The sequence below is a fragment of the Aliihoeflea sp. PC F10.4 genome, assembly GCF_054612275.1.
The window spans coordinates 1-57,136 of the sequence record NZ_JBTSWH010000005.1 but is presented as its reverse complement, the minus strand read 5'-3'; the positions used below and the strand labels follow the sequence as shown (position 1 = coordinate 57,136).

Below are 57,136 nucleotides of genomic sequence, written 5' to 3'. Positions count from 1 at the left end.
CGATCGATGAAACGGCGATGTTGCGCCACTACATCCTTGCGGACGACGATCTGGAAATCATCCGCGCCCGCCGCCGCCCCCACAATCGTTTTGGGTTTGCTCTCCAGCTTTGCGCATTGCGCTATCCCGGTCGGTTGTTGACCCCGGGCGAGGTCATTCCAATGGAGATCACGCGCTTCCTGGCAGCGCAACTTGGGCTGAAGTCAGACGATCTGGCTGGATATGCAAGCCGCGAAGAAACGCGTCATGAACACCTGGCGGCCCTGCGGGATCTCTATGGCTACAAGATGTTCACTGGCCGAGGGTCGCGCGACCTGAAGGCCTGGCTGGAGAGAACAGCCGAAACCGCCCGATCGAACGAGGATTTGGCGCGGCGTTTCGTGGAACAATGCCGGGCGACCCAGACCATACTACCGGGGATCACGGTTATCGAACGCCTTTGCGCGGATGCACTCGTTGCTGCAGAGCGACGGATCGACGCTCGGATTGCCGACCGGCTGGATGATGAGATGTGCAGCCGACTTGACGCCTTGCTGACGGAAACGGCGGACAGTTCTGTCACCCGCTTTGTCTGGCTGCGCCAGTTTGAGGTGGGCCAGAACTCGGCGGACATGAACCGGCTGCTCGACCGGTTGGAATTCTTGCAGGCCATGGCCGTGGACAGAAGCATCCTGTCGGGTGTGCCACCCCACCGTATCGCGCGCCTCCGAAGGCAAGGGGAACGATATTTCGCAGGAGATCTGCGGGATATTTCAGGCGACCGCCGCCTTGCCATCCTCGCAGTTTGCGCTTTGGAATGGCGCAGTGCCATTGCCGATGCTGTGGTCGAAAGCCATGACCGGATTGTGGGGAAGACGTGGCGTGAGGCGAAACGCGTATGCGATGCTCGGGCAGATGACGCCAAGGCTGCTTTGAAAGACACCTTGCAGGGCTTCTCAAATTTTGGATCAGCTCTGCTGGAAGCATATGAAGATCAGGCCTCCCTGATGGAGGCCGTCCAAAACGCCGGAGGCTGGTCATCGCTGAGGGGGCTTGTTTCCACCGCCGCCCAACTGACCGACACATTGGCGGCTGATCCACTGGCACATGTTGTTCACGGGTATCATCGCTTCCGACGCTATGCGCCGCGCATGCTCCGGGCGCTCGATATTCAGGCGGCCCCGGTGGCCGAACCGTTGCTTGCCGCCGCCGACATCGTCGCGGGTACGGAAACGACAACTACCCGGCCACTGACCTTTCTGCGCCGGGCTTCGAAATGGCATCGACACTTGAATCACGACGATGGGAACCGGCTTTGGGAGGTGGCGGTCCTGTGCCACCTACGCGACGCATTCCGTGCCGGCGACATCTGGCTCGCACATTCCCGCCGGTATGGTGATCTCAAGGACGCGCTGGTTCCGACGGAAGTTGCCAGGGCCACGCCAAAACTGGCCATGCCGTTTGAACCGGAGCTCTGGCTCGCGGATCGAAAATCTCGCCTAGCAGATGGCTTGGAACGACTGGCCCGCGCCGCCAGGGCGGGTGCCATTCCGGGAGGTTCTATCGAAGATGGCGTGCTCAAGATCGACCGTCTGACGGCCGCTGTCCCCGAAGAGGCCGATGCCATGGTGCTCGATCTCTACAACCGCCTGCCAGAGATCAGGATCACAGACCTCCTGCTCGAAGTGGATGACGAGATCGGCTTTACCGAGGCCTTCACCCATCTGCGCACCGGCGTTCCATGCAAAGACAGGGTCGGCATGTTGAACGTGCTGCTGGCTGAGGGGCTGAACCTTGGCCTCAGCAAAATGGCTGGGGCCACGAACACCCATGATTATTTCCAGCTCTCGCGCTTGTCGCGCTGGCATGTGGAAAGCGAGGCGATGGCACGCGCCTTGGCCATGGTGATCGAAGGTCAATCTGCCTTGCCGATGGCCCGGTTTTGGGGCGCAGGGCAGACCGCTTCGAGCGACGGGCAATTCTTCCCGACCACGCGCCAGGGCGAGGCGATGAACCTGATCAACGCCAAATACGGCCATGAACCCGGTCTGAAAGCCTATACCCATGTCTCTGACCAGTTCGGCCCTTTCGCCACCCAGACCATCCCGGCCACGGTGAACGAGGCCCCTTACATCCTGGACGGCCTGTTGATGACAGACGCAGGTCAGAAAATCCGCGAACAGTATGCCGACACGGGCGGCTTTACCGACCACGTCTTCGCCGTCACTGCCCTTCTGGGCTTTCAGTTCATCCCCCGCATCCGGGATCTGCCATCCAAGCGCCTCTACCTCTTCAATCCGGCATCCTGCCCGAAAGAATTGAAGGGGTTGATCGGCGGCAAGGTCAGGGAACCTGTCATCAGCTCGAACTGGCCCGACATCCTACGCGCAGCGGCCACCATGGTGGCGGGCGCGATGCCGCCAAGCCAACTCTTGCGAAAATTCGCTGCATATCCCCGACAGCATGAACTTGCGGTCGCATTGCGCGAAATCGGCCGGATCGAACGGACGCTGTTCATCATCGATTGGCTGCTGGATGCCGACATGCAACGCCGTGCCCAAATCGGCCTGAATAAGGGCGAAGCGCATCATGCGCTGAAAAACGCCCTGCGCATAGGGCGCCAAGGTGAAATCCGTGATCGAACAGCCCAAGGCCAGCACTTCCGAATGGCCGGGCTGAACCTCCTCGCCGCCATCATCATTTACTGGAACACCAGACATCTCGGTCACGCTGTCGATAGTCGCCGCAGTGATGGTTTGGACTGCTCAGCAAACCTTCTGGCGCATATTTCACCCCTCGGGTGGGCGCACATCCTTCTCACCGGTGAATACAGGTGGCCCAAAAGATGACCAAACGGCCTTAGCGTAGGATTCTGCACTCTCCGGCATCAGACCCCCTCCTGGGCGGACTTGCGAGTCATGCCCGTCATCTCGGTCAAGGTGGTCAGCGACAGGGGAATCCCTTTGGTCTTCAGCGAGTAGAAGAGCGTTATGATAGCGATCTGCTTCAGCCCAGCGGCTGGCGTTTCATCTGGCAGAGTTCTGAACAATACCTCTTCGAGGATGTCATCCAAAAGCGATAGCTCGCGTGAGCGCGCTAAGAATAGTTCCTGTGTGGGGTTCCCTGTCTCCCCAGCATTCTTGTTCTCATGGAGCATCGAACAATCCTTTGAACTCTGGATCGGCGTAATAGGCGAGCTTGCCGGCGACGATCGGCCGTTGCCCGGCTAGGAACAGCAGTTCCGCATGTTGCGGAAGGTTGCGGACCTCATCAGGGGTGAGCAGCGGGCGGGCAACGTGCTGTTCGCCATAGGAGAGGCCGGACTTCTCGGAATCGAGCGCGCGGCCCATTGTCTGGAACACGACCGTCTCTTGCCCGAGTAGATCGGAGACGAGGCGGGCGCTTTCATGATCGTTGACGCCGAAGACTTGCAGGACGCCGGCGTTGGACAAGAACGTGCCGGCCTTCTGCCCATAGGTGGCGCGGAGCTGGTGGACGTCCTGCAGGATGGGCCAGAGCTGGACGCCGTAGCCGGCCATGAGGCCCATTGCGCGCTCGACGGGGGCCAGGTGGCCGAGGGCGGCGAACTCATCGAGCAGATAGAGAACTGGCGTAGCCAGTGGCGCGGACGGCGGGGCAGGGGAGCGCGCCATGTCGAGCAGGCTTTGCGTGATGACGAGGCGCAGCCATCGGGAATAGGTTGAGAGGCGATCGGGCGGCAGGACGAGAAACACGGTTGCCGCGCCGTTCTTGAGATCGGCAAAGCGGAAGTCGGATCGGCCGAGGACCGCCGCCATGCGCGGGCTATCGAGGAAATGGGTATGGCGCTGCGCGGCCGAGAGGACGCCGGCCGCCTCTCTGTCGGATTTGCCGAGGTGGCGGTTTGCGGCGCGGGCGATCAGGCCGCCCGCAGCGGTTGCGGCCTGCATGGTCTTAAGCAGCGCCGTGAAGGCTTCAGGGGCCAGCGTCAGGTTCTCGCGCAGGATGGAGAGCGTTCGCCTGTCGCGCGGCTCACTCGCGGTGATATGGAGGATGATACCGGCGATCAGGGCCTTGGCTTCCTCACTCCAATGCGCCTCGCCGGCCGCGCCGGGTTCGTCATAGACCAGGGCGTCGGCCAGGGTGCTGGCATCTTCGGCCACATCGAGGCCGAAGGGATCGAGCATGTCGAGCGGGTTGAACGCGGCCGAGCGCTGGCCGGTGACGCCGAATGGATCGAGGACATGGACAGGGCCGAAACGTGCCCGCGCGCGTCCGGCGATTTTCGCATTCTCGCCTTTGGGGTCGATGCAGATCACGGAGCGATCGGCGGTGAGCAGGTTCGGAATGATGGTCCCCACGCCCTTGCCGGTGCGCGTCGGAGCCATCGTCAGCAGATGAGCGGGACCATCATAGCGCAGCAGCTTGCCCGACTTTTCACGGCCAATCAGCAGGCCGGAACCGGATCGCGAGAGCGGGGCAATTTCTTTGTTGGTGGCGAAGCGGGCCGAGCCGTGGGTTTCACCATCCATGTCGCCGAAATGGAGGATCAGCGGATTGGTGATGAAACGGAAGGCGAGGGCGGCCAGCACCAGCAGCGTGACGAGATCGAGCGCGATGAAGGGAACCGAGCCGGGACCGAAGCCCATTTGTTCGAGGAAGAACCGGCCGCCGAAGCCGATCACGAACAGGGCGACGATGAGGATGAACAGAACCTTCAGCAGCGTTTGCCAGATACGGAAGGGCAGGGCGATCAGCGCGACGAAAGCCCATAGCGGATCGCGCGCAGCTTGCCGCATCATGTTCTTGAACGCCGCCCATGCAAGTGTCGCCTGGTTCATGTAGAAGCCGCCCCGCCGCTCGCAACGGGCGCGGCGGCAGTTTCCTTGAGCAGATCGTCAAACAGTTCCTTGTCGCCGTCGCGCGTCAGGAAGCTGGGCAGCTCGCGCCGCAGCCAGCTTGCGAGGTTCTTTGAGAAATCATCACGGCCCGTTTCGAGGCGATGTAGCACGAGCGCGCCGAGCAGCACCTTGCGGCGCGTGTCTTTGGCGCGTTCCTCTTTGCCGAGCCGAGCTTTCAGGGCGGCGCGCTGGGCGTCCAGTTGCGCAAGCCGTTCCTCAATGGATTTTCGGGCCATTTTTTCGCTTCCTTCTTTGATGCTTGGCGATTCTAGTCAAAAGGCAGAATTTTTCCAACCTTAGCGCTTCTGTCGATCTTCTTCCGGTTGAAAAGTCAGCCGTTTTGTGCTGCAAATTCGATGCTTAATGTTTCACTCAGACCGTGCCACAGCGCCACACCGTAGGCATGAGAAAGCGAAGTGAACGAATCATAAAGGGCGCACTTACGAGTTGCTAGGCAACTCAAGGCGCAGCAGAGCCGATAACAGGGAGCCAGATCGTCGTTGGCAATCTATCACGCCAGCATGAAGCCGATTTCTCGTGGCAGTGGGCGCAGTTCCGTTGCCGCCGCCGCGTATCGGTCTGGCGACAAGCTGACCAATGAACGCGACGGTCAGGTTCACGATTTTACTCGCAAGCAGGGCATTGCGCATGCTGAGATCGTATTGCCGGATGGGGTGTCCGTAGAATGGGCGAAAGACAGATCGGCTTTATGGAATGCGGCTGAGGCAGCCGAGCCACGCAAGGATGCGCGTGTCGCTCGCGAATTTGAGATTGCGCTGCCCCATGAGCTGGATTGCGACCAGCGCCGGGAGCTGGCGCGGGAGTTCGCCAACGAGCTTGCCAATAGATATGGCGCGGCGGTCGATATCGCTATCCATGAGCCGAATGGCGAAACCGACATTCGCAATCATCATGCCCACCTGTTGATGACGACGCGAACGGTCAGCGCGGAAGGGCTGGGCGGCAAGACAGATATCGAGCGGGACAACAAGTGGCTGCTGTCCAATGACCGGCCGACCACACATATGCAGCTTCGCGATATCCGGCAGTCTTGGGAGCTTTGCGCCAACCGGCATCTGGAACGGGCGGGGCTGGATGTTCGGATTGATCATCGGTCCCATTCCGAGCGCGGCCTTGAGCTTTCGCCGACCGAGCATATGGGCGTCCATGCCACGCAGATGCAGCGCCGGGGCGGGGAGGTCTCACGAGGGCGTCTCGATAAAGAGGCGGCCGAGCGTAATGCCGAGCTGATCCGCCAGAAGCCCGAACAGGTGCTGGCGGTCGTGTCGCGTGAAAAGAGTGTGTTCGACCGGCACGATATAGCGCGGGCGCTGCATCGTTATCTCGATGGCGATGCGCAGACCTTCCAGAATGCGTTTTCGTCGGTGATGGCATCAAAGGCCCTGGTCGAGCTTCAGCCGGCGAGCGAGGGCACGCTTGCCCGCTATTCGACCCGCGAAATGGTCGAGGTCGAAGGGCGCATGGCCGAGGCCGCGGTGCAGATGGCCGATGACAGGAGCTATCGCGTCGAGCCGCGGCATGTCGAAGTTGCGATGGGCCGGCAGGATGCGGCCATCCGGTCCAGCGTTGCCAGTTCGGTTGCGGCCAGGGTCGAGGCTGGCGAGCTGAATCGCAGCGAGGCGGACAAGGCTATCGGTACGGCGCGTCTATCCGACGAGCAGCGGGCAGCGATTGCCCATGTCACCGGGCCGGAGCGCATCGCGGCCGTTGTCGGATTCGCCGGGGCGGGCAAGTCCACGATGCTCGCCGCTGCGCGCGAGGCGTGGGAAGCACAAGGCTATCGCGTTCACGGTGCCGCGCTCGCCGGCAAGGCGGCCGAGGGGCTTGAGGAATCGTCGGGCATCAAAAGCCGCACCCTGGCGTCATGGGAGCATGGTTGGCACCCACCTAGTGGGGGCACTCCACGCGGCAAGCTGGGCCGTGGCGATGTTCTGGTCATCGATGAGGCGGGCATGATCGAAAGCCGCCAGCTCGCCCGCATCATTGTCGAGGCGCAGCAGGCAGGGGCCAAGGTCGTGCTGGTCGGCGATCACGAGCAGGTTCAGGCGATCGGGGCAGGGGCACCGTTCCGGGCCGTCACCGAGCAGATCGGTGCGGCCGAGCTGACAGACATTCGCCGGCAGCGCGAGGACTGGCAGCGTGTCGCGTCGGTTTCCTTCGCCACCAACCGCACGGCCGAGGGGCTTGCCGCCTATGCCGATCGCGGTCACGTCAAAATGCTCGAGACGAAAGACGAGGCGCGCGACTTCATCGTTCAGGACTATATGGCCGATCGCGCTGCGCGTCCGGACGGCACTCGAGTAGCGCTTGCACATCGCCGTGCCGATGTTCGCGCCCTCAATGCCGATATTCGCTCCCGGCTCCAGGACAAGGGCGAGCTGGCCAAGGGCAATGTGCCCGGCAAGGGCGATGACGCCGGCGAGGTCAGTTTGCAGACCAATGACGGCAAGCGCGACTTTGCACCGGGCGATCGCATCGTGTTTCTGGAAAACGATCGCGATCTTGGCGTCAAAAACGGCATGCTGGGCACCGTGGAGCGCGTAGACAGCGAAACGCCGGGTGTCGGCCCCATGCTGGTCGCCGTCCTCGACGGCAAGGATCGCGCTGTGAGCGTCCCTGTAGGCCGATACGGGGCCTTCGATCATGGCTATGCCACCACCATCCACAAATCGCAGGGCGCGACCGTCGATCGAGCCTTTGTCATGGCGTCGGCCACCATGGATCGGCATCTGACCTATGTGGCGATGACCCGTCACCGGGACGCTGTGCAGCTCTATGGTGACAGGCAGGAGTTTGCCGGGCAGTCGGGACAGGGGGGTAAGACGGGAATGCTGGTCGCGCATGGCAAGGCCCCGTTCGAGAACCAGGCCGGCAACAGCGAAAGCTATTTTGTGACGGTTCAGGATGCGTCCGGCCAGAAAAGCACGGCCTGGGGTGTCGATCTTGAGCGCGCCATGCGCGAGGCCGCGCCGGCGATCGGCTCGCAGGTCGGGCTTGAGCGGAAAGGATCGGAGAGCGTTCGTCTGCCGGATGGCCGGCAGGCCGATCGTCAAAGCTGGACCGTTCACAATGATCGTGACCTTGCACGCCAGCAGATGGAATCTCGTCTGTCGCGGTCGGGAGTCAAGGAAACGACGCTCGATTATGCGGCGGCCTATGCAGAGCGGCGGGGCCTGGCCGAGCGTTTCGGGATCAGGAGCGACATCGCAATTCCGCGCGAGGCGCAGGCCCGCACCCAGGATCTTGGACGGGAAAACTCCGCCCAGGATCTCGCCGCTCATTCTGGTGCATCCTCAGAGAAACAGGTGCGCCAGGAGATTGCGCCGGCGGCCGTTGGCGTCGATCTGCAGGAGCGTGGCCAGGTCGCACCGCTGGTGCCAGCGCAGACCAATCATGCGCGCAGCGTTGAAGCTGTGGCGCGCGAGAAGGCCGCGCCCGATTTTGATCGTCATTGGCAGTCGGTCGAGAAGCTGGCGAAGGAAGTTTACAAAGACCCCGGTGCTGTCACCGACAAGATGCGCAGCGCCATCGAGGGCGGCAAGGGCGAGCGCAACATGTCGATGGTTCTCAAACGCCAGCCGGAGCGGTTCGGGGAGCTGCGTGGCAAGTCCGGTCTGTTCGGCGCCAATGCCGAGCGCAAGACCGCCCTGAAACGCGCCGAGGCGATGAGTTCGCATCTGGACGCGGCTGGAAAGACATGGTCCCGACGCTACGGCGAGGAAAAGGAAGCTGAGCAATGGCGGCGCGACAAGAACGATCGCGTCGAGGTTCCCGGTCTGACACCGCGCAGCGAGGCGCTTTTGAAGCAGCTCGACCAGATCAGGGATGCCAAGGAGCGAAACGCCTTCATGGATCAGCTCGAACGTTCGTCGGAGGGCAAGCAGGCGCTCGATGAAGCCAAAACTATTGCCAAGGCCATGCAGAGCCGGTTCGGCAGCAGCGATCACCGCGATATAGACAAGGCGCTGGAACGCACCCGATCACAGCTTCCCGAAACTGCCCGCAATGTCGATCGGATCAAGGATGTAGCGCGGATCACGAACCGGGCGAAGGAAATTGTTATCCGGCGAGACTATGCCCTCGAACGGGCGCAACAACAGAAACTCGATATTCAGCGGGGCCGGACGCGCGATCGAGGGCTGGAACGGTAATTGAAAGCGTGGTCAGCGCGTCCTAATTACCAGACGCTTTGTAACCATGCGACAACGGCGTTCCGCCATTCGACCACAGCCAGATAATGGGGTTCGATCGTTTTCCAGGCCACCAAAGGTAGGATCGATATAGTAGAGCTTCGGTCGCGGGTCCTGAAGGCTTCAGCGGAAGGTATGTCGGCACGGCAAGAGGCGGCACGGTTCGGCGTGGGAGTATTCAGCGCGATCCGCTGGATTGCGCGGGCGCAGATCGGCGCATGGTGCCCCGCCCTCAACCAGCGCTGGAGCCTGGATGTCGTCTCGGACAAGAAACAGCAAATGCGCTGGTCTCTCCGAGGTGCCCACATGTTGATGCATGTCAGAACCGCAGAATTGAACAGAAAATACACGATCGATTTGCGCGCGCCGTTTCGAATCCCCGAGCCAGACATCGCGGTGGCATTCAGCGCCAAGCCGCTTCTGCAGCGAACTGCGTGACCCCAGTAAAGTTATTCCGTCTCGATTCCTCCGCCCTGCGAGTGTTTCTGGGATGGCCCGACATCGCCCTGCTGGCGATGTCGGACGGCACCGTCAAACGTCGCGATTGACCACATTCAGGAAACTCGTTCGAGCACTTCGATTAACAAGTTTTCGGGGCCGCGCAAAAAGAACATTTATATACCGGGGCGAGGCGTGTTGATGGCCTTGGCTATGCGGCCAGTCGCTGCCCCACAGGGCACTGACCTGAGACCCTCTTCTCCTCCGGCTTGAGAGAGAGTCCTGGAAATCGGGCGGGTTGTTGGAGACGCGAGTGCGGGCGGCGCCGTACTTCGGCGATTTCATGCTGGGTCTGCCCGGCGCAGTCGAGAACACGCGCGCCGCTCTGGCGGCCGGCGTGACCACGATCGGAAATCTCGGTCAGTATTTCACGTTCCGCCTGCCGGACTGGGATGACGATGTCGCCACCACCGAGGCGACCGTTACGGCGCTGGGCTGATCGCGGCGCAGCCCGTCAAGGTTTTGGTCCATTCCAACCTCGATGACGGCTTCGCGGTCTTTTCGCCGACGGCGCGCTCACACCGGCCATGCGATCAATCGATCAATCCGGTTCCGGTGACGGAGAACGGGAGAACGAGCGCATCCCCGATATCGACGAGATCATCGACGCCCAGACGTTTGCGTCCAAGCTGGTCGAGCACGCCACTGAAAGCCTGTCGATGCTCGATCTCGCCCCGGTCGATGCATTGGCGGCATGGATCATCGGGATCCGGCCGCCCTCATGTTGGCCATTGAGGCGCATCGGACCGCGCGCGGCTGGTCACCTCACCGGCAGAGGCGGACATACGGTCCTTACGCACGGCATCGAGCAGCCGCCCCATTCTCCGACAGCGGGCGCAGCACTATGCGGCCGTCCTTGAGCGTAGTGGCGAGAGCTTGATAGGGATGGCGCTTAGCCGGTTCAGCTTACTAGCCCATCAACTGGCGACGTCGCTGAGACGACGACTAACAAGTTTTACTCAGAAACCTGGGTGCCAGCGTCTCTAATTATTCTTTTCAACCTTCGATATCCGGAAGCTAATCATCAACGTCAACAGAACAGTGATTGAAATCATCAGCAAAGCCAGCGCTGCGCCCATCGGCCAGTTGTTCTGTTGGAGTATCTCGTCCGCCAGCACTGGCGCCATCATGCGAAAGCTCGGACCACCCAGCAATACGGGTGTGGCATAGGCGTTTATGGCCAAGATGAAAGATAAGATGCTGGCCGCGATTACGCCTGGCCGCGCCTGTGGCAATGTCACGAGATACCAGGTGCTAAGCTTAGTTGCGCCAAGGCTCAGCGCCGCCTGTTCCGCCGAGCGATCGATCCCGTCCAGAACGCTCTGCATGGTCAGAGCTACGAACGGCAAATTCACCGAAACAAGTCCGATGAAAACCGCGACCGGTGTAAACATTATGTCGACCGGCGTGTCGATGATGCCGACGAATATCGAGAACTCGTTGACCAATCCCTGCTGGCCGAAGGCTATCATCCAGCCTGCGGAGCGCACCGCATTGCCGATGAACAATGGCGTGATGACAAAGAACAGAAGAATGGATTTCCACCTCGCACTTGTCCGCGATAGAAATTGCGCAAGGGGCAGCCCAAGAATGATGCATGCGGCGGTTACAAGCGCCGCCATCAGGATCGTTTCAAGCAGTACCTTACGGTAGTAAGGGTCAGTGAAAGCCATCTGATAATTGGCGATCGTCAGGCTTTCGACCATAAACTGGCCAGGCACGAAGGCGTTCAGGCTGTACCTGAACATGAGCAGGAGAGGGAGAACAAGGAGCACGGCGATCACAATCGCCGCAGGCATGACCAATGATGTGGAATGTAAACGCCGGACCATGATCTCCCTCACTTGTTGAAACGTGGCTCGATCAACCCTTGAACACCCTGTCCCACCAACTCTTGAGCTGGGAGTCGTTGGCGGCGAGATATTCATTATCCTGGAACATGAACGCACTCTGCTGCTCGGGCGTGTAGATGACGCGGCGGGCGAGGTCTGGAGGCAACGTGACTCCATCGACTACCGGGGTGCCGCCTAGATCTTTTGCAAAGCCGATCTGCGCGGATTCCTCTAGTTGAGCATTTAGAAACTCATAGGCCCCGTCCACCTCGCGGGCATTCGACGGGATCGAGAAGCCTGTGAGATAGACCACAGACCCCTCTGAAGGAACCGCGATCTCGATCGGGACGCCGGCATTTTGCCAGAGAACGCCGCGTGAATGCCACATGATGCAAACCCAGCATTCGCCTGTCTGCAATGCCTGCGCCATCGCCTCGTTCGTTGGATAAACGCGGACGCCGCTTTCCTTCAGCTCGAGCAATTTCTCCTTGCCAGGCTCGTAGTCGGTGAGAGAGCCGCCAAATGCGAGCGCGGCGGACTCGATCGTTGTCTGGTACTGGATGTCAATCACGCCTACCCGGCCGGCATATTCCGGTTTCCACAGGTCGGCATAGGATGTTGGCGGGGTGGTTACTTTTTCTGGATTGTAAAGGATGACACGCGTCGTATAATATTGCGGAATAAGATATTCAGACTTGAGATTTTCCGGGATATGGGCGGCCATCGGAATCCGGGAATAGTCGATCTGAGTGATTGCGTCGTTTTTGAACATCTCGAACGATCCCGCTGCCGTCAGCGCGGCTACGTCCATCGAACCTCGCGGCAGGCGCCGCTCCGCTAAGAGTTTCACTTTTCGTGGCGCTTCTGACGCGCCATCATAGACCACATCATAGCCCTTGGGATTCACAAGCGGCGCGGATATGTAGTTCTGCAGGCCCGTCTGGTAATCGCCCCCCCACGTACCGACGACAACAGGTCGCGATTGCGCCCGGACGATCGAAGGCATCGCTATCGTCGCAACGCTGGCCCCTGCCAAAAGTGTCGTAAAGTTTCTGCGCGATATTTTTTCAGTCATCCTACTTACTCCCCTTTTTATTGTGGGTGTCTCGATCAGTCCGAGATAGGTTGAATCGCCGCCGTGCCTATCTCGTAATTTACAGTTTGTCCGGGACGGCACGGTTCTTGGCTGCTATCGCGCGACATATCGTTCTGCTGTCTCACGATCAGTCTCAGGTTTGGTGTTATGCGCAGGGCTATCTCTGAGTGCGCGCCCAGATAAACGACTTCTTCGACTGTTGCCGTTGGGCGTGCCAGGCCGCTGTCTCCAACCGGAGACAAAATAATCGCCTCCGGGCGCAGTACTGCGCGTCGCGTCGATTTCGGGAGGTGTGATCCCGGAAACGCAACATCATCCGTTGTCCAAAACATTCCGTCGCGGATACCTCCTTCCAGAAAGTTGGCAGAACCAATGAACGACGCCACGAACTGGTTGAAGGGACGCTGATAGACGTCCCGGCTGCTGCCGATTTGCTGAACCACGCCGGACTTCATGACAACGAGCCTGTCTGCCACACTCATCGCCTCTTCCTGGTCATGCGTGACCATTACGGTTGTAATGCCCAACTTTCTTTGGAGCTGCCGGATCTGCTCGCGGACTTCAAGCCGCAGTTTCGCGTCGAGGTTAGACAATGGCTCGTCCAAGAGCAGTACCTCAGGCTTGAAGGAGAGTGCGCGAGCGATGGCCACACGTTGCTGTTGTCCGCCGGATAACTCCTTCGGCAAGCGGGATGCGAGGTGGTCGAGTTGCACAAGGCGTAGAGCTTCGACTACCTGCAGATCGATTTCCGACTTGTTCGAGCGACGCCGCCTCAGCGGAAAGGCGACGTTCTCATAGACGCTCATATGCGGGAACAAAGCATAGTTTTGGAAGACAACTCCCAAATTCCGCCGGTATGGCGGCAGCCGGGTGATATCTTTGGGGCCAATCAGGATTTTGCCAGAATCAGCTTCGATAAAGCCGCTGATCATTTTGAGTGTTGTCGTCTTCCCGCAGCCCGATGGCCCCAACAGCACGACAAACTCACCCTCTGCGACATCGAGATCAAGGTTATCTACGGCCGTGAAGGAGCCGTATCGCTTGACCAAGTTTTGGATCTTGAGCGTCGCCATTCATACAACCCGGGTAAGTGGAACAAATTTGTTTGTTATGAGCAACGCGATGGCCACGATGGCTGTCTGAACCACGGATACGGCCGCGATAAGCGGATCGATCTTCCATTCCAAGTATTGGAGTATCGCGATCTGAAGCGTCGTCTGACCTGGGGAGACAAGAAACAGCGAAACTTCGAGGTTGCTGAAACTGACGACGAAGCCGAAGAGCGCCGCAGCGACCAGACCTGGCCAAATGCCCGGTATGGTCACGAGTAGAACAGATTTCACCGGTGAGGCGCCAAGGCTTTGGGCCGCGTGCTCGATCGTGATGTCGAAGCCGCTGAGGTTTGCCGTGATCAGCCTGACACACCAAGGTATGGTCAAGAGAACGTGACCCGCGATCAAACCGCTTCTGTTGCCAACCAATGGCAGATCCGTAGCGATCTCGACGAAGATGAACGCCACGTAAAGCCCAGCACCGATGACGATGGCGGGGACCGTTAACGGAGCCGTCAGAAAATGCATCATCAATTCGCGGCCGAGAAAATTACCACGAACGATGCCAAAGGATGCAGGTATTGAAACAGCTAGACCGATCGCCGTTGCAAGCAATGCCACTACAAAGCTGTTGACGAAGCCGTTTACGAATACCGACTGATCGGCGAGTTGCGCATACCACGACAAAGTGTATGCAGACGGAGGCAGCGCCAGAACCGCATTCTGGAAGAAGCTCAACCAGATGATCAGCAGCAACGGAAGCAATATAACTCCGAAGCCGATGACTACCATAGCGGCAAAAGTTACACTCTGGCCTACGTTCCTAAATCGATCCAGGCGTTCAGAATACATCGTCGTCTACCAGACGTCCCGCAACAGGCGAAGCCAGTTCTGTCCGAGTACCCTTTCTATGCGACTGCTGGCCCACCGGCGCCTTTGCATCGCAGTATAGATATTCGGGAATTCGGAGATTCTCTCCAGACCTTTCGGAAACGTCAGTTCACCGAATGTGGTGAGCCTTCTTCCGTTGCCTTGATCATGCATTACCCATTCCTGGAACGACCAAGGCTGGCCTTGCGAAAAGTCGGTCCCGATCCCGACATGTTCCTCGCCGACGAGATTGATCATGTACTCTAGCGTGTCGACGAAATCGTCTACTGTAGACACATCGCCCCGCTTTGGGAACAAGGGCGGGAAAACGGTTACCCCTACAAAGCCGCCCTTATTGGCGATCTTCTTCAATGTGGCATCACTCTTGTTTCGGGGGTGTGATTTGAGCGACGTGGGGCAGCAATGTGTGTAGGCAACGGGCTTAGAGGAAATATCGCATGCCTGATCGGCCCCGCGCTCGCCTACATGGGAGAGGTCAATCAGGATTCCCAGCCGGTTCAGTTCGCGGACGGCATCACGTCCAAAATCGGTCAAACCGTTATCGGTGCTCTCGTAGCATCCGGTGCCGATCAGATTTTGAGTGTTGTAGGTAAGCTGAATACATTTTACGCCTAAATCATTGTATATCTCCAGAAAATCAAGATTCCCGTCGATCCCAGACGTATTCTGCCAGCTGAGTATTATGCCTACCTTCCCTTCCTTTTTAGGAAGATCAAGCTCGCCAACCGTTTTGACTTGACGAATGATGTCATTGTTTTCACGGAACATCCGCTTCCAGTGCGCTACATTTTTCATCGTGTCAGAAAAATTTTCCCACACACTGCAGGTACAATTCGCCAACGTGAGTCCCGCGCTGTGCATTTCTTGAAAAATTGGTCGATCGAAAAGGCAAATCAACAGCGAGTCGACTACTACCAAATCCTCATACGACTTAGGGGCTTGTACATCGAGCATTGGGAGCCTTTGGAAACACGGATATGTGACACACGATAAAAGATGTGTGACATACAATAATTGGAGTGTCAACCGGATGGGACGAGAGCCTTGATAACTCGACAGAACGGAGGAAACGCAGCTGTGGATGGTGCACTCGACGCAATCTGCAAGGCTGTCCGCGAAGACCGGCAGCCTCAGCCGGTATACGTACGAATAGCCAATGCGCTGTCGTCCCACATCAGTGACGGCAACCTCAAGCACAGGGCTAAGCTTCCATCACACCGAGTTTTGGCGGAAGCGCTTGGAGTAAACGTCACCACAGTGACCAAGGCCGTGCGATTTCTGAAGGATCGAGGAGTCGTCTCTGCCAAGGCAGGCCAAGGCACGATCGTGCGCGGGAAAGAGCTGGACCATATGCCACCCGTATATGAGCGACTGCGCACCCTGCCGCGAAACGACCTGTCGGTCGTAAAGCGTCAGGGCGCAGTGTTTGGTGAGGCGGTTTCGGCGGCGATCGAACGCGTGGTCGGTAACGCCCGAACCATTTCGTCGCTACGCGAGTATCAACCGTCGGCCGGCTCTACCGATGTCAGACACATCGGCTCATTGTGGCTCACCGCTGCTGGCGTGAACGTTGCCTGTGAGCAGATCGCAATTACGGCAGGCGCGCAACACGCACTCTTCGTCGCGCTGGGAGCAACGATGAAACCCGGAGATGTCGTGTTGGTACCCAGTATTGCGTACCAAGGCATCAAGAGCGCTGCACAGATGCTCGGTTTGGGTCTGATAGGCGTCGATGTCGACGATGAAGGCATCATCGTCCAAGAAATCGAACGTCATGCCCACAATCCGCGTGTGAGGTCGATCTACCTCATTCCCACGTTGGACAACCCCAGATCCGTCACGTTGCCTCTGGAGCGCCGCAAAGCGATTGCCGAGATTGCCGATAGATGCGCTTTAAACATCATTGAAGACGACATTTATCGTCCCCTGTCGTTGATTGATTTGCCGAGCATGATTGAGCTTTACCCCGAACGCACGTTTCACGTTTCGTCCGTTGGCAAGGTGCTAGCCCCGGGACTACGGTGCGGTTTTCTCGCTTATCCAGCCGTCTTCAGGGAAAATGTCATGCAAGGCCTGCGCGCGACGGTTTGGATGGTCGACCCGATAACGGTCCGCGTCGTTCAAGACATCATTTCGGGGGACAGTATTCGCGATCTCGTTACCGACCTTCAAGAACTGCTGGTGAAACGCCATAGGGCCGCCATTGAACTTCTCGGAAATTGGATCAGCAAGCACTGCAGGCCAGAAGGCAATTGTTTGTGGGTGAGCCTGCCCCCAGAGATCAAGGCGCATGAGATGACGGAGTATCTGCGTATGGAGGGGGTCGGCGTCGTACCTTCGACTGTATTCACGACCGGATCAGCGCAAACCAATGCCTTGCGATTGTACAAAGGCTCGGCCACGGATGACGCATGTTGGGAAGACGCTCTGGTCCTCATCCAAAGGGCGATAGAGGCGTAACTCGCTCTAGACTAGGTGCATGCGTCGGCAAATTGACGGCTTGCACCGCAGTCACCACCGGCAGAGCGCGAGCGCCCCTAAAACCTGTCCGCGCGCAGCGGATGCAGATCAATCACGGGGGTATGCCCGCCGACGAGATCGCAGACGAGCCGCCCAGTGATGCCCGCAAGCGTGAGCCCTATGTGGCCGTGGCCGAACGCATAAACCACTCTCGGATCTGTGGGTGATTTCGAGATCACGGGAAGCGAATCCGGCATGGAAGGACGGTAGCCGAGCCACGTCCTGCCGGCGTCCCTCAATCCCGGCAGGAGAACGCGACTCATCTTCTCGATGACCGCGGTTCTCGCCGCCCGCGCGGGCTTGCCGAGCCCGCCCAGTTCGACCGTGCCCGCCGATCGCAGCCCCTCGCCCAGCGGAGTCATGTAGAAGCCGTACTCGGGATAGCATGTCGGAGCACTCAGAAGGTCCCCGTCGCGCGGGAAAAGGACGTGATAACCGCGCTCGACATCGAGCCGTATCCTGTCGCCGACGGTACGCGCTAGCTGGCGCGACCATCCGCCTGCCGCGACCACGACTTGATCCGCCTTAACCGAGCGCCCATCCTCGCAGTGTACAGCGATGTTTTGCTCACCCGGATCGATAGCCCGCGCACGGCCCTTCAGGAACTTGCCACCCTTCTTCTGAAACAATGCCGCCAGCGACTGAGCGTATCGCAGCGCATCGTCTATCCGGTATGCGTCGCTGAACAACAGCCCGTTGCTGTAGAGCGGCGCCAAATGCGGCTCGCGCTCCTTGACAGCCTTCCTGTCGAGTATCTCCATGCGCACGCCTTCGCGCCGCCGCAGTTCGATATCGCGATGAGCGCGCTGGAAGCTGGCCGATGACCGGTAAAGATAAAGGCATCCGTGCGACTTCTTCAGATGCGTCGCCTGCGCCTCTTCGAACAGCGGATTGTGCCCCGCCTCCGCCAACCTCATCAACCGGCCGAGGACGCCGACGATACGATCGAATTCCGTTTTGCTGGAAGCGCGCAGGAAGTCGACGAGCCAAGGCAGAAGCCGCGGTAGGTCGTCCCAGAAGATGGACAGCGGGCTGCTACGCTTCAAGAGCATGCCGGGTACGTCGCGCAGAATGCCCGGCGTTCCGACGGGTATGCAGGCGCCAAGTGCTATGGTGCAGGCATTGCCGAAGCTCGCCGCGTTCAAATAGGAAGCTCCGGGCAGCGGCGGCTCCGGATCGATGATCGCGACCGGATGCCCCGCCTTTTGCAGCCAAAGAGCTGCCGAGAGGCCGACGACACCTGCACCTACCACGACGACGTAGGAACGGCCGTCTTTCGGCATCTTCGGAAGCGCCGTGGGCATGGCTGTTTCTTCGGTCGTCGGAAGGAGCACGGGAGGATCGTCCCTCTAATCATATGAGTAGGCGCATTACTCATATAATTAGAGCTTGTGTCAACCGCAAGATTGATGTGTAGGAGGTTGTCCACGCAGCATGTCGGAGTCTCGAAATGCCGGAGCTCGCCCGAAGGCCCTCCCTATTTTCACACACGCTCAATCAGCTTGGCCGGCAGATCGTCAGCGGGCACTACGGCGAGAGCGGAATGATCCCGCCGGAACCCAAACTGTGCGAGCAGCTCGGCGCCAGCCGGGGCGTCTTGCGCGAAGTCCTGCGCGTGCTCAGCCAGAAAGGCCTGATTTCGGCGCAGCCGAAAGTCGGGATCCGCGTCGAGCCCGAACGCAACTGGAATGTCATGGATCTCGACGTTCTCAACTGGCTTTGGGAATTCGGCCCGAGAACGAATTACATCCGAGAATTCGTTGAGTTCCGACTGATCTTCGAACCCGCGGCTGCAAGCGCGGCCGCCAAGAATGCGACCGACGCCGATCGCAAGGAGATACTCGATCTTTACAATATCCTGGCGGAAGAAAGTGACCGCATCTCGGACAGAAGCTCCGACGAACACGCCCAGGACGCGGACCTGCAGTTCCACCTCGCCGTCTTTCGCGCGTCGCGAAACCGCCTGCTCGTCTACACCGGGACGTTGATCGGCCACATCATGCGGCAGCAGATCGCCATGACGACATCCACGCCCGGCGCATTCCGCGATGCCGTCCCGCTCCACCAGCAAATGGCCGAGGCTATTTGCAGGCGCGATCATAGGGAAGCGGAACGGGCAGCACGCGACAATGTCATCTGGACGCAGGATGCGCTCGACAGGCTCAATCGAGAACATCAGACCGCAGTGGCCGGCGAGTAACTACGCGTCGATTTCGATGGCCGTGCCACGGACCAGGGCAAGGTCGACGGCGGCGGAAGCCACGGCCAGGTCCTGAAGTCCCACACCGGTGCCGTCGAACAGCGTTATTTCCTCCGCGCTTTGACGCCCCGGGTGATCGCCGTTGACCACGTCGCCGATCGGCACGATCGCCGCTGCGTCGACCATGCCGAGCCTGAACGCGTGCTGGGTCTCGCCAATGGATGTCGACTGCGCCACTTCGTCGGTGAAGAGCGTCGATGCCGCGACGATTTCGGGAGCTACTTCCTGCTTTCCTTTCGTATCGGTGCCCATGCACGCCAGGTGGGTGCCGGGGCGGATCAGCCCTTCCGTGATGACCGGGCTGAACGAAGAGGTGATGGTGATGACGACGTCGGCCTCGCCGCACAGTTGCTCGAGGCTCACGGATTGGAACGGCAGGCCTTTCTCCTGCGCCACGCTTGCAAGACGCTCCAGCTTTTCAGGCGTCTTGTTCCAGGCCACGACTTTCTCGAACGGCCGTTGTTCGAGCGCGGCCCTGAGCTGAAACGTAGACTGGTGTCCGGCGCCCACGATGCCGAGCACTTTGGAGTCCGCTCGAGCCAAGTGCTTGATCGAGACAGCCGAAGCGGCAGCCGTCCGCAGCGCCGTCAGGAGATTGCCGCCGACAATGGCGCGGCAGCGGCCGGTATCGGCGTCGAACAGGAAGATCGTGGACTGGTGGTTGGTCAACCCCTTCTGCGTATTGTTCGGCCAATACCCACCCGACTTAAGCCCCAGCGCGAGGCTCGCGCGGTCGAAGCCCGACTTGAAGCCGTAGAGCGCATCGGCATGGCCGATGGTCTCGCGTATTACCGGGAAGTTGCGGGCCGACTGCTTTGCCATGGAAGCGAACGTCTGCTCGACCGCCACAAAACAATCGGCGGCCGATACAAGTCCGGCAATGTCGCGTTCGGGGATGATGATCATGATATCTCTGCCGGTGAAGGTACCGGGGCCTGGCCCGGTACATATTTAGTATGCCTTGCCGCGGGCCGAGACCGGCCAGAGCGTCTCGACCTTTCCGTTGCGGACGCCGACATACCAGTCGTGAACGTTGCAGGTCGGGTCGCAGTGGCCGGGAACCAGGCGCAGCTTCTCGTTGATTTTCAGGACCCCGGTCGTGTCCTCGATGACACCGTGCTCGTCACTGCACTTGATGTACTTCACATCGTCGCGGCCATAGACGAAAGGCAGCCCGCTATCGACCGATTGTGCCTTGAGGCCGGCATCGCAGATCGCCTTGTCGGCCTTGGCGTGGCTCATCACAGATGTCAGGATGAAGAGCGCGTTCTCCCACTCGCCTTGGTCGATGCGCTTGCCTTGCTTGTCGAGGATACGCCCGTAGTCGGCATCCATGAAGGCGTAGGAGCCGCATTGCAGCTCGTTGTAAACTCCTGACTCCGTCTCGAAATAGTAGGAGCCGGTTCCGCCGCCCGAGACCAGCTCGGGCTCGAGGCCCGCTGCTTTCAGGCCGGCGACGGCATCCTTGACCTGCGCGACGGCAGCGTCGAGCTTGGCCTTGCGATCCTCATAGCCGTCGATGTGCTGCATGGCGCCCTGATAGGCCTGGATGCCGCTGAACTTCAGGTTCGGCGCGGCAGCGATCGCCTTGGCGATCGTTACTACCTCATCGGTCGTCTTCACGCCGCAGCGGCCGGCGCCACAGTCGATCTCGACAAAGCATTCAAGCACCGTGCCGTGGGCCTGCGCCGCAGCCGACAGTTCGGCGACGTTGGCAAGGTCGTCGACGCAGACGATGACGCGCGCGCCGAGTTTTGGCATGCGGGCAAGCCGATCGATCTTCGCGGCGTCGCGCACCTGGTTCGAGACGAGGATGTCCTTGATGCCGGCACGGGCGAAGACCTCCGCTTCGGAGACCTTCTGGCAGCAGACGCCGATGGCGCCGCCCAGTTCCATCTGCAGCTTCAGCACGTCGACCGACTTGTGCATCTTGCCGTGGGCGCGGTGGCGCATGCCGTGCGCCTGGGCGTAATCGCCCATCTTCCTGACGTTGCGCTCCAGCGCGTCGAGATCGAGGATCAGGCAAGGCGTCTGGATCTCGGCTTCGTCCATGCCGGGCAGTGCCGGGACGTCGAAGCCAACCTCGTAGCTGGCGAAATTCGTCGGTGCGTTCATTATTACTTTCCTCAGTTCCACGGCAGTTTGTCGAGATCAACGTTGCCGCCGGTGACGATGACGCCGACGCGCTTGCCGGCGAAGGTTTTCGGGTTCTTCAGGATGGTTGCTAGCGGCACTGCGCTGGACGGCTCCATGACGATCTTCAGGCGTTTCCAGATCAGCTTCATGGCCTCGACGATCTCCTCTTCGGAGACCGTCAGGATGTCGGTCACATGCTTCTGGACGAAGTGCCAGGTCAGCTCCTTCAGCGGCACTTTGAGCCCGTCGGCGACCGTGTTCGGTGCGTCGTCGGCGATGATGTGCCCGGCCTTGAAGCTGCGGTAGGCATCGTCGGCCTGTTCCGGCTCGGCCGCATAGACCTTTATGTGCGGCGCCAGACCAGAGAGCGTCAGGCAGGTTCCCGACACCATGCCGCCGCCGCCGATCGGAGCGATCACGGCATCAAGGCCATCGACCTGTTCGATCAGTTCAGCCGAGCAGGTGGCCTGGCCGGTTATGACGCGGTGGTCATTGTAAGGGTGGACGAATTCGGCGCCGGTCTCAGCCACCACCTCAGCGAAAACAGCCTCGCGGCTGGAGGTCGACGGCTCGCATTCCACCACGCGACCACCATATCCCATCACGGCGTCCTTCTTGGCCTGCGGCGCGGTGCGCGGCATCACGACCGTGCAGGGGATGCCGCGCTGCTTGGCAGCATAGGACAGGCAGGTGCCGTGGTTGCCGCTGGAATGTGTCGCGACGCCCCTCGCCGCCTGTTCGTCCGACAGGCCGAACACGGCATTGCTGGCCCCGCGGGTCTTGAAGGCGCCGGCCTTCTGAAAATTCTCGCATTTGAAGAACAGTTCCGCGCCGGATAGCTCGTCCAGCATGCGCGAGGTCAGCACCGGGGTGACGTGGATATGTGGGGTGATGCGGGCGCGCGCGGCGCGTATATCTACTAGCGTGGGAATATACATGGACACTTCCTTCATCATGCGGCCTTCTGCCGGGTATTGGCTGCCCCAAGACGATAGTACTCCTGAGCCGCAGCGACACCGGAACCAAGCCTGATCGGCAAGCCGACGTCGGCCATGGCCATCTCGGCGGTGGCGAGACCGGACAGCGCCATCACTTCGGTCAGGCTGCCGAGATGGCCGATGCGGAACACTTTGCCCGCCAGTTCCCCGAGGCCGGTACCGAACGAAACGCCGTAGACGTTCAGCGCGTGCGCGATGATCCTGTTTGCATCGAAATTGTCCGGAACCCGGATGGCGCTGACGGTGTCGGAGTAAAGCTCCGGCCGCATCGCACAGAGGTGCAGCCCCCAAGTATCGACCGCGCGGCGGACACCTTCCGCTATACGACGATGCCGGGCAAAGACGTTTTCGAGCCCCTCATCGAGCAGCATCTCGGTCGCGGTCTTCAAGCCGTTCAGCAAGCCGACCGGGGGCGTGTATGGAAACCCTCCGGCGGAATAGTTGCTGATCATGTCGCGCACGTCGAAGAAGGTGCGCGGCAGTCTGGCGTCGGCAACCGACTCCATCGCCTTCGGCGAAAGGCCGACAATCGCCAACCCCGGCGGAAGCATGAACCCCTTTTGCGAGCCTGTGACGGCAATGTCGACGCCCCATTCGTCCATGCGAAAATCCATCGACCCGATCGAGCTGACGCCATCGACTAACAGCATGGCAGGATGCCCGGCGGCATCGAGCGCGCCGCGCACGGCGGCGATGTCGGAGCGGACGCCGGTTGCCGTCTCGTTGTGCGTTGCGAGAACGGCCCTGATTTCATGTGATTTGTCGGCAGCGAGGATTTCCGCGAGGCGATCGGCTGATATGCCGTCTCCCCATCGCTGGGCGACCACCACGACGTCGAGTCCGTACCGCTGACACATGTCGATCCAGCGGTGGCTAAATACTCCGTTGCGTGTCGCCAGCACCTTGTCGCCGGGCGACAGCGTGTTGGTGATCGCCGCTTCCCATCCACCCGTTCCGGTCGACGGGAAGACGATGATTTCCGCAAGTCCTGTCTTCAGGACCTTCTTCACCCCGTCCAGAGCGGGATGCAGGATCTTGGTGAACAGCGGGCTGCGATGGTCGACCGTCGGCATGTCGACGGCCTTTCGCAAAACTTCCGGGATATTGGTCGGGCCGGGAATGAAAATAGGATTCTGGCTGGTCACGACGTCTGATCCTTGCTCGATGAAATCTCTATCACGGAGCGAAATCTAGATAAATTTTTTTGAAATGTTTTTTCGCTTTGCATGATATCTCAGGAAATACCATTTCAATCAGTGATTTAAATTTTTTCATTTTGAGACATGCGATTTCCGAGATAAGAATCTGCATAATGGAAAGGTGCGATGACAGAGCGGGTGGGCAGAAGGCGCGGACGTCCAAAGGGAACAAAATCGCCCTCCCCGGCCATGGGCATCCAGTCACTGGATCGCGGCATCGACGTGCTTGAGGCGCTGGCCGCCCATGACGGCATCACCCTGACCGAACTGTCAGTGCATCTCGGCCAATCATCGGCCACAATGTACCGTGTACTGGCGACGCTCGAGCAACGCCGTTACGTCGAGACAAGCCCGGAGCGCCAAGAATGGTTCGTGGGACCAGAGGCGTTCAGGCTCGGCTCGGCCTTCGTGCGCCGCACCAACATTGTCGAGCGCAGCCGATCCGTGATGCGCGAGCTGATGTCCAGCACAGGCGAGACATCCAATCTTGGTATCGAACGCGAAGGCCATGTGCTGTTCGTCAGCCAAGTCGAATCGCACGAGACGATCCGCGCCTATTTTCCGCCCGGCGCCCGGTCTCCGCTGCACGCGTCGGGCATCGGCAAGGCCCTGCTGAGCGCTTTTGACGAGGAGAGGCTCGAAGCTTTCATCAAGGCGACGAGTTTCCCGCGATTCACCGACAAGACGATTGCGACGGCAGGCAGTCTGCGCAAGGAAGTGCAGGCTACCCGCCAGCGGGGCTACTCGTTCGATGACGAAGAAAGGACGATCGGAATGCGCTGCGTCGCGGCATGCATCTTGAACGGCCACTCCGAGGCTGTCGCCGGTATTTCGATCTCCGGCCCAACCCCGAGGATGCCGGATGCACGCATCCGCGAGATGGGCCTGCTCGTCACAGAGGCTGCCCGCGAGATATCAAGGCGCCTCGGCGCAAGTTAACCCGTCACAGCACGCTCACGATCGGAAATGCATAAAAAAACAAGTATTTCCAGGGGCACTGCTGCTCACCGGAAGTGCTTGGGTCGACCCCGGCTTGCGCCGGGGCCAACGATCAGATGCTCTCTGCGAACAGCTTCTTCGCGGCATCCAGGGTGAGCTCGACAGGATTGCCGCCTGCGGTCGGATCGACGATCGCCATCGCCGCCATCTCGTCGATGCGGTCGGTGCCGACGCCGAGCGGCGCAAGCTTGTCCGGAACGCCGAGATCCGAGCGCAATCCGAGTACGAAATCGTAAAAACCGTCGAAGCCGCCGGCGATGCCGAGATAGGCCGCTGCATGCGCGAGCTTCTCCTCCACCGCCGGACGGTTGAAGCGCAGAACGGGCGGCATCACGACCGCGTTGGTCATGCCGTGATGCGTGCTGTAGATCGCGCCGACCGGGTGCGACAGCGAGTGGATCGCGCCGAGTCCTTTCTGGAAGGCCACCGCGCCCATACCCGCCGCCGACATCATATGCGAGCGCGCCTCGATGTCGGACCCGTCCTTGACCGCCTTCTGCAGGTTTTCCTTCACCAGCCGCATGCCTTCCAGCGCGATGCCCTGGCTCATCGGGTGGTAGAACGGCGAGCTGTACGCCTCGAGGCAGTGAGCGAAGGCGTCCATGCCGGTGCCGACCGTGATGACCTTCGGCATGCCGACCGTCAACTCGGGATCGCAGATGGTCACCGCCGGCAGGAATTTCGGATGGAAGATCACCTTTTTCGTGTGGGTGTCCGAGTTGGTTATGACCGAGGCGCGGCCGACTTCCGAGCCGGTGCCGGCCGTGGTCGGCACAGCGACGATCGGCGCGATGCCTTCGACCGAGGCGCGCGTCCACCAGTCGCCGACATCCTCGAAGTCCCAGACTGGCCGCGTCTGACCGGCCATGAATGCGACCGCCTTGCCGAGGTCGAGGCCCGAGCCACCGCCGAAGGCCACGACGCCGTCATGGCCGCCGTCCTTGAACGCCTTCACGCCGGCTTCGAGGTTCTTCTCGTTCGGGTTCGGATCGACATCGGCGAAGATCGCGCGGCCGAGCCCGGCTGCGTCGAGGATATCTAGCGCATTCTGCGTGATCGGCAGCGGCGCGAGGCCGCGATCCGTCACCAGCAGCGGCCGCTTCATGCCGACTGCCTTGCAGTGGTCGGCAAGTTCCCTGATCCGCCCGGCGCCGAACTTGACGGCGGTCGGATAGCTCCAGTTTGCGGTGATGCTCATGCTGTGACCTTCTTGAGGTGATAGGATTTCGGACGCGTCAGGTTCTGGAAGCCGATGAAGGACAGGCCGCCGCCGCGCCCGGTGTTCTTGACGCCGGTCCAGCACAGCGCGGGATCGAGATAGTCGGCGCGGTTCATGTAGACGGTGCCGGTCTCGATGTCGGCGCCGATGCGCGATGCGTGCTCGGGGTCCTTGGTCCACAGTGATGCGGTGAGACCGAATTCGCTGTCGTTCATCAGCGCCAGCGCCTCGTCGTCGCCAGAGACCTTCATGATGCCGACGACCGGGCCGAAGGATTCGTCGCGCATCACCCGCATCGTGTGATCGACATTGGTGAGGATCTGCGGCGCGAGGTACGCTCCGCCGTCATCCTGCGGAAAGTTCGCCGCATCGACGACGGGGACCGCGCCGGCGGCGATCGCCTCGCCGACCTGGGTACGCACCTCGGCGGCAAAACGCTTGTTCGCCATCGGCCCAAGCGTCGTCTCGGGATCGAGCGGATTGCCGAGCTTGAGGTTCGATACCCATGCGGCTGATTTCTCCACAAAGGCATCGTAGAGCGAGTCATGCACATAGACGCGCTCGATGCCGCAGCAGCACTGCCCGGAATTGAACATCGCGCCGTCCATCAGCGTGTCAACCGCAGCATTGAGGTCGGCGTCCTCCATCACATAGCCGGGATCCTTGCCGCCGAGTTCGAGCCCGAGCCCGACGAAGGTGCCGGCAGCGGCCCGCTCGATCGAGCGCCCGCCCTCGACCGAGCCGGTAAAGTTGATGAAGTCGAACTGCCGGGCCTTGATCAGGTCCGACGTCGTCTGGTGGTCGAGGAAGAGGTTCTGGAAGACGTCCTCGGGCACGCCGGCCTCGACGAAGGCACGCACCATACGCTCGCCGACCAGCAGGCTCTGAGTTCGCATGCTTGATGACGACGGTGTTGCCCGCCATCAGCGCCGGGGCGACCGTGTTGATCGCCGTCATGTAGGGATAGTTCCACGGCGCGATGACCAGCACGACGCCGTGCGGCTCGCGCAGGATCTGGCGCGTGAAGCTTGCGTTGTCCTCCACGACCAGCGGCGCCAGCGCCTCGCCGGCGATCGACGCGACATAGTTGGAGCGCTCATTGAAGCCCCTGAACTCGCCGCCATACCGTACCGGCCGCCCGATCATGTGGGCGAGTTCGGGCACCACCTCGTCGACCATCTCGTTCAGCCGCGCGACGCCGGCCATGACGAGCTTCACGCGCTTGTCGAGCGGCTGCCCGGCCCAGTCTCTACGCGCGGCGCGCGCCTTGGCGATGGCAGCGCTCGCCTCCTCAAACGATTGCGTCGGGCGCTCGGCATAGACCGAACCGTCGATGGGCGAGATGCATTTCAGAATTGTCACGGTCCTACCCTTAAACCTCAGCAGCCTTCGAAGCCGCGGGCGATTTCCCAGTCGGCGATGAGCTTGTCCGCGACTTCCTGCTCCCAGCGGGCAGCGCGGACATAGTGGTCGATTACCTCATCGCCGAAGGCCGCGCGCAGCAGGCTGGACTCGTCGAGCGCCACAGTCGCGTCGCGGAGCGTCCGCGGAATCTCCTGCACCTGCGTACCGCTATAGGCGTCGCCGACGAAGGGCGCTTCCAGCGGCAACTCACGCTCGATGCCGTCGATGCCGGCGGCGATCAGCGCGGCCATCGCCAAATAAGGGTTGAGGTCGGAGCCGCCGACCCGGCATTCGATGCGGATACCCTTGGTGCCTTCGCCGCAGAGACGATATCCAGCCGTGCGGTTGTCCTTGCTCCAGATTGCCTTGGTCGGAGCGAAGGTGCCCGCGACGAAGCGCTTGTACGAATTGATGTAGGGCGCGAGGAAGACGGTGATCTCCGACGCGTGGGCGAGCAGGCCGGCGACGTAGTGGCGCATCAGCGGCGACATGCCGTATTCGGCGCCCTCGTCGAGGAATTTTGGGGTCTTACCGTCGGCGCTCCACAGCGACTGGTGGATGTGCGACGAGCTGCCAGCCGCCTTGGCGTTCCATTTCGCCAGGAAGGTGATCGACTTGCCGCGCGACCAGGCGATCTCCTTGCAGGCGTTCTTGATGATGACATGGCGGTCGGCCATGGTCAGCGCGTCGGCGTAGCGCACGTTGACCTCGCCCTGCCCTGCCGAAGCCTCGCCCTTTGTGTTCTCGACCGGGATGCCGGCGCCCTGCAGGCCGTTGCGGATGGCGCGCATCACATCTTCTTCCTTGGTGGTCTGGAAGATGTGATAGTCCTCGTTGTAGCCGCCCACCGTGCGCAGGTCGCGATAGCCCTGCTCCTGCACCTCCTCATAACTCTGGTCGAACAGGAAGAATTCCAGTTCGGTGGCCATGAACGCCTTCAGGCCCATCGACTCAAGCTTGGCGACCTGCTTCTTCAGCACGGCGCGCGGCGAATGCGCGACCTCCTCGTGCGTGTGATAGTCGAGCACGTCGCACAGAACCATGGCCGTCGCCTCCAGCCAGGGCACGCGGCGCAGCGTCGACAGGTCCGGCTTCATCACATAGTCGCCGTAGCCCGCTTGCCAGCTCGTCGCCTTGTAGCCGGGCACAGTCTCCATCTCGAAATCGGTCGCCAGCAGATAGTTGCAGCTGTGCGTCTCCTCGTATGCGCCGTTGACAAAGAACTCCGCGTGGAAGCGCTTGCCCATTAACCTGCCCTGCATGTCGACCTGGCAGACGATTACGGTGTCGATCCGTCCCGCGAGGACATCGGCCTTTAGCTCGTCAAACGAATATCCGGACATTTCTCTTCCTTGCTAGGGTGCTCGATCACGCGGGATCGCTATGACTCAGGCGATTTCTTCGGAGCCCAGGGATTCGACGATGGCCCGCAGCAGATGCTGCTCGACCCGCTTCCTCGACGTCCCGCCGGCGAGCAGGTCTTTGCGCATCTCGACCATGACGTTCTGCAAGCCGTTGCGCACGCCGTGTTCGATCAGCGTGTGGGTCACACCGTCCTCGGGACCGTAGGGATCGTTGCGCCGCACAACGAAGCCCGAGCCGCGATCGAGCGAGGAGATCATTCTGTCGGCGAAACGTGTGTCGCTGTCGTGCAGAATGCCGATCTCGGTGTCGCGCCGCACGCCCTTGAATACCGGCGTGAAGCTGTGGAGCGTAACGAGCACGGTTGGCTTACCGGCGGCCTTCCGGTGCGCGATCTCCTGCGCGACCGCTGCTTGGAAGGGACGGTAGATGCTGTCGACGCGCGCTTGCTTCTCCTCGGCATTCGCGGCGACATTGCCGGGTATCTCGAAGATTTCGCTCCGCTTCGGGATGGCGCTGTCGGCATCCGGCGGGCGGTTGCAGTCATAGGCAAGCCGCGAGAAGCGCTGATGGATCAGGCAGGCGTCGAGCTCGTCCGACAGGAATAGCGACACGTCGAGCGCTCCCGGGTCCCAGGCGATGTGGCTGGATCGCAGCTCTTCCGACAGGCCGAGATCGCCGAGGCTGTGCGGGATCAGCTTCGAGGCGTGCTCGCAAATCAGGAGAACGGGCGAGCGGCCCTCCGGACGCTCCACGGCAACCGGGTTTCCCTCATCTGCGGCAAGGATCGTGTTCAACAGTTCCACCGAGTCCTTCTCATCTTGAAAATAATCGTTCAGAAATTTTAGACTGTCAAACAAGTTCTGAAAAATTTTCTTCACTCATTGATTTGCCGTGCGTGGCGCGAGACGCGGTCGGTGCTAAGGTGGCGGGGAGATGCGGGAGGACGATGCGCTTGAGCACCAACACGACAGTCCAAGACATCATACGGTCCAACTTTGGCCGCCTGACCCGGTCGGAGCGGCAGCTAGCGAATGCGCTCACCTCGCACTATCCGATGTCGGCATTGGGATCGATCACGACCATCGCGGAACAGGCCGCCGTATCCACCCCGACCGTCGTACGCATGGTGCGCAAACTCGGCTTCAAGGGTTTTCCGGACTTCCAGACGCACATCCACGAAGAACTCGAAATAACCCTGTCCAACCCGATCGCCAAGCACGATCGTTGGGCCAACGACGCGCCGGACACTCATATCTTAAACCGCTTCGCCGACGCGACGATCGCCAACCTCCGCGAAACGCTGTCGGGGATCAGAACGAGCGATTTCGACCGCGCGCGGGATCTACTGAAAGATCTGCGCAACCACGTGTACATCGTGGGTGGCCGCATCACCAAATCTCTGGCCGAGTACCTCTTTACCCACTGCCAGGTAATCCGTCCGAACGTCACGCTGATCGCCCCCACACCCAGCACTTGGCCGCACTATGCCCTGAACATGAAGTCGGGAGACGTGCTGGTAATCTTCGACATCCGGCGCTACGAACGCGAGATCGAAACGCTCAGCCGAATAGCCGCCGAGCGTGGCGTACATACGCTCCTGTTCACTGATCAGTGGAAATCTCAAGTCGCCAAGGCGGCGACGGTCGTATTTCGCGTGGAAACCGAGGTCCCATCGGCATGGGATTCTTCAGTCGTGACGATGTTCGTCGTGGAGGCGCTGATCGAGGCGATTCAAAGCTCGGCATGGAAGACCACGTGCGATCGCATGAGAGATCTCGAAGATCTGCTCGAGACCAGCCAACTGTTCCGCAAGCCGCGTATGTAGCGCTGGACGCACGCGCTCCTCGTCCTACCGGAACGAAGCCACGCAGCTGGACACCCGCTTTAACCTCGCGAGATCGCGGATTTCATGATTCAACGTACCGTCATGATTGGAGGCGGGACGATGGAGCAGTGGTCTCTCTTCGGGCTCTCGGAGTATCAGGAACTTAGAGCGGATGGACTGGATGGCCATGGAGCTATTTTCGGCTTCGGTGACCTTGCAGCCATGGCCCGCGGATTCGGGTTGAACGGTCATCTCATTGATGTTCTTCGAGATCTTGATGCGAGGGTGTCAGGGCATATTGCCGGAAATCAAGCCGAAGTATGGGATTTCAGGATTCAGATCAGATTATGTCACCTGTAATGCGTCGTATTGCTGCAAGAGCCTGACAAAGTTTTTTTTAAATCAAATACTTAGAAGTATTGATCTGCAAGATTCGCTCCTGTTGAGGAGCGCCGCACGGCGCGCAGAAAATCTCCCCTCGTCGTGCTTCCGAAGAAGCTCGATAAGCGGCATGCTCGTCTCGGTCATCGAGGTCTCCGTGTCGGTCTGGTTGAAGTCGCGAAACTCCACCGTATCCGACCACCTCGATGGCCACCTTCATCTACACCGTAATCGGGCGCTGAATTTCCACCACGAACGCGGACGCTACCGAGCTTGGCCCGGATAGCTGCCAACTCGGCTGGGAAACGTATTTAAAAACGTCCACCTCGAACTCGTTCTGCGCGTAGTGGCGCGGGCGTGCCGAGAGTTTGGCAAAGCCGAGCGCCTTGAGCTCACGGCCGAGCGTCGTCTCGTCCAGCGAGATGCGGAACTCCTCGAAGATCCAGAGGACCAAATCCTTGCGCCGCCAGCGGACGACGCCGTGGATCGACGGGATCGGACCGTTCTCGACGATCTTCGCCAGTGCCTGACGCTGCGCGTCGTTCAGTTTGTGCCGGTTGCCGGGCGCCTTGCCGGTGATCAGGCCGTCCGCCCCACGCGCGTTGAACCGGACAACCCAGTCCCGCAGGATCTGCAAAGTGACGCCGCCGATCCTCGCCGCGTCCGAGCGTGAGCCGCCATCGTAGATTTCGACCAGTGCCAAAAGCCTGCGCGCCTGCGCCGCATGCTTCGTCGTCTTGGCTAGCCCTCGAAGAGCGGGTCCATCAAAATCGGCACGAAGCGGGACCGCTGAAGCCATGGCAAACCTCCGTTTGCCGCCATCGATTCAGACTTCGCCCGCCTTGGGAACCCCTACAGAGTCAGCTATCGCGCACGTTGGTATAACTTGCTCTCCCGTGACGGGAGGTCGCATCGATGCGCTTCGGCGCGTCAACCCGTCTGCCTGGATCGAATCAACTGCCGGCATTTCCCATCACCTACCGAAACTGGAAAGACTCTGTCGCGCTCGGCTGTTCTAAAACGCGTTCCACGATATTGTCCAAAGTGGCGCCAACAGCCTTCACCCCCGCCCGCTCGCAAGCGCCCGATAGTTCGTCGAGCATAACCTTGTAACGCTGACACGGCGGAGCGGATGCATCGCTGTATTCGTAGTGATTGTGCGAGATGGTGTTGAGGACGGGCACGGCAGGCGCGCGCTCGGTCACCTGCCTGAGCGTGTTCTCGGCAATTGTCCTGTAGCTTATGCCGAACTCGCCCGGCCAATCTACATCGGGCCGGAAATCGGCATGGCGCTGGCGCCCGGCGCTTTCATTCAGTAGTGCCGTGACATCTGCGGAAAGCGGCATGTTCCCGAATTCGAGCGTGCCCTTGGCTTGCCTGAACGCAGGATGGGGACGATGCGGGTCTAGCTCCGCGTCGGTCCAGATGGACCGCATCTCGGTGAAGACGCGCCCTGGCGCTGAAACCGAGCCGCCCCTGAAGCCGAGCGCCACCAGCGCTGCATAGGTCATGTCGTTGGCCGAAAACGTTCCGGGCCGGAACATCGTCGGCCGCTCCCCCATGGCGCTTTGGAAAAGCGCTATAGATTCCGCGAGGATGGCGATCTGGTCGTCATAGGTAAGATCGCCATAATGGCCAAGAAAGCGTTTGCTGTCGTAACGCCATTGCGAGTATTTCCACGGATGCATGTGCAAGCCGATGCAGCATCCCTTGGCCTTCAGATCCTTAAACAAGTCCGCCTGGGCTATGATCGTCTCGGGATGGACGAAATAGGTGACCGGAAAGCCATAGGATTGCGCAATCTCGAAGTAGCCGGTGATCGCCCGCTCGCTCTGCGCAAAATCCCTGGGTCCGGTGGCCGTGGGATGCGTAGTCTCGAGCGTCGGCTCGCAGTCCATCGTCACGACAACGCTGATTGCGTCCATCTGCACGCCCCTCCATTTCTGATTACGCCGGTTTGCGCCGAGACGACAATTCGCCGGCCGTCGACCAGTTCTGCTTGGGCACATCCTCGAAGATGACGATCGTGCCCCTTGGCGTCGCGCCGACGACCCTGACCATGGCGTCAGTGATGATCTCGGCAAGTTCGGACTTCTGGTCGTCGGTTCGGCCTGCGGTCATCGAAATACGGATATGCGGCATGGAAAGCTCCGGATTGACATAGTGTGACCACCTGTCGCCAACGTCCAAATCCAGAGGATTCGGCCATTTTAGGCCCGATCGTCATCTGCGCGCGAGTATCATCGGATCGCCTCCCCTGGGCAATCGCCTGGCGGGGAACGCTGGCTTGCGCCAAGCGCATAGGTCATTCGCGGCCGCCGCCGCCGCCGGGTTCAAGGACGATGCACCCTCAGATGCGATGCACGGATTTGGATTCCTCGTCCTCGAACGGGATCGTCGTCATCTGCCCCAGCGTGATCGGCTTGACCGGCGTGCGTAGGCGGTAGTGATTAATCTCGGCCATCGGCGCGCCGCGGGCCTCGGCGATGAGCTCGGATACGGTCGATCCGCAATAGCGACCCTGGCACGGGCCCATTCCGGTTCTGAGGAACGCCTTGAGCTGGTTGGGCCCGGCAACCTTGAGCATGCGCACTGTCTCAGTCACCTGTCCGCAGGTGATCTCCTCGCAGCGGCAGGCGATGGCGGCCGGCGAGCCGAGACGGAAGGCCCTGGACGGTTTGTATAAGGTGTCGAGAAACGGCCGCCCGCGTTCATAGGCCTTGAGCTTTGCATCGATCTGCACCGAGGGATCGAGAGCGGCGGCAAGCGCCAGCCCCAGCGCCTCACCGCGCAGCGCGGCAATCTCGGCCCCACCAATGCCGGCACCATCCCCTACAATCCAGATACCGGGAATGCTGGACCGTCCATGCGCATCGATACGCGGCTGCCAGGCCGCCTGCTCCTCATTCCAGACGATCTCGCAGCCTGCGGCGCTCGCTAGGTTGATATTCGGAACCACTCCCTGATGCAGCAGCACGTGGTCGGCGCCAATCGTCTCGGTGCTGTCGCCTCGTGCGATCCGAACGCCCAGACCATCGACTTGCTGGGTGATCGCTACACCCGTCACGGCGGAAATGACGCGAATCCTGGCACGCACTGCCTGCAGCAGTTGCAGGCCTTTGGTAAGATAGGCGCTCACAAGGAAACCAGGCAGATGCGGCAGCGCCGCCATGAGATTGGCGCGCGGCGTGGTATCGACGATAACGCTTGGCGAGGACCCGGCCCTGATCGCCTGCCAGGCGTAGAGCCAGAGCAACGGCCCGCTGCCCGCCAACACCACTCGACCATGCGGCAGCGCCGCGGAGGTCTTGAGCATGATCTGGGCCGCGCCGACCGTCATCACACCGGGCAGCGTCCAGCCCTCGATGGGAAAGGGTCTCTCGATCGCCCCAGTGGCGATGACGATCTGCGATGCGGAAATGATCCTGGCGCTGTCCCCGAGGGTGAGGCCTAGGGCCAGATTGCTGCTCAGATGCCAGGCTACGGCGCCGGGAACATAATGGCAGGCACTGGCCTCGAACCGCCGAGCGATTGTATCGCCCTTCCAGTAATCATCACCTAAAATGCTACGATCCCCAAGCCGGCTGTCGGTCACCGATCGATAAATCTGCCCGCCAGGCATGGCGTTCTCGTCCAAAACCAGAACCGAGAGCCCTGCTTCCGAGGACGTGCTGGCCGCGCCCATGCCGGCCGGGCCGGCGCCCACGACGATGACGTCGTAATGGCCGGCGATATCGTCGGGATTGCCGATACGGATCACCGGCCCGGTTCCCGCTTGCCGCGCTGAATCGAGACCTTCATGCCATCTCGCACTTGCACGAGGCACGCCTGCCGGTTGGCAATCCCGTCGATCTCAACATAGCAGTCATGGCACGCGCCCATCAGGCAGTAGGGCCCGCGCTGAACGCCCGAGACCGCGGATTGGCGAAAGACGGTGCGTCCGGCAAGCAGCAGCGCGGCGGCGACGGTGTCGCCGTCGAGGCCGGATGCCGGCTCGCCATCGATAAAGAAGCGCACATCGGCGCCGCGGGTGTTAGGCAGTCGCTGAAACATCGAACCTCTGTGCACTGAAGGGAGCAAAGTCGTCCCCAAGCCGACCCTGCACTATGTCCGGAGCAACGACGGTGGCGTGAACCGCGGCAAGGGTGACGCCGCTGTGGCAGGTGCAGACATAGGCGCCGGGGTATTTGCGCGACTGGTCGTAGATGGGATAGCCATCCCGCGTCATGACGCGCAGCGCCGACCAAGCGCGCACCACGCCCACCTCCTTGAGGTGGGGGAATATTCCCGTTGCGCGGCGCGCCAGAACTGAGAGCACGCCGGGGCGCACGGTGGTGTCCGCACCCACCTCCTCCACAGAATCACCGATTTGCAAGCCGCCCTCATTGGTCTGCCGCAGCGTCTGAATGGGATGGGTCATGAAGGGCTGCATCTTCTCGGTTATCAGCACCTGCCCCCGCTGGGGCCGGACGGGCACGTTGAGCCCCACCATCTCGCCGAGGCGACCATTGTCGATGCCGGCGGCGAGAACGACGCGCCCTGTACTGATCCGGCCAGTGGGCGTGACGATGTCGAAGCCGCCCCTGCCCGGTATTATTTCATTTGCGCGGCTGCTGGGCATGTAGCAACCGCCAAGCTTGGCGAAGGCCGCATGCAGCGCCCGGAATAGGACCAGCGAGTTGACGTGCCCGTCCAGGGGATTGTAGGTCGCGCCGACTACTTCGGGGCCGATCTGCGGGAAGACCCTGCGGAGCTCGTCGGCATCAACAATACTGAAGCTGTTGTCATTGGGAAAGCTGGGAAGTCCCCGGCAAGCATCGTCGATCTTTTGAAGCATGGCGGTACGCCGTTGCAGCGCGCCTTCGTCCAGAAGAACGTTAAAGCCACCCGGCTGCAGCAGATGCACCTCAACGCCAGAAACCTCCTGGAGCTCCTCTGCGAAGGCCGCCCAAATGCTGGCCGAACGTCGCGTCCACATTGTATAGGGGGGCAGCCCGCCACCCTTGCCCTGAACCCAGATCAGGGCAAAATTACCGCGCGAGGCCCGATGCGCGACGTCGCCCTCGTCCAGAACAGCGACATCGGCGCCGTTTCGGACAAGACCATAGGCCGTCGCCATTCCGACCAGTCCGCCGCCGATGACGGCAACATCTACGGTTTCATTCTGCACTTCGGTTTGTTCCTGCGCGAGAGGGCATCCCGCATGTCCTGCAAACGGGCGGATGGGACGTGGCGCGGTTCACCGCGCCCCATCCGGGATTGATTAAAGGTTGGCGGCAGCACGGATCTCGGAAAGTTCCTCGCCCTCTTTGAGTATTTCCTCGCGATTCTGCTCTGGCGTCATATAGAGCGGCAGATAAGAGAACATCTCGATGGCTGCGGCGAACTCCGGATCGTCAGTGACCTTTTTGACGGCCTCGTCGATGCGCGCGGCGATATCATCGGGCATGCCCGGAGGACCGCCAATGGCATTCCATCCCGTCAGAGGAATGAAATAGCCCGCCTCCTTGGAAGACGGCGCATCCGGCAGAACGTCGAACCGCTGGTCGCCGGCAAGCGCCAGCACGCGGACGGACCCGGCCTGATAGAGCGGAACGACTGCTGGAATGGCGCCAATTGCTAGATCGAGGTGCCCACCGGCGAGCGCGGTCGCCGCCGGGCCTGAGCCGGTAAAGGGGACGAGGGTGACATCGCTCAGATTGACGCCAGCAACACTGAGGAAGCTCAAAAGCACCGTGTCGGTCATGCTGACGCCGCCGAGCCAAGCTATGTCGATCTCGGTGGGATTGGCCTTCATCGCCTGAACGAGATCATCGAGCGTCTGGTAGGGAGAATTCGACGGCACGGCGAGGTAATAGGGGCTGTCATTGACGCGCGGGCCGAAATAGCGGGCGGTCGGGTCATAGGGCAGCTCGCCTACACTCATCTGGATCGAGCTCGTCGCCGGCCCGTCCCACAGGAGTGTATGGCCATCGGGCGCCGCATTCATGACGTGCAGTACCGCCGGGATGGTGTTGCCGCCGGCCATGTTAATGACATTTACCTGCTGGCCAAGTTCCTCGCCGAGGAACTGCGCCATGACCCGGCCTGAACCGTCGCCCGCCCCGCCCGGGGCGAATGGAACGACGAGTTCAATCGGCTCGGACGGATAATCCGACTGCGCACTCGCCATCGAAGTCCCGATGGCGAGTGCGGTGATCGCCATCATCAGCTGTCCGGCACGAAATAGGATGAAACGCTCTGCCACTTCTTTCTCCTTTGGTGTTGCTGACGAGCAGTCCCAGGTGATCGCATGACGCTCAGAAAACACATTTGCGTTCATCGCTCTGCGCGAACCATCGCAGCGGGATTTGAGCTTAGCAACGACGTTCGCAGCAATGGAGCCTTGTCCTCAAATAAAGGCCGGACGCGACCCTTGGGCCTTTGCAACATCAGCACGCACGCCTTGCTCTTCATCACGTTGCTGGGCGCCGACATGGCTGGTTTACTCAAAAGCCATTCGACGAGCACGCGAAAGGGAACGGCATTGAACGCGATCGACGGCGCATTATCGGACCGGGCAGAATCTATCTTGGCGGAGACCATCGTCTTTGACGGCCTGGGCGGCGGCGTGGTGCACCCCACCCCCCATGTCGAAGATGGCACGACCTATGAGGAAAAGCTGCTCGGCTATGGCTGGAGCGCGATCAATGCCTGCCTCGTGTCCGAACCCACCTACACCCCCACCTTCGACGAACTGCTCGGCGCCATCTACGAGAACCTGCTCTATATTGAGATCAGTCCGAAGGTGCGCCTAATCGAAACCGTCTCGGATCTCGAGGCCGCCAAGGCTTCTGACCAGCTCGGCATCGTCTTCGGCATCCAGAGCGGGGATGCCATCGGCCGTGACCGCAAGGCGGTCCGGCTTCTTCACAAGCTCGGGCTGCGCATCCTTCAGCTCACCTACATGGAACGTAACTTCATCGGCGACGGCTGCCTAGAGCCCGAGAACCGAGGCCTCACCCATTTCGGCATCCAGGTCGTGCGCGACTGTAATCGGCTCGGGCTGGTGGTGGATTGCTCGCATGTAGGCATCCAGACGACGCTGGACGCGGCGCGCTATTCGAGCAAGCCGATCGTCATCTCCCATGCCGCCTGCCGCGCCCTCGCCGACAACCCCCGCGCCGTCACCGACGACCAGATGAAGGCCGTGGCCGATGGCGGCGGCATCGTCGGCATCACCCCTTATGCGCCCTATATCCGCACCGATGGCCCGGCGACCATGGACGACTATCTGCGCCATTTCGACTATGCCATCGACCTAATCGGGGAGGACCATGTCGGCATTGCCACCGACATGTTCGACGGCAAGACCAAGCTCAACTGGGTGACCCCAATCTATTATCCCGAGGTCATGCGCAACACGACCTTCGGCTCGCGTCGGGTCAAGGGCTTCCAAACCAAGGCCGATCTCGGCTCGGTCGTCGAGCATTTCATCGCCCATGGCTACAGCGACGCGCTGATCAAGAAGATCCTCGGCGACAACTGGATGCGGCTGCTGGGCGAAGCCTGGGGATAATCCGTCCCATGCTGGGCGGGGGGGCTCCCTCGCCCGCCCCCGGCGCACCGGATTGACTGGGCAAAAATATGACCAGTCTGCTCCTACGGCCCTCTTGCCACCCGTTACGCTTGGGAAGAAACTGCCTCCGCGCACGGTGGCAAGCCGCGAAAGCGCAATGAGGGATGCTATGGCCCGCAATATGTTCGTTGTGTCCAGTAGCGACTATGTGCCCGAGGACTATAGGATATTTCTCGAAGTCGTTGAATGCGGCTCCATGTCCAAAGCGTCCTGGAGCCTAGGGTTGGATGTCTCCATCATCAGCCGCAACGTGGCCGCGCTGGAGCGGCGCTTTTCCGCCACGCTGTTCGAGCGCCATGCCCGCGGCGTGCGCTTGACCAAGGCCGGCGATATCGTCAAGTCTTTCATCCAGAATGTCGTCGCCAAGGAACTATCGCTGCGCAAGGAACTCGAAAGCCTCCAGCAGATGAAAGGCGCTTCGCTCAAGGTCGCCTGCACCAGCGCATCGATCTCCGGGCCGCTCTCCGTCGTACTCCACCAGTTCTCCGTCAAATACAGCGATGTCCGGGTGGAGGTCCGGCACATGCCGAGCCGGCTGATCGTTCCCTCCGTCGCTGATGGCGAGGTGGATATCGGCGTGGGCTTCAATCTCGAGGCCGCCCCCAGCGTCGACATCATCAAGATCTATGACGACGTGCTGGCCGCCGTCATCCCCAAGGAACACCCACTTTCCAAGCTCTCATCGGTGTCGCGCAACCAGCTTGTCGACTATCCCATCGGCGCCTTCGAATATTCCTCGGTTAAGGGCGAGATGGTGCGTCGCTTCCTGGAAGAGGGAGACGACGCACTGCGCCCGCACCTTTTGACCAATTCGCTCGATGCCCTCAAGCACTTCACCGAGGACCGGTCCGGGGTTTCGATCTTCTGCAGCAGCGCGATGTGGCGCGAGATCGCCGAAGGCAAAATGAAGGCAGTCCCGCTAAGCGGGGTGTCTCCCGTTACCCAAGAAATCTGTGTGCGCCGCGCATCAGCCGACAATGCGGTGATCAAAGCGTTCCGCGAGGTAGTGCGCAATACCCCTCCCTTCAAGATGGCCAGCTGACCAGCCAGGCCGAATGGCACGCCCGGCTGCGGCGGGGGTCTCGCCTGCCTGCTTCCCCACGCCCCGACCGAAGCATTGCAGGAAATGACTGACACCTTTGCTCGGCATCTGATTGCCGCTGCCAGGCTATTGCCCGAAGCTGGCGGCCTATGATTGGCAAAAACAGCCGAGGGTGAACTGGTGGGCATGACAGGCCGGGGACGACGCATGCTTGGAGCGGAGGAGAACCGGGCCCGGCTCAAAGGGCTGTTCAACATCACGCTGACACCCTTCAAGCCGGACGGCGAGATGGACGATGAGGCCCTTGCCGAAAATATCGAGCGCGTCATCTCCTTGGGATACGACGGGGTGCTTATCGGAGGCACCTATGGCGAATTCGGCACGATGGCTCCCGAGGAGCGGGCCGTGCTCTTCCGACGCACCGCCGAGGTCGTCGAGGAGCGCGTTCCCGTCATGTTTTGCGTCGCATCGGCCGATATGCGCGTTGTCGTTGAATTAACCGAACTCGCCCGCGAGCTGGGCGGGCTGCCTATGGTGCTGCCCCCGCTCGTCTCCGAGGTCAATGAAGGCCAAATCATCGCCTATTTCGAGCAGTTGGCGGCGACGGTGCCAAGCGGCATCGTCGTCTATAATGCGCCCCGCATCAGCGTAAACCTACGCCCAGAGCTCATCGAGCGACTCGCCGAGATCGAAGGCATCATCGGCGTCAAGCAGGGTGACCTGATGCCGTCGGCGGTCGATGATCTCGCTAACCGCCTCGGCGGACGCATCCGGCTGTTCTGCGCCTCCGATCTCTCCTTCCTGGGACCGATGCTGGCGGGTTTCGACGGGGTCAGTTCCACCAATAGCGGCGCTTTTCCTGAGTTGATCCAGCAGAGCTATCGCGCGCTCGAATTCGGCGATGCCCATCTTGCCCGCGAACTGCACGGCGCCTGGTATCCCTATCGCGTTCTGGCGCGGCGCTTCGGCCAGCCCCAGACCACCAAGGCGGCGATGAATGTGCGAGGCTTTGCCGGCGGCAGCGTCCGCCGACCACTGGTCGATCTCGACGCGCAGCAAACCCAAGAACTAGTCGATGTGATCCACGCGATCACCGCCGCGCTGGGCCCCACACCCAGCCGCTTGCGCTCGATATGAGCGTCGGGGCCGGAGGGATGCTTATCGATGGCTTTCAGCCCGGAACCTACGGCCGGGCCGCGTTCAGAGGACTACTAGAGGGTGGCGTCTCGGCGGTCACCGTCAATTGCGGATACTGGGAAGACCCAACCGAATCCCTCGATTCCCTCGCTCGCTGGCGCGACATCGTCAGGGAGAGCACTGACCTCGCCGTCATCGCCCGCAGCTGCGCCGATATCGAGGCAGCCGAAGCCGCCGGCAAGGTGGCTGTCCTGCTGGGCTACCAGAACACGGCATGCCTTGCCGGCCGCATCCGCTTCGTCGAACTCTTTGCCGAACTCGGAATCAGGGTGATGCAGCTCACCTACAACAACCAGAACGACACCGGCAGCTCCTGCTACGAGACCAGGGATGGCGGATTGACCCGCTTCGGCCGCGAAGTGGTGCCCGAGCTCAATGCCTGCCGCGTGCTGATCGATCTCTCCCATGTCGGAGAAACAACTGCGCTCGAGACCATTGCGCTCTCCAAGCGTCCGGTATCGGTGACTCACGCCAACGCCGCCTCGCTCTTTGCCCATCGCCGCAACAAGAGCGACAGGCTACTGCGCGCGCTGGCCGAAAACGGCGGCGTGATAGGTTGCGCAACCTATCCGCGCCTCGTCGGCGCGACCTACAATGGCAGCCTCGAAGCTTGGTGCACCATGGTGGCGCGCACAGTCGACATCGCCGGCATCGCTCATGTTGGGATCGGCACGGGCCGCCGCTACGCCGCCACGAGCGCAGATCTCGACTGGGCCAGGATGGGGCGCTGGACGCGACGCGTCGACAGGGGCGCTGCCGCGCCCGGCCCGGCTTGCCTCGATCCGACCCCGTCGTGGTGCACGGAACTGCACGACCTTTCCAAGCTCGAGGACGGCCTTCGGGCGATTGGCTTCAACGCGGAGGAAACCGAGCTTATTCTTCGGGACAACTGGATGAGAGTGTTCAGCCAGACGATCGACTGAATACTGGCAAGACCCAATTCTGGCGGATGGCATGGCGGGACAAGAAAAAACATGACACGGCTGCTAAACAGTAATTCCATATCTGGACTCTTTCTCGTTTTTCTGGGAGCAGCTACGGCGATCTATTGCGTCATTCGCTATGAGGTCGGCACGTTGGTCCGCATGGGTCCAGGCCTGTACCCGGCCACACTGGGAACCTTGCTGACGATCTGCGGGGCCCTCATTCTCATCGGTGGGTTCATTCGAGAGGCACCGCCGATCAGGATCGATTTCCGCGCCCTGTTCCTGATAACGGGGGGGATCGTCGCCTTCAGCCTGCTCATCAACTATATGGGTCTCGTTCCCGCCACGCTGGTCCTGGTCCTGATGTCCAATCTTGCCATCGGCAAGGCCAAACCTGTCCATGCGGCGATCGTTGCGATATCGACCGCGATCGCGACGATGCTCATCTTCAGCTTCGGCCTCGGAATTCCGCTTCGCGCCTTCAGGTGGCCCCTGTGATGGACCTCATCGGCAACATCGGACTGGGACTGAGCACCGCTCTCGTTCCGGAAAACCTGTTCTACTGCTTCCTTGGCGTCTTTCTCGGCATGGTGGTGGGTGTGCTCCCTGGCATCGGCGCCCTGGCTGCCATTTCGATGCTCTTTCCCATCACCTTCCATCTCGACGCCACTCCGGCGCTGATCATGCTGGCTGGCCTGTTCTACGGCACCGCCTATGGCGGCTCGACGGCCGCCATCCTGCTCAACGTGCCGGGGACGCCATCGGGAGCGGTCGCGGCGCTCGATGGCTATCCAATGTCCAAGCAGGGGCGCGGTGGCGTTGCGCTTTTCCTCACCACCATCGCATCCTTCATCGGCGGCAGCATCGGCATCATCATCATGATGTTGTTCTCGCCCATCATCCAGCGCTATGCCCTCGACTTTTCGGCCCAAGAATATTTCTCACTAATGTTGCTCGGGCTGGTGGCCGCATCGACGATGTCGACCGGCTCGCCGGTCAAATCCATCGCCATGGTGATCCTGGGACTGCTGATCGGCTCGATCGGGTTCGACGTATTCTCGGGCGTTGGGCGCCTCAATTTCGGGCTCTACGAACTCTATACAGGAGTGAGCATCATCGCCGTCACCATGGGCGTCTTCGGCATCGGCGAAATCATCAGGATCGCCAATGAGCCGGTAGACCATGTCCGTACCAGACAGCGCGTAACGTTCCGCTCGATGATCCCGACACGGGACGATGTGAAGCGCTCGATCGGCCCCACGCTTCGCGGCTCGCTGGTGGGATCCTTCTTCGGCGCCCTGCCCGGGACCGGCGCGCTGATCGCCTCCTACATGGCCTATTCGCTCGAAACCAAGGTCTCCAAGAACCCATCCAAATTCGGCACGGGCATCGTGGAAGGCGTAACCGCGCCCGAGGCATCCAACAATGCCGCTGACCAGACGGCCTTTATTCCTACCCTGACCCTCGGCATTCCCGGAAGCGCCACCATGGCCCTGATGCTCGGCGTGTTGATGATCAACGGCATCGCGCCGGGCCCGCAGCTGATTACCAATGAGCCCGATCTGTTCTGGGGCCTGGTGATGAGCTTCTGGATCGGCAACGTCATACTGGTGGTCCTCAACATCCCGTTCATCGGCCTTTGGGTGCGGCTGCTGCAGGTTCCGTTCCAATTGCTGTTTCCAATCATCCTGGTGTTGATCTGCATTGGTGCCTTCAGCGTGCACAACACCTCGTTCGATATCTGGATGGTCGCTGCTTTCGGCGTGCTGGGCTATGCCATGCAGGTCTTCCGCTATCCCGCCGCTCCGCTGATCCTTGGCTTCGTGCTCGGGCCGATGATGGAGGAGAATTTCCGGCGCAGCATGGTGCTGGCACGCGGAGACATGATGACCTTCTTCGAACGTCCCATCAGCGCTGTCGTCATGGTGGTGACGGTGGGCATCTTGGTGTGGAGCCTCTCCAAGAGCACCCAGGGAATCTTGAAAGCCCGTCAGGCGCGTGCGAATGCCGCTCAGAGCGCCGAATGAACGCGAGGGCACCGTAAGCAGTGGGAGCAGGAAAAGCAGGGGTTACGGCGGTGGCACGATGAGCATGCCGGACGAGACAATCAATTCTTCGAGCGGGACCAGTCGTTCGATCTTGCAGCTCAACCTCAGCCCGATGGTCTGGTGGCGCGTGCTGGTACCGACGACCATGTCGCTTCACGATCTGTACGGCGTCTTTCAGGTGGCGATGGGCTGGCGAAGCCTGCACCTTTTCCAATTTCGGATCCACGCCGTACATTACGGTTCCTGGGACTTGGGAGCGGAAACGCCTGATCGGGCGCTGGGTGGTTTCAATTTCCGCGACGGTGACAAGTTCGTCTACGAGTACGACATGACCGACTACTGGGAGCACGAAGTCCGGGTCGAAGCGCGGATCGGGCCGCGGCCTGGCAAGCGTTACCCGGTCTGCATTGGCGGCCACGGCGCCTGCCCGCCCGAAGACTGCGGCGGTCCGGCGGGTTACGACGAACGCAAGGCCGAAGCGTTGGGGTTCGATGCCTTCGAAGACATCGATACGATGGTCGATCTTCTGGACCGGATCGTGGTGCAAAATCAGCCGCATCTCCTGAACGACGACGAGATCCGCTGGCAGCTTGAGGACGCCTTGGAGCGGAACCGGGCCCGTGAGCCGTTCTGGAAGGAGCGTTTTGACCGGCGCGCGGTGAACGCGCGGCTGCACGCGAGCGAGCATCATGTCTTCAAGCATCAGCACTTCTGCTGAGCCGGTGCTCGCGATGGGCCAACATCTCGGCGGCGAACACCGCTGCATCCTCGCCACGGACATCGTCGATCTCGCGGACGATCGCTCTGCCAATGGGCATGGTGACCCGGTCGAAGGCGCGCTGCAGCAGCGCGGCGTTGGTTTCGGCGTAGATCCGGGTAGTGCCGATATCTCCTCGTGACCGAGCATGCGCTGAACGTCGGTGATTGGGGTCGGAACAAGAGCAGTGCAAAATCGTACGCTAAGCTCGAACGGATCGTGAACCCTCGTCGCGAACCCGCATAATGGTCTGTCGGCTGGTGGCAAATTTCCTGGCGATCGCTGAAACGCTCATCCCCTTGGCGAGATCACCGCGCACATCTTGCTTCTGCTTTTCACTGAGCCTCGAAGGGCGACCGAGGGCCTTTCCTTCCGATTTGGCGCGCTTGAGACCGGATTGTGTCCGCTCGATCAGCAAATCCCGCTCGAACTGTGCGACGGCATTGAGCACGTTCATGGTCATCGTGCCGGCCGAGCTGGCGAGATCGGCGCCGCCCAGTGCGAGGCAATAGACCTTCACGCCCATTTCGGCCAGCGTCCTGACGGTGGTGCTGACGTCGATCGCATCACGACCGAGCCGGTCGAGCTTGGTCACGATGAGAATGTCTCCGGACTCCAGCTTATCCATGAGCCGGGAAAAACCACGGCGCTGCGCAATGGCGGTGCTGCCGGAAACTGTCTCGGTGACGATGCGGCGCGGTTCGACGTGAAAGCCGGCTGCTTCGATTTCCTGAAGCTGGTTTTCGGTGGTCTGCCCGATCGTGGAGACGCGGACATAGGCGAAGGTGCGTGGCATAGGGGTCAATTTTGTCCGAATAGGCTGTCCGGAATATCTTTCCTGTTCGAAACCCTGTCAAGATAGTTTGTGGACAGGCTTTTTTGCCCCTGTACGGAATCGTCCGTTTCCGAACAGAGGCTTGGGCCAGCGGTACAGAGTTGCGGGAGTAAAAGATGGCCAAACGGACGCTTCTAAAGTGCAGGATCGTCAGGAGCTTTTCGACATACCAGCCGACGAAGACAGCCTGATCCGCCATTATTCGCTGTCGCCGGCAGATCGGCTGGAAATCGAGCTTCGCAGGCGCAAGCACAACCAGCTCGGCTTTGCCGTGCAGCTCTGCCTGATGCGCTATCCTGGCCGGTCGCTCATGCCGAACGAGACCCCTCCGGGCGCGATGCTCAATTATGTCGCCGAGCAGATCGACGCTGATCCCAGACTATTTGATCTCTACGCCCGGCGTGAGGAAACTCGCCGCGATCATATCGCACACCTGCTCGGCTATCTGGAAATGAGAAACCCGACAGCCGATGCCCGTCGTGCGGCGCTGATGGCAGCCATCGAGGCAGCCTCAACAACAGATAAGGGGGCGGTGATTGCAAAGGCAATCATCGCCACGTTCCGGGAGCGCCGGGTTCTCCTGCCGGCGGTGAACATGATCGAACGCATGGGGTTGGCAGCGCGCGCTGTTGCTCGCCGCCGCGCAGAGCACGCGCTGATCTCCGATCTCGATCCGGAAAAGCTTGAAAACCTCGATGCACTGCTGAACGTTGATCCGGCGATCGGACAGACGCGCTTTCATTGGCTGCGCTCCGCTCCCGACGCCCCTGGAGCGGGCAATTTGGTCGGCTTGACGGAACGGATCGCGTTCCTGCGCTCGCTTGGGATCGATCCTCGTTTGCAGGCCCGTATCCCCTCCGGACGATGGGAGCAGATGATCCGCGAAGGTGATGCCACACCGGCTTGGCTCGCCAGCGACTTCAACGCCAGCCGTCGCCGTGCGACAATCGTGGCCCAGGTGATCAAGCTCGGCCAGAAGCTCACCGATGATGCGGTAATGATGTTCATCAAGCTGATGGGCCGGCTATTCTCCCAGGCCAACAACCGAAAAAAGCAGCGTCACATGAACGCCCGCATCGAAACATCCAAGGCGCTGCGACTGTTCCTCGACACGATCGTTGCCTTGCAGGCAGCGAACGACAATGATGTCGATCCCATGATGGCCTCTGTGCATTATCGGGACATAGATTCACGGTAGCTATCGGGGATTCGAAGGGGCATGAGTCCGTCGGCATCGAGTTCAATGCCGTCTGACCAGACATAATCGCCGGTGAGGTTGATCCGGTCCCAGCCCAAAGGTGAAAGCTGCGAGAGTAGAGCGGGATCAATTTTCACTCCGCGACTTCCAAGTTCACTCACGGCGCGGTCGAGATAGCGGCAGTTGAACAGGATGATTGCGGCGGTGACGAGATTGAGTGCTGCCGCTCGCATTTGCTGATTTTCGATACCGCGATCCCGGAAGCGGCCGAGCCGGTGGAACGCAACCGCGCGCGCCAGACTGTTTCGCGCTTCGCCCTTATTGAGTTCACCCGTGACAAGCTGGCGAAGCGCCGGATCCTTGAACCATCGCAATGTGAAGAGTGTGCGCTCGATACGGCCGACCTCGCGAAGGGCAGCGGCAAGGCTGTTTTGTTGCCGGTAGGCTGAGAGCTTTTTCAGGATCAGCGATGGGGTGATGGTTCGGTCGCGCATCGCCCTAATGACGCGATGAATGTCGTGCCAGTGATTGACGATCAGATCGCGGTTGAGCCTGTTCCCGAACAGCGGCGCGAGGCGTCCGTAACGCTTGGGCGGCTCGAAGGAATAGAGGCGGCGATCGGAGAGGCGCGGAATACGTGGCTCAAAATCAAGCCCGAGCAGGTCCATGACCGCAAACACGATATCGGAGACGCCGCCGCCATCGACGTGCAGCGCGGAAAGGTTGGCGTTGCTTTCGTGGCCGAGAATGCCGTCGAGGGCATGGATCGCTTCGCCGGCAGTGCCCGCGATCACGGTTTGATGGAGCGGTGCGTAGCGGTCGGTGATGGTGGTGTAGATTTTGACGATCGGGTCGCGGCCGTAATGCGCGTTGACCTGACCGCCAGCCTCCCCGGCGCCACCAAGATAATAAGCCTGCCCATCGGCAGAGGCGCGCCAGCCCTCACCGAACCAGGCCGCCATTGGTTCGGCCTGTATGGCGTCGGTCAGACAGCCGAGCGCGGCGCGAAACGTCTCTTCACGCATGTGCCACGTCTGCATGCGCAGGAGCGTGCGCCGCGATGCCACGCCGCAGACCTCAGCCATCCGTGACAGGCCGAGGTTCGTCGCTTCCGCAATCATAGCTGCGAGAAAGGATCGTTCATCGCTGGGCGGCAACCCGGTCGAGACATGACCGAAATGGCTGGTGAAACCGGTCCAACGTTCGACCTGAGACAAAACATCGGTGATGCGCGTCGTCGGCACGAGATTGTAGCAGGTCCGGACGAACTGTCTGCCATCGTCGCGTTCGGCAAGATCGGTTTTCGGCTCTTTCGGAAACCGCAGTCGGTCACCGGAAAACAGCGCGGGATCGCCGCTGGTCAGCCCCCCTGATACCTTGAGCAGCGCAGTATCCAGTTCGGCCGCGCGGGCATCGAGCCACACATGAGGATCAGGAATATCGGAGACCTGTGCCGGGACCGGATCCGTACTCGGTGAAAGCAGCGTTTCCAGAGAGCGGTGCAGTCGGGAGGTTGGCACCCAGATGTCGCCCGCCGCCAGTGCTCCAGCCAACGCGGAATAGGTCGCCAGCTCCCAATGGGTTCGGTCGATCTTGTCGTCCGTGACGACATAGCGCTGCCATCGCCGCTCGATATGCCCGAGCGGCAAGCCATCAGGGAGCGCCGTGCGCCAGTCGCCATCGAGTTCGGCCAGGATCGCCATCGCTGCACAGAGCGGCGCGGTACCCTTGCGACCCTCGAACGTGAACGCTTTCAGGAAGCGCGGCCCCGCCCGCTTGAACGTCCGATATTCTGGCCCGATTTCACTGATGGCATTATCTCGTCCCGGCCTCGTGGTTCGCCGGAGAAGAGCAGCGTCGGCATCGATCGTATCGAGCGAGGCGACCGCTGCGACCGCTGCTGCAATATCGCCGCCGGCGCGTGCGGCTTTGCTGACCGCCTCAAGCACGTCGGCGACACGGATTAATCGGTCGCGGCCCTGGTCGGCAGAAGCGGCAACCGTCTGTTCAAGGCGTTTGCGGGCACGCAGATGCGCTCGCCCGATGAGCGAGTCGAACATACCGATAGCTGTGTCAGTCAGCGTGGCCTCAAACTCGCGCAGCGTCGCCACAAGAATAACATGCCGCCGCGCCGACCCCATCTGCTGGAATGCCTGCGCGGTGTAGCGGACCCCTTCGCGCGCAAATTGCTCCATTCGGGGTTCGTATCGTCTATCGATGGCGGGCGTCCTGATGCCGCGAACCAGTGCGATCTTGTCAAGAATACCGACGAGCGAGGCAGAGGCGACGCGCGGGGTGGGTTCCCGTAGCCAGGAAAATCGGCTTTGCCTATCGTGCGTTTTCTCGGCGATAAGCGCGTCAAGTCGGCTATGGGTGGCCGGATCGAGACGATTGTCGATGTCGGCGATGATCCGGTTTTCGGCCGCGTGCATCGCTTCGGCGGCCATGCGCTCGACCACGGTGATTCCGGAAATGACTATCTTACGGAAGCGCAGTTCGTCGAGGAAGTTGCCCAACAAGACGCGTCCGTTGGTCAGGCCGACAGCTTCGGCTTCCAGCCACGCTCGAAGCGTTGCGCGCATCGGCTTGGTGAGGTCGGTGAACCCGAAACGCGCCTTGATCGCGAGAAGCTGATCGTAGCGTGTGGGCGTCCGTCGTGCGAAACCGCCGATCACTTCTGCATCGATCCCGATCTGCTCAGCGATATGGTCGAGCATGACAGCGGGCAGCAATTCGCCGCGTCGGAGATGCCTCCCCGGATAACGCAGACAGCAAAGCTGCAAAGCATAGCCAAGCCGGGTCTCAGGCGTGCGGGCGCTGTTGATGGCAGCTAGGTCGTTTACGTCCAGACTGTGATGGCGGACGACCGTCGTCTCGTCTTCGGGCAGCGCCAACAAAGCGTCGCGCTGAGGGCCGGTCATGTAAATGCGTGCTGGCATCGGTTATCCCTTTCAAAAATCACTTGCCTTTTGATACAGTTTTGCAAGAGGATTGTGAAAGGCATTGAGCCTTGATTTGCGGTCATGGTCATCCTGCTTCCGTAGACGGCCGTTTGTGAAAGGATCGAATTGAGCACCGCACCTTATTTGATCGGCTATGCTCGCGTGTCGAAGGGGGACGACCAGTCGAACGCAGCACAGTTGCGCGCGCTGACGGCAGCGGGTTGTAAACGCGTCTTCGAAGAATCCGCCAGCGGCGGGCGATGGGACCGGCCGAGGCTCCAGGAGATGATCGGCCAGCTACGGGATGGCGATGTCGTTGTTGTCTGGAAGCTCGACCGGCTTTCGCGAAGCCTGAAAGACCTGCTGCACTTGATGGAAAAGATCGAAGCGGCGGGGGCCGGCTTCCGGTCGCTGACCGAAGCGATCGACACGACGACACCGGCAGGCCGCATGATGATGCAGATGGTCGGCTCATTCGCCGAGTTCGAGCGCGCCATGATCCGCGAGCGGACTAGCGCAGGGCTAGCGCAGGCGCGGTTGGAAGGGCGGCTCGGTGGTCGGCGGCGCAAACTTGACGATAAGAAACGGCGTGAGATCGCCGAATCCGTTGTTGCGGGGCGCAAGTCCGGCGCCGAGATGGCGCGGCTCTATGACGTGAGCGAGCCAACCGTCTCAAGAATCGTTGCCGAATATCGTCAGCGGGAAGCCCATGAGGCCTTGGCATGACTTGGATCCGATGACCTCCATGGGGTGGAAAGCGGAAAGGCCGCTTTCAGCAGCCAACCCTTCCAAGCGGAAGATGTCGAACGACCTACCAATTGCAGTCGATCAAGACATGGATCGTCGGCAAAGCTGCATGGACCTCCGATCATTTCGGCGACAGGGTTTCAATGATCCGGCAATCGTCGACGATGCCGCACTCGCACTGGTCGATCATTCTGTCGAGTTCGGCCTTGAGCGCCATGAGATCAGTGATCTTCTTTTCGACCTCTGCACGATGTTCGCTAGCGATGGCATCAACTGCTGCGCAGGATTGTCCGCGATTGTCGGATAGCGTGAGAAGCGCTCTGATCTGGTCGAGCGAGAAGCCCAGGTCACGTGCCCGGCGGATAAAGCTCAGCCGGTTCAGATGGTCTGGCTCGTACGCCCGATAATTGCCTTCGGTACGCGAGGGCTCGGGCAGTAGACCGTTCTTCTCGTAAAAGCGGATCGTTTCGACCTTGGTACCGGTTTGCCTTGCAAGATGACCGATCGTCAGAATTGAAGAGTTCATTTTATGACCCTATAGCGTATACAGGGTCATGTAGGTTCTATTTGGACGTTTGTCGATCTCGATGGCTCGCCTAGTGCGCCGCTCTGGCGCTCTCCACCTCTTCACGCACCAGGTCGTGGAGTTGCTGCGGTCCGAAGGATTCCAGCGGCCTGCCATTCACGAAAAAGGTCGGTGTCTGGCGCACATTATTGCTCTGAACATCGGCCATATCCTGCTCAAGAACGGCGTCAATCTCGGCCGAGGACATCTCACGCCGTGCCTGCTCAACATCCAACCCAGCCGCCGCCACGATTTCCCAGGCTTTCTCGAGATCGGGTGCACCATGCACGGCCCATTCCGGCTGTCGCGCCAGCAGGGCTTCCAGTATCGGTTCGTATCTGTCCTGAAGACGGGCTGTTTCCAGAATCCTGACGGCTTCGTCAGATCCGTCATGGAAGGGCGCGTATCGGATGACCAGGCGCGTCTCGGCAGGGAAATTCGCCATGATCTGCTTAACGGCTGGATAGAAAGCTCGGCACGCCTCGCAGGACGGATCAAAGAATTCCACGATCGTCACCGGCGCATCCGCTGGGCCGATTACGGGTGAATGCGCCCTGACCAACGCATCACCTTGCGCCGGTGCAACGGGCTGTGCCGAGAGGCCGCCGTACCGGTCGTAGATAAAGGCACCGCCTGCAAAGACAATCAGTGCGACAAGGCCAGTGAGAAGTACGATGGACCGTCTGGTCATGTTGAACGTCTCCGGTGCGCGAGAACGAGAAGAAGAGCGATGCTCCCAAAGGCGGCGAGCGATAGGTAAGGGAGCGGCAAAATGCCAAGGACCGTCATCTCGACGCCAGAACATGACGGGCCGTCTTGTGTACAAGGCTCGATGGCTGCTGGAAGGATCCTCGCATAAAGGAGGGAGTGGAATGCAGCGATGGCGGCACCTAGGGCAGCCAGTGGAAGTCCGTACCGGGAAACGCTGGCATCACCTCGAAAGCTAGCGACAGCCAGAATGACCGCCAGCGGAAACATGAAAGCGCGCTGATGCCAGCACAGATTGCACGGCGTCTGTCCCATGACCTCACCAATGAAGAGAGCGCTGAGCGAGGCGGCAAGCGCAATGAGCCATGCCGAGAAGACGAACGCCCAGGTATTTGCAGTCGTGCCCGCCCCGGTGGTCATAGCACTCCCTTTCGCCATCGTTTCGCTTCGCTCCATTTACCTTTGCATTCAACTATTTCTGCACCCTGTACCCACTACAGGGTCAAGGCTCCTTAATGAAGTTGTACCGCGAATTTGCACGTGGATCGCAGCGCGAAATCAAATAAACGAAGTCCACTCTTGACCCTATAGTTGCTACAGGGTCTATCTGCGGTGTCACATTAAACCATCGAGGTGACACCATGGCGGCAGCGAGCCCTTACAGACTGCGTATAGAAGGCATGGACTGCGCCTCGTGCGCATTGAAAATCGAGACGGCGATGCAACGCCTGCCGGGCGTTAGCGACATCAATGTCAGCTACGCCAACGAGACGCTAGCATTGCAACTCGATGAAGACCGGACGGCCCTCGGCACTATTGAGCAAAAGATCCGAGCGCTCGGGTACACGCCAGTGATCGAGCAGGCTGAGACGAAGGGGGGTCCGCCTCGGAAGCGCATCACAGAGGCGTGGTGGAAAGGCAGCAAGGGTCGGCTTGTACTGCTGACCGGCGCACTGTTCATGCTTGCCTTCGCCATTGCGCGTATCCTGCCGGATTGGGAGCAATGGCTCTATTCAGGTGCGGCCCTGATCAGCGTTATCCCGTTCGCGCGGCGGGCGGTCGCCGGTGCGATGTCCGGCTCACCCTTCACCATCGAGACGTTGATGACGGTCGCGGCACTCGGCGCGGTCGCCATCGGCGAGGCCGAAGAAGCTGCTGTCGTGATCTTCCTGTTCGCAGTGGGCGAGCTGCTTGAAACCGTGGCGGCAGGCCGTGCGCGGGCAGGCATTGAAGCGCTGATCGATCTCGTGCCCCGGGTCGCGTTCCGCGAGCGTGATGGTGTCATTGAGCAGGTCGCTGCCGAAGAGTTGGCTATTGGTGATGTCGTCGTTGTTCGGCCTGGGGACCGTGTGCCGTCTGACGGCACGGTGATTGATGGTGCATCTGAGGTCGATGAGGCGCCCGTGACAGGCGAATCCATGCCCGTGCTTAAAGAAGCCGGCGCAAACGTCTATGCCGGCAGCATCAATGCAAATGGCGAGTTGCGAGTGTCGATCAGTCATGTCGCGGCCGACAATACCATTGCCCGCATCATCCACATGGTCGAGGAAGCTCAGGAATCAAAGGCCCCGACGGCGCGTATGATCGACCGTTTCAGCCGCTGGTATACGCCTGGCGCTATGGTCGTCGCGGCTCTGATCGTCGTGGTGCCGCCGCTCGCCTTCGGCGGTGACTGGATGACATGGGTATATCGGGGTCTTGCGACGTTGCTGATTGCTTGCCCCTGCGCGCTCGTGATTTCCACGCCGGCGGCTATTGCCTCGGGTCTTGCCGCCGGCGCGCGTCAGGGATTGCTGATTAAGGGGGGCGCGGCACTGGAAATACTCGGTAAGGTCGTAACTGTTGCCTTCGACAAGACAGGAACGCTGACGCGTGGCCATCCCCAGGTGACGGACATTGTGCCGATCAATGGGGACGAGAACGCCGTCCTTGCCATTGCAGCGGCCGTCGAGCGCAGCACCAGCCATCCTCTCGGGGTTGCAATCGTGGAGGCGGCAAAAGTGCGGGGGCTCGAACTGCCCGTCACCTTCGGGGGCGGCGTTGCCACACCCGGCAAAGCGGTCACAGCGCGGTTGAAGGACGGCTTCGCTTCGGTCGGGTCTCCCCGTCATGCCGCCGAACAGGCTGCCCTCGAAGAGAACATTGCCGAGACGATCACCACACTGGAGAGCCAGGGCAAGACGGTCGTCGTGCTTATAAAGGGCAAGACCATCGAGGGATTGATCGCGTTGCGCGACGAACCGCGCGACGACGCTATCGAAGGTGTGAAGCGGCTGACAGATCGCGGCGTGCGCCCTCTGATGCTGACCGGCGACAACAAGCGCACGGCCGACGCCATTGCGGCTCATCTCGGCCTTGAGGCGAGCGCCGAACTTCTGCCCGACGCCAAGCTCGCCGAGATCGGCCGCCTCAGGGCTGATGGACCGATTGCCATGGTGGGAGACGGTATCAACGACGCTCCGGCGCTCGCTGCTGCCTCCGTTGGCGTTGCCATGGGTGCGGGCACCGACGTCGCGCTGGAAACCGCTGATGCCGCGCTGCTCAGAAACCGGGTGACGGGTATCGCTGATCTCATCGGATTGTCGCAGGCGACGCTCGGCAATATCTGGCAGAACATCGCAATAGCGCTTGGTCTGAAGGCTGTCTTCCTCGTGACGACTCTATTCGGCATTACCACGCTCTGGATGGCCATCCTCGCCGATACGGGCGCTACTGTCCTCGTTACGGCCAATGCGCTGCGCCTGCTGACCTGGCGCGGCACCCGCGACAAATGAGCTTGAACAGTGCGCACATGCAGGTCGCGGCTTCCACTTCTCGCCAAGAAAGCCGAGGTATAATTTATGAGTAATCAGTCCCAGGGCAGTGCCAATTCATCCGAGAAGAGCGAACAATGGGCGCTCGCATGGGTACTTGCGATTAATACTGCCCAGGCAGCCATTGTGGGGGGATTAGGGTGGTGGGCTCAGTCAACAGGATTGATGGGCTCTGCACTCGATAATCTTGGCGATGCCGGTGTCTACGCTATTAGCCTTTTCGTCGTAGGTCGCGGTTTGGCGGCGAAGGTTCGAGTTGCCCGGCTGTCGGGTATCCTTCTGATGGTTTTCGCTGGTCTTCTTCTATTTGAAGTCGGTCGTCGCTTCTTCACTGGCTCCGATCCGATAGGGCCGGTCATGATTGCCGTGGCAATCGCGAGCGCGCTTACGAATATGATCTGCATGTGGTTCCTGAATTCTCATCGGGAAGGCGGCGTGCATCTGCAAGCCTCATGGATTTTCACGACAAACGACATGCTCGTGAACTCAGCCATCGCGCTTTCGGGTCTGGCCGTAATCCTTTTCAATTCGCCCTACCCGGATCTGATCATCGGCCTGGGCGTGGTTGTTGTCGTTGTCAGAAGCGGCTTCGAAATCCTTGAGAAGGCCGGCGAAGCTGGAAAAGGAGAAAAGGAACATGACTAGTTTGCGAGCCCTATCCGCCGCCTTCCTTGCCCTTGCAGTGTCGATCTCTCCTGCTGTGGGTCACGACTTCCAAGCTGGTTCGATCACCATCAATCACCCGTGGTCACGCGCGACTCCGCCGGTCACGCCGGTAGCCGGCGGCTATCTGACGCTGACAAACGATGGCGATATGGCCGATCGCCTGGTTTCAATCTCATCACCTCTGTCAGACCGGGTGGAAATCCATGAGTTGACCGTGAGCGATGGGGTTGCCAGCATGAGGCCTGTGCAAAATGGCATCGAAATTGGAGCTGGCGAGACCGTCGAGCTTCAACCTGGCGGTATGCACATCATGTTCTTGAAGCCATCGCGCCCTTTGAAGGATGGGAAGCGGTTTGCCGCGACTCTTGTGTTCGAGCAGGCCGGTGCGATCGACGTTGAGTTCGTTGTGCAGAACATGGGTGCTCGTCCGGAATTTGCGAACGAACATGACGGGCACGGAGAGGCTGTCCAATGAGCGGCGTCAAACTTTTCCGCCTTGTTGCATGGGTTGCCGTCGCCGCTGTCGGCGGGCTTTTCATCGGCCTGTCCGTATCCAAGCCTTGGCAACAGCAAACCGTGGCGGTCGCGTCCTCGACAGGCACGGCAGCCATCGGCGGCCCGTTCCAGCTCACATCCCATCGAGGCGAAACGATCGACAATGCTGCGCTGGCCGGAAAGCCTTATCTCGCCTTCTTCGGCTTCACCCATTGTCCCGATGTGTGCCCGACGACGCTCTATGAACTGAGCGATCTCATGAACGAGCTCGGGCCGGTGGCCGACCAGTTCAACGTCCTGTTCTTCACCGTCGATCCCGAACGGGACACACAAGAATTGCTGGCTCAGTACATGACAGCCTTTGATAACCGCATCCTCGCACTGCGGGGAAACCGACAGGAAACGGACGCTGTGGTGAAGGCCTTTGCGGCCTATGCGCGAAAAGTGCCTCTGGAAGGGGGCGAATACACAATGGATCATACCGCCGGCGTTTACCTGATGGATGCCGAGAGCCAATTCGTCGGCACGCTCGACATGCACGAGCCGCGTGAGATTCGATTGCAGAAGCTCCGCCGCCTGGCGGGCGAGATTGGCTGATGGAGTTCTCCAGTATCGGAATAGCGACGGCTTTCGCCGCAGGTGTCGTATCCTTCCTGTCGCCCTGCGTCCTTCCGCTGGTGCCGGGCTATATCTCCTACGTCGCAGGCCGCACGATTAGCCCGGATGGCACTGCGGCCGATGCCGAATTCAAGGCGGCAAGCCGAACTCTCGGCCTCAGCCTCTGCTTCGTGCTCGGCTTTACGACCGTGTTCGTCCTCCTTGGGGCCAGCGCAACCGTGTTGAGCCGGCTCCTGCGCATGTATCTTTTCGAAGCGAACCTGATCGGAGGCGTAATCGTCGTCCTCTTCGGTCTGTTCACGACAGGCCTCGTACCAATGCCCTGGCTCAATCGTGAAGCGCGGTTCCATGCCAATCCGGGCAGCGGAAGCGCCGGCGCGGCTTATCTCCTCGGTCTCGCTTTCGCGTTCGGCTGGACTCCCTGCATCGGACCAGTGCTGGGCGCGATTCTGACCCTCTCCGCTGCCAACGCCACGGTTGCAAGCGGAACGACGCTGCTCGCCGTCTATTCCCTGGGCCTTGGCCTCCCTTTCATCTTGGCGGCTTTATTCATGCGCGGGTTCATGGCGCGGATGATGTCGATGCGCCGCACCGGCCGGGTGCTCAAAATCGTCGCTGGTGGGGTGATGGTGGTGATGGGCATCGCCATGATCACCGGCCATCTCTTAGCTTTGCAATATGGCTGCTCCAGACGTTCCCGGCCCTCGGTCGGATCGGCTAAGCCGGAGTTTAAAGGACATTCGGACATGCTCAGGCTCGGCCTTCCACTCGCCCTTGGCGGGTTTTTCATTGATCAGGCGACGAAGTGGTGGGTCATGGACCATGTTATGAATCGACCTCAGGTCATTCCGGTCACCGGCTTCTTTAATCTCGTGCTCGGCTTTAACACCGGCGTGAGCTTCGGATTGTTCGGCCAGGCGCCGGTTTGGCTCCTGATGGCGTTCCCGCTCGCTATAGTCGCCGGCCTCCTTATCTGGATCCATCGAAGCGACAGCCGCCTGACGGCATCCGCCCTCGGGCTCGTGGTTGGGGGGCGCTCGGCAATCTGCTCGACCGGCTCCGGCAGGGTGCCGTGACGGATTTCCTGGATTTTTACATCGGCAGCTATCATTGGCCCGCCTTCAATCTTGCCGACGTGGCGATTGTCTGTGGGGTCGGGCTTTTGCTGGTGGAGAGCGTTCTGGCACGAGGCAAAACAAAGGCTGCATGAACAGAA

Annotated in this window: 50 protein-coding genes and 5 pseudogenes (1 of these 55 cut by a window edge); 26 read left to right on the top strand and 29 right to left on the bottom strand. The window is 60.7% G+C overall.

Going from position 1 to position 57,136, the window contains the following annotated elements; genetic code table 11:
• Positions 1-2,828, top strand: the 3' portion of a protein-coding gene (locus ACX82Z_RS23820; protein ID WP_114669594.1) for a Tn3 family transposase. 55 nt of this gene lie to the left of the window's left edge; only the last 2,828 of its 2,883 coding nucleotides appear in the window; the start codon falls outside the window, past its left edge; its stop codon occupies positions 2,826-2,828.
• A gap of 38 nt (positions 2,829-2,866) precedes the next feature.
• Here ACX82Z_RS23820 and ACX82Z_RS23815 read toward each other — a convergent pair whose 3' ends face one another.
• The 3 genes from ACX82Z_RS23815 to ACX82Z_RS23805 are packed head-to-tail and all read right to left on the bottom strand — an operon-like array spanning position 2,867 to position 5,095.
• On the bottom strand, positions 2,867-3,136 hold the full coding sequence (locus tag ACX82Z_RS23815; protein ID WP_459912371.1) for a hypothetical protein: 270 nt from the start codon (positions 3,134-3,136) through the stop codon (positions 2,867-2,869).
• On the bottom strand, positions 3,126-4,799 hold the full coding sequence (locus ACX82Z_RS23810) for a type IV secretory system conjugative DNA transfer family protein (protein WP_459912370.1): 1,674 nt from the start codon (positions 4,797-4,799) through the stop codon (positions 3,126-3,128). The genes ACX82Z_RS23815 and ACX82Z_RS23810 overlap by 11 nt, the downstream gene beginning before the upstream one ends.
• Positions 4,796-5,095, bottom strand: coding sequence for a mobilization protein (locus ACX82Z_RS23805; RefSeq protein ID WP_459912369.1), 300 nt, complete (start codon positions 5,093-5,095; stop codon positions 4,796-4,798). Before ACX82Z_RS23805 ends, ACX82Z_RS23810 begins: the two co-directional genes overlap by 4 nt.
• Before the next feature lie 264 nt (positions 5,096-5,359).
• On the opposite strand from ACX82Z_RS23805, the gene traA reads away from it, so the two are divergent.
• The 4 genes and pseudogenes from traA to ACX82Z_RS23785 all read left to right on the top strand — a co-directional run bounded on the left by traA (position 5,360) and on the right by ACX82Z_RS23785 (position 10,555).
• A complete protein-coding gene (gene traA, locus ACX82Z_RS23800) occupies positions 5,360-9,031 on the top strand; it encodes a Ti-type conjugative transfer relaxase TraA (RefSeq protein WP_459912367.1) in 3,672 nt (1,223 codons plus the stop codon).
• 123 nt (positions 9,032-9,154) lie between these two features.
• Positions 9,155-9,298 (top strand): annotated as a pseudogene (locus tag ACX82Z_RS23795) (IS630 family transposase); the annotation flags it as partial.
• Between the two features lie 523 nt (positions 9,299-9,821).
• Entirely contained in the window at positions 9,822-10,007 is a 186-nt protein-coding gene (locus tag ACX82Z_RS23790) for a hypothetical protein (protein WP_459912366.1), read from the top strand.
• Between the two features lie 317 nt (positions 10,008-10,324).
• Positions 10,325-10,555, top strand: a complete 231-nt coding sequence (locus ACX82Z_RS23785; protein ID WP_459912388.1) for a DUF6118 family protein — start codon at positions 10,325-10,327, stop codon at positions 10,553-10,555.
• Here ACX82Z_RS23785 and ACX82Z_RS23780 read toward each other — a convergent pair.
• The 5 genes from ACX82Z_RS23780 to ACX82Z_RS23760 all read right to left on the bottom strand — a co-directional run bounded on the left by ACX82Z_RS23780 (position 10,552) and on the right by ACX82Z_RS23760 (position 15,393).
• Complete coding sequence (locus ACX82Z_RS23780) at positions 10,552-11,400, bottom strand: ABC transporter permease (protein WP_459912364.1); 849 nt, start codon at positions 11,398-11,400, stop codon at positions 10,552-10,554. The two genes, ACX82Z_RS23785 and ACX82Z_RS23780, sit on opposite strands and share 4 nt — an antisense overlap.
• Positions 11,401-11,431: 31 nt before the next feature.
• On the bottom strand, positions 11,432-12,475 hold the full coding sequence (locus ACX82Z_RS23775; protein ID WP_459912362.1) for an ABC transporter substrate-binding protein: 1,044 nt from the start codon (positions 12,473-12,475) through the stop codon (positions 11,432-11,434).
• 35 nt (positions 12,476-12,510) lie between these two features.
• Positions 12,511-13,569, bottom strand: coding sequence for an ABC transporter ATP-binding protein (locus ACX82Z_RS23770; protein WP_459912361.1), 1,059 nt, complete (start codon positions 13,567-13,569; stop codon positions 12,511-12,513).
• On the bottom strand, positions 13,570-14,313 hold the full coding sequence (locus ACX82Z_RS23765) for an ABC transporter permease (protein WP_459912359.1): 744 nt from the start codon (positions 14,311-14,313) through the stop codon (positions 13,570-13,572). It lies immediately after the preceding gene.
• A 93-nt stretch (positions 14,314-14,406) separates the two neighbouring features.
• Positions 14,407-15,393 carry a dipeptidase gene (locus ACX82Z_RS23760; RefSeq protein WP_459912357.1) on the bottom strand — a complete coding sequence of 329 codons (987 nt, stop codon included), beginning with the start codon at positions 15,391-15,393 and terminating at the stop codon, positions 14,407-14,409.
• Between the two features lie 123 nt (positions 15,394-15,516).
• Here ACX82Z_RS23760 and ACX82Z_RS23755 point away from each other — a divergent pair, with 123 nt between their 5' ends.
• Positions 15,517-16,899 (top strand): aminotransferase-like domain-containing protein, encoded by a 1,383-nt coding sequence (locus tag ACX82Z_RS23755; RefSeq protein ID WP_459912356.1) that lies wholly within the window; start codon positions 15,517-15,519, stop codon positions 16,897-16,899.
• A gap of 77 nt (positions 16,900-16,976) precedes the next feature.
• On the opposite strand, the gene ACX82Z_RS23750 is transcribed toward ACX82Z_RS23755, so the two are convergent.
• Complete coding sequence (locus ACX82Z_RS23750) at positions 16,977-18,263, bottom strand: NAD(P)/FAD-dependent oxidoreductase (RefSeq protein WP_459912354.1); 1,287 nt, start codon at positions 18,261-18,263, stop codon at positions 16,977-16,979.
• A 146-nt stretch (positions 18,264-18,409) separates the two neighbouring features.
• Here ACX82Z_RS23750 and ACX82Z_RS23745 point away from each other — a divergent pair, with 146 nt between their 5' ends.
• Entirely contained in the window at positions 18,410-19,159 is a 750-nt protein-coding gene (locus tag ACX82Z_RS23745; protein WP_459912352.1) for a FadR/GntR family transcriptional regulator, read from the top strand.
• Here the strand turns inward: ACX82Z_RS23745 and bhcD are convergent, their stop codons facing one another.
• From bhcD to bhcA, 4 genes are read right to left on the bottom strand one after another with little or no spacing between them, the layout of a single operon-like run.
• Entirely contained in the window at positions 19,160-20,125 is a 966-nt protein-coding gene (bhcD, locus tag ACX82Z_RS23740; protein WP_459912350.1) for an iminosuccinate reductase BhcD, read from the bottom strand.
• A gap of 45 nt (positions 20,126-20,170) precedes the next feature.
• Positions 20,171-21,334 carry a 3-hydroxy-D-aspartate aldolase BhcC gene (gene bhcC, locus ACX82Z_RS23735; protein WP_459912348.1) on the bottom strand — a complete coding sequence of 388 codons (1,164 nt, stop codon included), beginning with the start codon at positions 21,332-21,334 and terminating at the stop codon, positions 20,171-20,173.
• 11 nt (positions 21,335-21,345) lie between these two features.
• Complete coding sequence (bhcB, locus tag ACX82Z_RS23730) at positions 21,346-22,293, bottom strand: beta-hydroxyaspartate dehydratase BhcB (RefSeq protein ID WP_459912346.1); 948 nt, start codon at positions 22,291-22,293, stop codon at positions 21,346-21,348.
• 14 nt (positions 22,294-22,307) lie between these two features.
• The gene (bhcA, locus tag ACX82Z_RS23725; RefSeq protein WP_459912345.1) at positions 22,308-23,498 is read right to left on the bottom strand and encodes an L-aspartate--glyoxylate aminotransferase BhcA; all 1,191 of its coding nucleotides are present in this window, start codon (positions 23,496-23,498) and stop codon (positions 22,308-22,310) included.
• 180 nt (positions 23,499-23,678) lie between these two features.
• Here bhcA and bhcR point away from each other — a divergent pair, with 180 nt between their 5' ends.
• Positions 23,679-24,491 carry an HTH-type transcriptional regulator BhcR gene (bhcR, locus tag ACX82Z_RS23720; protein ID WP_459912343.1) on the top strand — a complete coding sequence of 271 codons (813 nt, stop codon included), beginning with the start codon at positions 23,679-23,681 and terminating at the stop codon, positions 24,489-24,491.
• Positions 24,492-24,603: 112 nt separating this feature from the next.
• Here bhcR and ACX82Z_RS23715 read toward each other — a convergent pair whose 3' ends face one another.
• The 4 genes and pseudogenes from ACX82Z_RS23715 to ACX82Z_RS23700 form a co-directional block, all read right to left on the bottom strand.
• Complete coding sequence (locus ACX82Z_RS23715) at positions 24,604-25,749, bottom strand: iron-containing alcohol dehydrogenase (RefSeq protein ID WP_459912342.1); 1,146 nt, start codon at positions 25,747-25,749, stop codon at positions 24,604-24,606.
• Positions 25,746-27,132 (bottom strand): annotated as a pseudogene (locus tag ACX82Z_RS23710) (aldehyde dehydrogenase family protein). Before ACX82Z_RS23710 ends, ACX82Z_RS23715 begins: the two are co-directional and overlap by 4 nt.
• A gap of 17 nt (positions 27,133-27,149) precedes the next feature.
• Positions 27,150-28,517 carry a glutamine synthetase family protein gene (locus ACX82Z_RS23705; RefSeq protein ID WP_459912340.1) on the bottom strand — a complete coding sequence of 456 codons (1,368 nt, stop codon included), beginning with the start codon at positions 28,515-28,517 and terminating at the stop codon, positions 27,150-27,152.
• A 45-nt stretch (positions 28,518-28,562) separates the two neighbouring features.
• The gene (locus tag ACX82Z_RS23700) at positions 28,563-29,333 is read right to left on the bottom strand and encodes an N-formylglutamate amidohydrolase (protein ID WP_459912387.1); all 771 of its coding nucleotides are present in this window, start codon (positions 29,331-29,333) and stop codon (positions 28,563-28,565) included.
• A gap of 152 nt (positions 29,334-29,485) precedes the next feature.
• On the opposite strand from ACX82Z_RS23700, the gene ACX82Z_RS23695 reads away from it, so the two are divergent.
• Positions 29,486-30,364, top strand: a complete 879-nt coding sequence (locus ACX82Z_RS23695) for a MurR/RpiR family transcriptional regulator (protein WP_459912339.1) — start codon at positions 29,486-29,488, stop codon at positions 30,362-30,364.
• A 120-nt stretch (positions 30,365-30,484) separates the two neighbouring features.
• Positions 30,485-30,724, top strand: coding sequence for a hypothetical protein (locus tag ACX82Z_RS23690; RefSeq protein WP_459912337.1), 240 nt, complete (start codon positions 30,485-30,487; stop codon positions 30,722-30,724).
• A 241-nt stretch (positions 30,725-30,965) separates the two neighbouring features.
• Here the strand turns inward: ACX82Z_RS23690 and ACX82Z_RS23685 are convergent, their stop codons facing one another.
• The 7 genes from ACX82Z_RS23685 to ACX82Z_RS23655 all read right to left on the bottom strand — a co-directional run bounded on the left by ACX82Z_RS23685 (position 30,966) and on the right by ACX82Z_RS23655 (position 36,992).
• The gene (locus ACX82Z_RS23685) at positions 30,966-31,544 is read right to left on the bottom strand and encodes a helix-turn-helix domain-containing protein (RefSeq protein ID WP_459912336.1); all 579 of its coding nucleotides are present in this window, start codon (positions 31,542-31,544) and stop codon (positions 30,966-30,968) included.
• A 178-nt stretch (positions 31,545-31,722) separates the two neighbouring features.
• A complete protein-coding gene (locus ACX82Z_RS23680) occupies positions 31,723-32,670 on the bottom strand; it encodes a polysaccharide deacetylase family protein (protein WP_459912334.1) in 948 nt (315 codons plus the stop codon).
• A 22-nt stretch (positions 32,671-32,692) separates the two neighbouring features.
• Positions 32,693-32,887, bottom strand: coding sequence for a tautomerase family protein (locus ACX82Z_RS23675; RefSeq protein ID WP_459912333.1), 195 nt, complete (start codon positions 32,885-32,887; stop codon positions 32,693-32,695).
• 208 nt (positions 32,888-33,095) lie between these two features.
• Positions 33,096-34,505 carry an FAD/NAD(P)-dependent oxidoreductase gene (locus ACX82Z_RS23670; RefSeq protein WP_459912332.1) on the bottom strand — a complete coding sequence of 470 codons (1,410 nt, stop codon included), beginning with the start codon at positions 34,503-34,505 and terminating at the stop codon, positions 33,096-33,098.
• Positions 34,502-34,798, bottom strand: coding sequence for a (2Fe-2S)-binding protein (locus ACX82Z_RS23665; RefSeq protein ID WP_459912331.1), 297 nt, complete (start codon positions 34,796-34,798; stop codon positions 34,502-34,504). Before ACX82Z_RS23665 ends, ACX82Z_RS23670 begins: the two co-directional genes overlap by 4 nt.
• Positions 34,779-35,915 (bottom strand): NAD(P)/FAD-dependent oxidoreductase, encoded by a 1,137-nt coding sequence (locus ACX82Z_RS23660; protein WP_459912329.1) that lies wholly within the window; start codon positions 35,913-35,915, stop codon positions 34,779-34,781. The genes ACX82Z_RS23665 and ACX82Z_RS23660 overlap by 20 nt, the downstream gene beginning before the upstream one ends.
• Positions 35,916-36,008: 93 nt before the next feature.
• On the bottom strand, positions 36,009-36,992 hold the full coding sequence (locus tag ACX82Z_RS23655; RefSeq protein ID WP_459912328.1) for a Bug family tripartite tricarboxylate transporter substrate binding protein: 984 nt from the start codon (positions 36,990-36,992) through the stop codon (positions 36,009-36,011).
• A gap of 45 nt (positions 36,993-37,037) precedes the next feature.
• On the opposite strand from ACX82Z_RS23655, the gene ACX82Z_RS23650 reads away from it, so the two are divergent.
• From ACX82Z_RS23650 to ACX82Z_RS23615, 8 genes are all read left to right on the top strand, one after another.
• Entirely contained in the window at positions 37,038-38,303 is a 1,266-nt protein-coding gene (locus ACX82Z_RS23650) for a dipeptidase (RefSeq protein ID WP_459912327.1), read from the top strand.
• 157 nt (positions 38,304-38,460) lie between these two features.
• Positions 38,461-39,405 carry a LysR family transcriptional regulator gene (locus tag ACX82Z_RS23645; RefSeq protein WP_459912385.1) on the top strand — a complete coding sequence of 315 codons (945 nt, stop codon included), beginning with the start codon at positions 38,461-38,463 and terminating at the stop codon, positions 39,403-39,405.
• Positions 39,406-39,558: 153 nt separating this feature from the next.
• Positions 39,559-40,542 (top strand): dihydrodipicolinate synthase family protein, encoded by a 984-nt coding sequence (locus ACX82Z_RS23640; protein WP_459912325.1) that lies wholly within the window; start codon positions 39,559-39,561, stop codon positions 40,540-40,542.
• Between the two features lie 17 nt (positions 40,543-40,559).
• Positions 40,560-41,525 (top strand): membrane dipeptidase, encoded by a 966-nt coding sequence (locus ACX82Z_RS23635; RefSeq protein ID WP_459912323.1) that lies wholly within the window; start codon positions 40,560-40,562, stop codon positions 41,523-41,525.
• A gap of 51 nt (positions 41,526-41,576) precedes the next feature.
• Positions 41,577-42,026, top strand: coding sequence for a tripartite tricarboxylate transporter TctB family protein (locus ACX82Z_RS23630; protein ID WP_459912321.1), 450 nt, complete (start codon positions 41,577-41,579; stop codon positions 42,024-42,026).
• Complete coding sequence (locus ACX82Z_RS23625) at positions 42,026-43,555, top strand: tripartite tricarboxylate transporter permease (RefSeq protein ID WP_459912319.1); 1,530 nt, start codon at positions 42,026-42,028, stop codon at positions 43,553-43,555. The genes ACX82Z_RS23630 and ACX82Z_RS23625 overlap by 1 nt, the downstream gene beginning before the upstream one ends.
• A 58-nt stretch (positions 43,556-43,613) precedes the next feature.
• Positions 43,614-44,294 carry a plasmid pRiA4b ORF-3 family protein gene (locus ACX82Z_RS23620; protein ID WP_459912317.1) on the top strand — a complete coding sequence of 227 codons (681 nt, stop codon included), beginning with the start codon at positions 43,614-43,616 and terminating at the stop codon, positions 44,292-44,294.
• Positions 44,266-44,475: a hypothetical protein gene (locus ACX82Z_RS23615; protein WP_459912315.1), complete on the top strand. Its 210-nt coding sequence runs from the start codon at positions 44,266-44,268 to the stop codon at positions 44,473-44,475. Before ACX82Z_RS23620 ends, ACX82Z_RS23615 begins: the two co-directional genes overlap by 29 nt.
• Positions 44,476-44,535: 60 nt before the next feature.
• Here ACX82Z_RS23615 and ACX82Z_RS23610 read toward each other — a convergent pair whose 3' ends face one another.
• A complete protein-coding gene (locus ACX82Z_RS23610) occupies positions 44,536-45,129 on the bottom strand; it encodes a recombinase family protein (RefSeq protein WP_459912314.1) in 594 nt (197 codons plus the stop codon).
• 155 nt (positions 45,130-45,284) lie between these two features.
• On the opposite strand from ACX82Z_RS23610, the pseudogene ACX82Z_RS23605 reads away from it, so the two are divergent.
• A pseudogene (locus tag ACX82Z_RS23605) lies at positions 45,285-46,321 on the top strand (DUF4158 domain-containing protein); the annotation flags it as partial.
• 20 nt (positions 46,322-46,341) lie between these two features.
• Here the strand turns inward: ACX82Z_RS23605 and ACX82Z_RS23600 are convergent.
• Positions 46,342-49,305 (bottom strand): Tn3 family transposase, encoded by a 2,964-nt coding sequence (locus ACX82Z_RS23600; protein WP_459590142.1) that lies wholly within the window; start codon positions 49,303-49,305, stop codon positions 46,342-46,344.
• A 129-nt stretch (positions 49,306-49,434) separates the two neighbouring features.
• Between ACX82Z_RS23600 and ACX82Z_RS23595 the strand changes: the two genes are divergently transcribed.
• A complete protein-coding gene (locus tag ACX82Z_RS23595) occupies positions 49,435-50,034 on the top strand; it encodes a recombinase family protein (RefSeq protein ID WP_009452622.1) in 600 nt (199 codons plus the stop codon).
• Between the two features lie 142 nt (positions 50,035-50,176).
• On the opposite strand, the gene ACX82Z_RS23590 is transcribed toward ACX82Z_RS23595, so the two are convergent.
• The 3 genes from ACX82Z_RS23590 to ACX82Z_RS23580 all read right to left on the bottom strand — a co-directional run bounded on the left by ACX82Z_RS23590 (position 50,177) and on the right by ACX82Z_RS23580 (position 51,748).
• Positions 50,177-50,581: a MerR family transcriptional regulator gene (locus ACX82Z_RS23590; RefSeq protein ID WP_009452623.1), complete on the bottom strand. Its 405-nt coding sequence runs from the start codon at positions 50,579-50,581 to the stop codon at positions 50,177-50,179.
• A gap of 70 nt (positions 50,582-50,651) precedes the next feature.
• Positions 50,652-51,311: a DsbA family protein gene (locus ACX82Z_RS23585; RefSeq protein WP_028793180.1), complete on the bottom strand. Its 660-nt coding sequence runs from the start codon at positions 51,309-51,311 to the stop codon at positions 50,652-50,654.
• Positions 51,308-51,748, bottom strand: a complete 441-nt coding sequence (locus tag ACX82Z_RS23580) for a disulfide bond formation protein B (RefSeq protein WP_024706423.1) — start codon at positions 51,746-51,748, stop codon at positions 51,308-51,310. Before ACX82Z_RS23580 ends, ACX82Z_RS23585 begins: the two co-directional genes overlap by 4 nt.
• Before the next feature lie 221 nt (positions 51,749-51,969).
• On the opposite strand from ACX82Z_RS23580, the gene ACX82Z_RS23575 reads away from it, so the two are divergent.
• From ACX82Z_RS23575 to lspA, 6 genes and pseudogenes are all read left to right on the top strand, one after another.
• Positions 51,970-54,102 (top strand): heavy metal translocating P-type ATPase, encoded by a 2,133-nt coding sequence (locus ACX82Z_RS23575; RefSeq protein WP_459590139.1) that lies wholly within the window; start codon positions 51,970-51,972, stop codon positions 54,100-54,102.
• Between the two features lie 66 nt (positions 54,103-54,168).
• Positions 54,169-54,786, top strand: coding sequence for a cation transporter (locus ACX82Z_RS23570; RefSeq protein ID WP_459590138.1), 618 nt, complete (start codon positions 54,169-54,171; stop codon positions 54,784-54,786).
• A complete protein-coding gene (locus ACX82Z_RS23565) occupies positions 54,779-55,282 on the top strand; it encodes a copper chaperone PCu(A)C (RefSeq protein WP_459912312.1) in 504 nt (167 codons plus the stop codon). The genes ACX82Z_RS23570 and ACX82Z_RS23565 overlap by 8 nt, the downstream gene beginning before the upstream one ends.
• Entirely contained in the window at positions 55,279-55,899 is a 621-nt protein-coding gene (locus ACX82Z_RS23560) for an SCO family protein (RefSeq protein ID WP_012092648.1), read from the top strand. Before ACX82Z_RS23565 ends, ACX82Z_RS23560 begins: the two co-directional genes overlap by 4 nt.
• A pseudogene (locus ACX82Z_RS23555) lies at positions 55,899-56,641 on the top strand (cytochrome c biogenesis CcdA family protein). Before ACX82Z_RS23560 ends, ACX82Z_RS23555 begins: the two are co-directional and overlap by 1 nt.
• Before the next feature lie 25 nt (positions 56,642-56,666).
• A pseudogene (gene lspA, locus ACX82Z_RS23550) lies at positions 56,667-57,130 on the top strand (signal peptidase II).
• The last annotated feature ends 6 nt before the right edge of the window (positions 57,131-57,136 follow it).

Excerpts from the sequence above, each read along its gene's own strand:
- ACX82Z_RS23815 (WP_459912371.1), bottom strand. The coding sequence starts at position 3,136 with ATGCTCCATGAGAACAAGAATGCTGGGGAGACAGGGAACCCCACACAG.
- ACX82Z_RS23810 (WP_459912370.1), bottom strand. The coding sequence starts at position 4,799 with ATGAACCAGGCGACACTTGCATGGGCGGCGTTCAAGAACATGATGCGG.
- ACX82Z_RS23805 (WP_459912369.1), bottom strand. The coding sequence starts at position 5,095 with ATGGCCCGAAAATCCATTGAGGAACGGCTTGCGCAACTGGACGCCCAG.
- ACX82Z_RS23780 (WP_459912364.1), bottom strand. The coding sequence starts at position 11,400 with ATGGTCCGGCGTTTACATTCCACATCATTGGTCATGCCTGCGGCGATT.
- ACX82Z_RS23775 (WP_459912362.1), bottom strand. The coding sequence starts at position 12,475 with ATGACTGAAAAAATATCGCGCAGAAACTTTACGACACTTTTGGCAGGG.
- ACX82Z_RS23770 (WP_459912361.1), bottom strand. The coding sequence starts at position 13,569 with ATGGCGACGCTCAAGATCCAAAACTTGGTCAAGCGATACGGCTCCTTC.
- ACX82Z_RS23760 (WP_459912357.1), bottom strand. The coding sequence starts at position 15,393 with ATGCTCGATGTACAAGCCCCTAAGTCGTATGAGGATTTGGTAGTAGTC.
- ACX82Z_RS23750 (WP_459912354.1), bottom strand. The coding sequence starts at position 18,263 with ATGCCCACGGCGCTTCCGAAGATGCCGAAAGACGGCCGTTCCTACGTC.
- ACX82Z_RS23745 (WP_459912352.1), top strand. The coding sequence starts at position 18,410 with ATGCCGGAGCTCGCCCGAAGGCCCTCCCTATTTTCACACACGCTCAAT.
- bhcD (WP_459912350.1), bottom strand. The coding sequence starts at position 20,125 with ATGATCATCATCCCCGAACGCGACATTGCCGGACTTGTATCGGCCGCC.
- bhcC (WP_459912348.1), bottom strand. The coding sequence starts at position 21,334 with ATGAACGCACCGACGAATTTCGCCAGCTACGAGGTTGGCTTCGACGTC.
- bhcB (WP_459912346.1), bottom strand. The coding sequence starts at position 22,293 with ATGTATATTCCCACGCTAGTAGATATACGCGCCGCGCGCGCCCGCATC.
- bhcR (WP_459912343.1), top strand. The coding sequence starts at position 23,679 with ATGACAGAGCGGGTGGGCAGAAGGCGCGGACGTCCAAAGGGAACAAAA.
- ACX82Z_RS23715 (WP_459912342.1), bottom strand. The coding sequence starts at position 25,749 with ATGAGCATCACCGCAAACTGGAGCTATCCGACCGCCGTCAAGTTCGGC.
- ACX82Z_RS23705 (WP_459912340.1), bottom strand. The coding sequence starts at position 28,517 with ATGTCCGGATATTCGTTTGACGAGCTAAAGGCCGATGTCCTCGCGGGA.
- ACX82Z_RS23695 (WP_459912339.1), top strand. The coding sequence starts at position 29,486 with ATGCGCTTGAGCACCAACACGACAGTCCAAGACATCATACGGTCCAAC.
- ACX82Z_RS23690 (WP_459912337.1), top strand. The coding sequence starts at position 30,485 with ATGGAGCAGTGGTCTCTCTTCGGGCTCTCGGAGTATCAGGAACTTAGA.
- ACX82Z_RS23685 (WP_459912336.1), bottom strand. The coding sequence starts at position 31,544 with ATGGCTTCAGCGGTCCCGCTTCGTGCCGATTTTGATGGACCCGCTCTT.
- ACX82Z_RS23680 (WP_459912334.1), bottom strand. The coding sequence starts at position 32,670 with ATGGACGCAATCAGCGTTGTCGTGACGATGGACTGCGAGCCGACGCTC.
- ACX82Z_RS23675 (WP_459912333.1), bottom strand. The coding sequence starts at position 32,887 with ATGCCGCATATCCGTATTTCGATGACCGCAGGCCGAACCGACGACCAG.
- ACX82Z_RS23665 (WP_459912331.1), bottom strand. The coding sequence starts at position 34,798 with ATGTTTCAGCGACTGCCTAACACCCGCGGCGCCGATGTGCGCTTCTTT.
- ACX82Z_RS23650 (WP_459912327.1), top strand. The coding sequence starts at position 37,038 with ATGACGCTCAGAAAACACATTTGCGTTCATCGCTCTGCGCGAACCATC.
- ACX82Z_RS23645 (WP_459912385.1), top strand. The coding sequence starts at position 38,461 with ATGAGGGATGCTATGGCCCGCAATATGTTCGTTGTGTCCAGTAGCGAC.
- ACX82Z_RS23635 (WP_459912323.1), top strand. The coding sequence starts at position 40,560 with ATGCTTATCGATGGCTTTCAGCCCGGAACCTACGGCCGGGCCGCGTTC.
- ACX82Z_RS23630 (WP_459912321.1), top strand. The coding sequence starts at position 41,577 with ATGACACGGCTGCTAAACAGTAATTCCATATCTGGACTCTTTCTCGTT.
- ACX82Z_RS23625 (WP_459912319.1), top strand. The coding sequence starts at position 42,026 with ATGGACCTCATCGGCAACATCGGACTGGGACTGAGCACCGCTCTCGTT.
- ACX82Z_RS23620 (WP_459912317.1), top strand. The coding sequence starts at position 43,614 with ATGAGCATGCCGGACGAGACAATCAATTCTTCGAGCGGGACCAGTCGT.
- ACX82Z_RS23615 (WP_459912315.1), top strand. The coding sequence starts at position 44,266 with ATGTCTTCAAGCATCAGCACTTCTGCTGAGCCGGTGCTCGCGATGGGC.
- ACX82Z_RS23610 (WP_459912314.1), bottom strand. The coding sequence starts at position 45,129 with ATGCCACGCACCTTCGCCTATGTCCGCGTCTCCACGATCGGGCAGACC.
- ACX82Z_RS23600 (WP_459590142.1), bottom strand. The coding sequence starts at position 49,305 with ATGCCAGCACGCATTTACATGACCGGCCCTCAGCGCGACGCTTTGTTG.
- ACX82Z_RS23590 (WP_009452623.1), bottom strand. The coding sequence starts at position 50,581 with ATGAACTCTTCAATTCTGACGATCGGTCATCTTGCAAGGCAAACCGGT.
- ACX82Z_RS23585 (WP_028793180.1), bottom strand. The coding sequence starts at position 51,311 with ATGACCAGACGGTCCATCGTACTTCTCACTGGCCTTGTCGCACTGATT.
- ACX82Z_RS23580 (WP_024706423.1), bottom strand. The coding sequence starts at position 51,748 with ATGACCACCGGGGCGGGCACGACTGCAAATACCTGGGCGTTCGTCTTC.
- ACX82Z_RS23575 (WP_459590139.1), top strand. The coding sequence starts at position 51,970 with ATGGCGGCAGCGAGCCCTTACAGACTGCGTATAGAAGGCATGGACTGC.
- ACX82Z_RS23570 (WP_459590138.1), top strand. The coding sequence starts at position 54,169 with ATGAGTAATCAGTCCCAGGGCAGTGCCAATTCATCCGAGAAGAGCGAA.
- ACX82Z_RS23565 (WP_459912312.1), top strand. The coding sequence starts at position 54,779 with ATGACTAGTTTGCGAGCCCTATCCGCCGCCTTCCTTGCCCTTGCAGTG.
- ACX82Z_RS23560 (WP_012092648.1), top strand. The coding sequence starts at position 55,279 with ATGAGCGGCGTCAAACTTTTCCGCCTTGTTGCATGGGTTGCCGTCGCC.